This window comes from Janthinobacterium sp. BJB401 (assembly GCF_013372745.1).
GTDB classification, from domain to species: Bacteria; Pseudomonadota; Gammaproteobacteria; order Burkholderiales; family Burkholderiaceae_D; genus Janthinobacterium; species Janthinobacterium rivuli.
Genome location: NZ_JABXFH010000004.1, coordinates 57,672 through 114,487 on the forward strand (window position 1 = coordinate 57,672; position 56,816 = coordinate 114,487).

General features: G+C 63.7%; 46 protein-coding genes and 1 other RNA gene (2 of these 47 cut by a window edge). 20 read left to right on the forward strand and 27 right to left on the reverse strand.

What is annotated here, in order from left to right; genetic code table 11:
* Positions 1-1,186: the 3' portion of a methyl-accepting chemotaxis protein gene (locus tag HWE17_RS04380; RefSeq protein ID WP_176387944.1), read on the forward strand. It extends 440 nt beyond the left edge of the window; 1,186 of the gene's 1,626 nt are visible here — the last part of the coding sequence; its start codon lies off the left edge, out of view; its stop codon occupies positions 1,184-1,186.
* Here the strand turns inward: HWE17_RS04380 and HWE17_RS04385 are convergent.
* Positions 1,183-3,348 (reverse strand): TonB-dependent siderophore receptor, encoded by a 2,166-nt coding sequence (locus HWE17_RS04385; RefSeq protein WP_176387945.1) that lies wholly within the window; start codon positions 3,346-3,348, stop codon positions 1,183-1,185. The genes HWE17_RS04380 and HWE17_RS04385 overlap by 4 nt on opposite strands.
* Positions 3,349-3,755: 407 nt before the next feature.
* Here HWE17_RS04385 and HWE17_RS04390 point away from each other — a divergent pair, with 407 nt between their 5' ends.
* Entirely contained in the window at positions 3,756-5,570 is a 1,815-nt protein-coding gene (locus HWE17_RS04390) for a bifunctional diguanylate cyclase/phosphodiesterase (protein WP_255206114.1), read from the forward strand.
* On the opposite strand, the gene HWE17_RS04395 is transcribed toward HWE17_RS04390, so the two are convergent.
* The 10 genes from HWE17_RS04395 to HWE17_RS04440 all read right to left on the reverse strand — a co-directional run bounded on the left by HWE17_RS04395 (position 5,561) and on the right by HWE17_RS04440 (position 17,078).
* Positions 5,561-8,008, reverse strand: a complete 2,448-nt coding sequence (locus tag HWE17_RS04395) for a TonB-dependent receptor (RefSeq protein ID WP_176387946.1) — start codon at positions 8,006-8,008, stop codon at positions 5,561-5,563. The genes HWE17_RS04390 and HWE17_RS04395 overlap by 10 nt on opposite strands.
* Before the next feature lie 77 nt (positions 8,009-8,085).
* Positions 8,086-9,039: a FecR domain-containing protein gene (locus HWE17_RS04400; protein ID WP_176387947.1), complete on the reverse strand. Its 954-nt coding sequence runs from the start codon at positions 9,037-9,039 to the stop codon at positions 8,086-8,088.
* The gene (locus HWE17_RS04405; RefSeq protein WP_176387948.1) at positions 9,036-9,563 is read right to left on the reverse strand and encodes a sigma-70 family RNA polymerase sigma factor; all 528 of its coding nucleotides are present in this window, start codon (positions 9,561-9,563) and stop codon (positions 9,036-9,038) included. The genes HWE17_RS04400 and HWE17_RS04405 overlap by 4 nt, the downstream gene beginning before the upstream one ends.
* 5 nt (positions 9,564-9,568) lie before the next feature.
* Positions 9,569-9,922, reverse strand: a complete 354-nt coding sequence (locus HWE17_RS04410; protein WP_035821631.1) for a DUF3325 domain-containing protein — start codon at positions 9,920-9,922, stop codon at positions 9,569-9,571.
* Positions 9,922-11,544, reverse strand: a complete 1,623-nt coding sequence (locus tag HWE17_RS04415; protein WP_176387949.1) for a PepSY domain-containing protein — start codon at positions 11,542-11,544, stop codon at positions 9,922-9,924. Before HWE17_RS04415 ends, HWE17_RS04410 begins: the two co-directional genes overlap by 1 nt.
* Positions 11,541-11,876 (reverse strand): DUF3649 domain-containing protein, encoded by a 336-nt coding sequence (locus HWE17_RS04420; RefSeq protein ID WP_051959021.1) that lies wholly within the window; start codon positions 11,874-11,876, stop codon positions 11,541-11,543. The genes HWE17_RS04415 and HWE17_RS04420 overlap by 4 nt, the downstream gene beginning before the upstream one ends.
* A 2-nt stretch (positions 11,877-11,878) precedes the next feature.
* Positions 11,879-12,625, reverse strand: coding sequence for a DUF4198 domain-containing protein (locus HWE17_RS04425; RefSeq protein WP_176387950.1), 747 nt, complete (start codon positions 12,623-12,625; stop codon positions 11,879-11,881).
* A gap of 388 nt (positions 12,626-13,013) precedes the next feature.
* Positions 13,014-15,410, reverse strand: a complete 2,397-nt coding sequence (locus tag HWE17_RS04430; protein ID WP_255206115.1) for a TonB-dependent receptor — start codon at positions 15,408-15,410, stop codon at positions 13,014-13,016.
* Positions 15,411-15,501: 91 nt separating this feature from the next.
* A complete protein-coding gene (locus tag HWE17_RS04435; protein WP_081922813.1) occupies positions 15,502-16,584 on the reverse strand; it encodes a FecR family protein in 1,083 nt (360 codons plus the stop codon).
* A gap of 8 nt (positions 16,585-16,592) precedes the next feature.
* Positions 16,593-17,078: a sigma-70 family RNA polymerase sigma factor gene (locus tag HWE17_RS04440; RefSeq protein ID WP_176387951.1), complete on the reverse strand. Its 486-nt coding sequence runs from the start codon at positions 17,076-17,078 to the stop codon at positions 16,593-16,595.
* A gap of 168 nt (positions 17,079-17,246) precedes the next feature.
* Between HWE17_RS04440 and HWE17_RS04445 the strand changes: the two genes are divergently transcribed.
* The gene (locus HWE17_RS04445; protein ID WP_176387952.1) at positions 17,247-18,878 is read left to right on the forward strand and encodes an alpha-D-glucose phosphate-specific phosphoglucomutase; all 1,632 of its coding nucleotides are present in this window, start codon (positions 17,247-17,249) and stop codon (positions 18,876-18,878) included.
* Between the two features lie 51 nt (positions 18,879-18,929).
* Here HWE17_RS04445 and HWE17_RS04450 read toward each other — a convergent pair whose 3' ends face one another.
* The 5 genes from HWE17_RS04450 to groES all read right to left on the reverse strand — a co-directional run bounded on the left by HWE17_RS04450 (position 18,930) and on the right by groES (position 23,903).
* A complete protein-coding gene (locus tag HWE17_RS04450) occupies positions 18,930-20,504 on the reverse strand; it encodes an oligopeptide:H+ symporter (protein WP_035821620.1) in 1,575 nt (524 codons plus the stop codon).
* A gap of 82 nt (positions 20,505-20,586) precedes the next feature.
* The gene (locus HWE17_RS04455) at positions 20,587-21,144 is read right to left on the reverse strand and encodes a GNAT family N-acetyltransferase (RefSeq protein ID WP_176387953.1); all 558 of its coding nucleotides are present in this window, start codon (positions 21,142-21,144) and stop codon (positions 20,587-20,589) included.
* Positions 21,145-21,204: 60 nt separating this feature from the next.
* Positions 21,205-21,681 carry a hypothetical protein gene (locus tag HWE17_RS04460; RefSeq protein ID WP_176387954.1) on the reverse strand — a complete coding sequence of 159 codons (477 nt, stop codon included), beginning with the start codon at positions 21,679-21,681 and terminating at the stop codon, positions 21,205-21,207.
* Between the two features lie 231 nt (positions 21,682-21,912).
* Positions 21,913-23,562 carry a chaperonin GroEL gene (gene groL / locus HWE17_RS04465; protein ID WP_034786546.1) on the reverse strand — a complete coding sequence of 550 codons (1,650 nt, stop codon included), beginning with the start codon at positions 23,560-23,562 and terminating at the stop codon, positions 21,913-21,915.
* A 50-nt stretch (positions 23,563-23,612) separates the two neighbouring features.
* Positions 23,613-23,903 carry a co-chaperone GroES gene (gene groES / locus HWE17_RS04470; RefSeq protein ID WP_010400979.1) on the reverse strand — a complete coding sequence of 97 codons (291 nt, stop codon included), beginning with the start codon at positions 23,901-23,903 and terminating at the stop codon, positions 23,613-23,615.
* A 534-nt stretch (positions 23,904-24,437) separates the two neighbouring features.
* Between groES and HWE17_RS04475 the strand changes: the two genes are divergently transcribed.
* The 5 genes from HWE17_RS04475 (at position 24,438) to HWE17_RS04495 (ending at position 26,691) form a co-directional block, all read left to right on the forward strand.
* Positions 24,438-25,184: a hypothetical protein gene (locus tag HWE17_RS04475; RefSeq protein ID WP_176387955.1), complete on the forward strand. Its 747-nt coding sequence runs from the start codon at positions 24,438-24,440 to the stop codon at positions 25,182-25,184.
* A gap of 129 nt (positions 25,185-25,313) precedes the next feature.
* The gene (locus HWE17_RS04480) at positions 25,314-25,604 is read left to right on the forward strand and encodes a DUF904 domain-containing protein (protein ID WP_306558416.1); all 291 of its coding nucleotides are present in this window, start codon (positions 25,314-25,316) and stop codon (positions 25,602-25,604) included.
* A complete protein-coding gene (locus tag HWE17_RS04485) occupies positions 25,604-25,915 on the forward strand; it encodes a cell division protein ZapA (protein ID WP_034747344.1) in 312 nt (103 codons plus the stop codon). Before HWE17_RS04480 ends, HWE17_RS04485 begins: the two co-directional genes overlap by 1 nt.
* Positions 25,916-25,969: 54 nt before the next feature.
* Positions 25,970-26,147: non-coding RNA, 6S RNA (gene ssrS, locus HWE17_RS04490), on the forward strand.
* Positions 26,148-26,226: 79 nt separating this feature from the next.
* Positions 26,227-26,691 carry an EVE domain-containing protein gene (locus HWE17_RS04495; RefSeq protein WP_035821613.1) on the forward strand — a complete coding sequence of 155 codons (465 nt, stop codon included), beginning with the start codon at positions 26,227-26,229 and terminating at the stop codon, positions 26,689-26,691.
* On the opposite strand, the gene HWE17_RS04500 is transcribed toward HWE17_RS04495, so the two are convergent.
* The 3 genes from HWE17_RS04500 to HWE17_RS04510 form a co-directional block, all read right to left on the reverse strand.
* Complete coding sequence (locus HWE17_RS04500; RefSeq protein ID WP_176387956.1) at positions 26,688-28,184, reverse strand: GGDEF domain-containing protein; 1,497 nt, start codon at positions 28,182-28,184, stop codon at positions 26,688-26,690. The genes HWE17_RS04495 and HWE17_RS04500 overlap by 4 nt on opposite strands.
* 154 nt (positions 28,185-28,338) lie before the next feature.
* Positions 28,339-29,169, reverse strand: a complete 831-nt coding sequence (gene lgt / locus HWE17_RS04505; protein WP_176387957.1) for a prolipoprotein diacylglyceryl transferase — start codon at positions 29,167-29,169, stop codon at positions 28,339-28,341.
* Positions 29,170-29,248: 79 nt separating this feature from the next.
* Positions 29,249-30,160, reverse strand: coding sequence for a LysR family transcriptional regulator (locus HWE17_RS04510; protein ID WP_176387958.1), 912 nt, complete (start codon positions 30,158-30,160; stop codon positions 29,249-29,251).
* Between the two features lie 174 nt (positions 30,161-30,334).
* Here HWE17_RS04510 and ilvD point away from each other — a divergent pair, with 174 nt between their 5' ends.
* Together ilvD and HWE17_RS04520 are read left to right on the forward strand one after the other, a co-directional pair.
* Positions 30,335-32,200 (forward strand): dihydroxy-acid dehydratase, encoded by a 1,866-nt coding sequence (ilvD, locus tag HWE17_RS04515; RefSeq protein WP_176387959.1) that lies wholly within the window; start codon positions 30,335-30,337, stop codon positions 32,198-32,200.
* A gap of 220 nt (positions 32,201-32,420) precedes the next feature.
* A complete protein-coding gene (locus HWE17_RS04520) occupies positions 32,421-32,732 on the forward strand; it encodes a c-type cytochrome (protein ID WP_034747381.1) in 312 nt (103 codons plus the stop codon).
* A 21-nt stretch (positions 32,733-32,753) separates the two neighbouring features.
* On the opposite strand, the gene HWE17_RS04525 is transcribed toward HWE17_RS04520, so the two are convergent.
* A complete protein-coding gene (locus HWE17_RS04525) occupies positions 32,754-33,755 on the reverse strand; it encodes an NAD-dependent epimerase/dehydratase family protein (protein ID WP_051959013.1) in 1,002 nt (333 codons plus the stop codon).
* Positions 33,756-33,843: 88 nt separating this feature from the next.
* Here HWE17_RS04525 and HWE17_RS04530 point away from each other — a divergent pair, with 88 nt between their 5' ends.
* Entirely contained in the window at positions 33,844-34,746 is a 903-nt protein-coding gene (locus tag HWE17_RS04530; protein WP_176387960.1) for a LysR family transcriptional regulator, read from the forward strand.
* On the opposite strand, the gene HWE17_RS04535 is transcribed toward HWE17_RS04530, so the two are convergent.
* The 5 genes from HWE17_RS04535 to folD all read right to left on the reverse strand — a co-directional run bounded on the left by HWE17_RS04535 (position 34,739) and on the right by folD (position 40,059).
* Positions 34,739-35,881 (reverse strand): branched-chain amino acid ABC transporter substrate-binding protein, encoded by a 1,143-nt coding sequence (locus HWE17_RS04535; protein ID WP_034747385.1) that lies wholly within the window; start codon positions 35,879-35,881, stop codon positions 34,739-34,741. The genes HWE17_RS04530 and HWE17_RS04535 overlap by 8 nt on opposite strands.
* 334 nt (positions 35,882-36,215) lie before the next feature.
* Positions 36,216-36,581, reverse strand: a complete 366-nt coding sequence (locus tag HWE17_RS04540) for a hypothetical protein (RefSeq protein ID WP_176387961.1) — start codon at positions 36,579-36,581, stop codon at positions 36,216-36,218.
* Entirely contained in the window at positions 36,578-37,003 is a 426-nt protein-coding gene (locus tag HWE17_RS04545; RefSeq protein ID WP_176387962.1) for a DNA polymerase III subunit chi, read from the reverse strand. Before HWE17_RS04545 ends, HWE17_RS04540 begins: the two co-directional genes overlap by 4 nt.
* A gap of 5 nt (positions 37,004-37,008) precedes the next feature.
* Positions 37,009-39,078, reverse strand: a complete 2,070-nt coding sequence (locus HWE17_RS04550; RefSeq protein ID WP_176388038.1) for a M3 family metallopeptidase — start codon at positions 39,076-39,078, stop codon at positions 37,009-37,011.
* A gap of 135 nt (positions 39,079-39,213) precedes the next feature.
* Positions 39,214-40,059 carry a bifunctional methylenetetrahydrofolate dehydrogenase/methenyltetrahydrofolate cyclohydrolase FolD gene (folD, locus tag HWE17_RS04555; protein ID WP_176387963.1) on the reverse strand — a complete coding sequence of 282 codons (846 nt, stop codon included), beginning with the start codon at positions 40,057-40,059 and terminating at the stop codon, positions 39,214-39,216.
* Between the two features lie 472 nt (positions 40,060-40,531).
* Here folD and aceE point away from each other — a divergent pair, with 472 nt between their 5' ends.
* The 4 genes from aceE to HWE17_RS04575 all read left to right on the forward strand — a co-directional run bounded on the left by aceE (position 40,532) and on the right by HWE17_RS04575 (position 48,235).
* A complete protein-coding gene (aceE, locus tag HWE17_RS04560) occupies positions 40,532-43,228 on the forward strand; it encodes a pyruvate dehydrogenase (acetyl-transferring), homodimeric type (protein WP_035821599.1) in 2,697 nt (898 codons plus the stop codon).
* 94 nt (positions 43,229-43,322) lie between these two features.
* On the forward strand, positions 43,323-44,996 hold the full coding sequence (gene aceF, locus HWE17_RS04565; RefSeq protein WP_176387964.1) for a dihydrolipoyllysine-residue acetyltransferase: 1,674 nt from the start codon (positions 43,323-43,325) through the stop codon (positions 44,994-44,996).
* A 10-nt stretch (positions 44,997-45,006) separates the two neighbouring features.
* Entirely contained in the window at positions 45,007-46,794 is a 1,788-nt protein-coding gene (lpdA, locus tag HWE17_RS04570) for a dihydrolipoyl dehydrogenase (protein ID WP_176387965.1), read from the forward strand.
* Between the two features lie 265 nt (positions 46,795-47,059).
* Positions 47,060-48,235, forward strand: coding sequence for a hypothetical protein (locus tag HWE17_RS04575; RefSeq protein ID WP_176387966.1), 1,176 nt, complete (start codon positions 47,060-47,062; stop codon positions 48,233-48,235).
* A 23-nt stretch (positions 48,236-48,258) separates the two neighbouring features.
* On the opposite strand, the gene HWE17_RS04580 is transcribed toward HWE17_RS04575, so the two are convergent.
* The gene (locus tag HWE17_RS04580) at positions 48,259-48,975 is read right to left on the reverse strand and encodes a TetR/AcrR family transcriptional regulator (RefSeq protein ID WP_099402919.1); all 717 of its coding nucleotides are present in this window, start codon (positions 48,973-48,975) and stop codon (positions 48,259-48,261) included.
* 144 nt (positions 48,976-49,119) lie between these two features.
* Between HWE17_RS04580 and HWE17_RS04585 the strand changes: the two genes are divergently transcribed.
* The 3 genes from HWE17_RS04585 to HWE17_RS04595 are packed head-to-tail and all read left to right on the forward strand — an operon-like array spanning position 49,120 to position 53,456.
* Positions 49,120-50,328, forward strand: coding sequence for an HlyD family secretion protein (locus tag HWE17_RS04585; protein ID WP_176387967.1), 1,209 nt, complete (start codon positions 49,120-49,122; stop codon positions 50,326-50,328).
* A 6-nt stretch (positions 50,329-50,334) separates the two neighbouring features.
* Positions 50,335-51,933 (forward strand): DHA2 family efflux MFS transporter permease subunit, encoded by a 1,599-nt coding sequence (locus HWE17_RS04590; protein WP_176387968.1) that lies wholly within the window; start codon positions 50,335-50,337, stop codon positions 51,931-51,933.
* A gap of 50 nt (positions 51,934-51,983) precedes the next feature.
* The gene (locus HWE17_RS04595; RefSeq protein WP_176387969.1) at positions 51,984-53,456 is read left to right on the forward strand and encodes an efflux transporter outer membrane subunit; all 1,473 of its coding nucleotides are present in this window, start codon (positions 51,984-51,986) and stop codon (positions 53,454-53,456) included.
* Between the two features lie 9 nt (positions 53,457-53,465).
* Here the strand turns inward: HWE17_RS04595 and HWE17_RS04600 are convergent, their stop codons facing one another.
* Positions 53,466-54,383, reverse strand: a complete 918-nt coding sequence (locus HWE17_RS04600) for a LysR family transcriptional regulator (protein ID WP_176387970.1) — start codon at positions 54,381-54,383, stop codon at positions 53,466-53,468.
* Positions 54,384-54,495: 112 nt separating this feature from the next.
* On the opposite strand from HWE17_RS04600, the gene HWE17_RS04605 reads away from it, so the two are divergent.
* Both HWE17_RS04605 and HWE17_RS04610 read left to right on the forward strand, forming a co-directional pair.
* Positions 54,496-55,095: a short chain dehydrogenase gene (locus HWE17_RS04605; protein WP_176387971.1), complete on the forward strand. Its 600-nt coding sequence runs from the start codon at positions 54,496-54,498 to the stop codon at positions 55,093-55,095.
* A 112-nt stretch (positions 55,096-55,207) separates the two neighbouring features.
* Positions 55,208-56,816, forward strand: partial view of a hypothetical protein gene (locus HWE17_RS04610; protein ID WP_176387972.1) — the 5' portion only. 113 nt of this gene lie beyond the right edge of the window; 1,609 of the gene's 1,722 nt are visible here — the first part of the coding sequence; its start codon is at positions 55,208-55,210; the stop codon falls past the right edge of the window.

Below are 56,816 nucleotides of genomic sequence, written 5' to 3' on the forward strand. Positions count from 1 at the left end.
CAGCGCCCACACGGTCGATGCGCTGGTCAAGGGCATGGACCGCGAACCGACGCGCCAGATCGACGCCATCGTCGTCGCCATCGGCAAGCAGTCGCACGCCCTGATGGCGCAGATGAAGGAGCGCGATGCGGCCGCGCACCGCAGCGCCAGCATCGCCATGCTGGCCACGGTGCTGCTGACCCTGGTCGTCGGTACTGTCACCGTGTGGTGGCTGATCCGCAGCATCACGGTGCCGCTGGGCGCTGCCGTCGGCATCGCCCAGCAAGTGGCGGCCGGCGACTTGCGCGCCGTGGTGGCCGACGGCAGCCGCGATGAAATCGGCGACCTGCTGCGCGCCTTGAAAGCGATGAGCGGCAACCTGGCCGCCATCGTGGGACGGGTGCGCGCCGGCACGGACGCCATCGCCACGGCGTCCGCTGAAATCGCCAGCGGCAATATGGACCTGTCGTCGCGTACGGAAGAGCAAGCCAGCTCGCTGGAAGAAACGGCTGCCTCGATGATCGAGCTGACGTCCACCGTGCGGCAGAATAACGACAACGCGGATCAGGCGCGCCAGCTGGCTGGCGGCGCGGCCGACGTGGCGCAGCGCGGTGGCGAGGCCGTGGCGCAGGTGGTGCAGACCATGAGCCATATCAACGCCTCGTCCAAGCGCATCGTCGACATCATCGCCGTCATCGACGGCATCGCCTTCCAGACGAATATCCTGGCCCTGAATGCGGCCGTGGAAGCGGCGCGCGCGGGCGAGCAGGGACGCGGCTTTGCCGTCGTGGCGACGGAAGTGCGCAACCTGGCGCACAGGTCAAGCGCGGCGGCCATGGAAATCAAGCAGTTGATCGGCGCATCCGTGCGCACGGTGGAAGAGGGCAGTGTGCTGGCTGGCCAGGCGGGGCGCACGATGGACGACGTGGTAAGCAGCGTGCAGCGCGTCAACGCCATCATCGGCGAGATCGCCGTGGCCAGCGTGGAGCAGCGCGACGGCATCGAGCAGATCAGCATCGCCATCAGCCAGATGGATGGCGTGACGCAGCAGAACGCGGCCCTGGTGGAGCAGGCCGCCGCCGCCGCGGACGCGCTGCAGCAGCAGGCGGCCAGCCTGGCCGACGCCGTCAGCATCTTCAAGCTGCATGCGGCGCCGGCACTGGCGCCGCATGAGGAACTGAAACCGGGCCGGCTGGCGCTGGCTTAGAACGTGTACTTCGCCGTCAGCACGGCGCTGCGCGGATCGCCGAATGCATTGCCGCTGTCGATGCTGCTGATGGCCTGGTAGTAGCTGCGGTCGAAGACGTTGGTCACGCTCAGGCGCACGTCGAGCTGGCGGTTCACTTGCCAGCCCGCGTTCAGGTCGGCCACCGCGTAGCCGCCCTGGCGGATGGCGCTGTTGGTTTTGTAGATCTGGTTCTGCGCCCGCAGTGCGCCGCCGATGCGCCACGCATCGGACAGGCGATAGCTGGTGGACAGGCGCAACAGGCGGCTGGGGCGCTCGGCCGCATAACGCGCGCCTGCGGCATTGCTGCCTTGTGCCTTGGCGTACTCGGCCGTGTTGTAGGTAAAGCCCGTGCTCATCTGCCAGCGCGGCGTCAACGCGCCGGACACGCTCAGCTCGAATCCATCGCTGCGTACTTCACCGGCCGCCTCGGAGCACGACAGCAGGCCGGGGCCGCACTGCGTCAGCGGCAGCGCTGTCGCCAGGTTCTTTTGCACGATGCGGAACACGGCCGCCGAGGCGTTCAGCGCGCCGCCGAAGTATTCGCCCTTCACGCCCGCTTCCATGTTGATGCCCGTGACGGGATCGAGCAGCACGCCATTCCTGTCGACGGCGCTCTGCGGATTGAAGATGCTGGTCCAACTGCCGTACAGCGAATGCTGGGTGTCGATGTCGTACACGAGGCCCGCATATGGCGTGACTTCCCGGCTCACCTTGTAGCCGGAGCGTGCACCCGTAAACGTATTGATGGCGCGGTAGTCGTACCAGTCGACGCGGCCTCCCACCAGCAGGGCCAGCGGATCGGCCAGGCTGAAGCGGGCCGTCGTGTAGACGCCCGTCTGTTTCGTCTTGCTGTCCTGGCCATAGTAGAAGGTACCTATTGCCGGTTTCACAGGCGCGCCCGTATCCCAGTTCACGGGGTTGAAGGTGTAGCTGTAGTCGGGCACCGACTTGTAGCCCTTGTCCTCGGTATCGCGCGTGCGGTAGCTGGTGCCGAAGACGATTTCATGGCGGCGGCCCAGCAGGCTGAAAGGGCCGGCTGCCTGCGCATCGACAATGCGTTGCTGGCGGTCGTAGACAAAGGCGTTGGCCGCGCTGAGGCGGAACAGATTTGTTTTCGGTATGCGGGCGATGCCCGTGACGACGGAGTCGAGCTCGTCCTGCAGTGCCTGCGCCGCCAGTTTGACCTTCCAGCCGTTGCCCAACCGGTGTTCGAGTTCTGCGAACAGGCGCGTGTTTTTCTTGTTCCAGAAGGTCCAGTCGGGCGCGTTGCTGGCCGAGCGGTCGAGCGGCAGGAAACTGCCATCGAGCGCCGTCGGCAAGCCGTACCACGTGGAGCCGGGATTACGCTCGTCGTTGACGTGGAAGCCTACGCTCAGGGTCGTGTCGCGCGACAGGTCGGCATCGGCGGTGGCGTAGAGCAGGGCGCGCTTGTGGCGGTAGTTAGAGATGAACGTGTCGGTATCCTGGTAGGCGGCCACGGCGCGCCCGCGCAGGCTGCCCGCCTGGTTCAGCGCGCCGCGCGCATCGACTTCGCCGCGGTAGTCGTGGTAGCGGCCGATGCTGCCCGTGAGCGACACTTCGTTCTCCGCCGTAGGGCGCTTGCGCACGAAATTCATCGTGCCCGACGGGTTGCCCACGCCATTCATCATGCCGGCCGCGCCGCGCAGGATTTCGACCCGGTCGTACATGGCCAGGGTGGCGAAACCCAGGGTGTCGCCATCGGCCGACATGGTCAGACCGTCTTCCGTGAAATTGCTGATCGAGAAACCGCGTGAATAAAAGCTGGCGCGCTCGGTGGCGCCCTTGTTCAGGCTCAGACCCGGCGTGATATTGGCGATGTCCTCGACCGAGCGGATATTCATGTCGTCCATTTGCTGGCGTGTGACGACGCTGACCGATTGCGGCGTCTCGCGCACGGACAGGTTCAGGCGTGTGGCCGCGGTCATGCTGCCGCTGGTGTAGGAGCCGCTGCCTTCGGTGGTGGCGGAGGCGGCCTGCGCGTTGACGCGCACCTCGGGCAGATTCTGTTCCTGCTGCTGCGCCTGGCCATGGGCCGGTGCACCCAAGGTGCCGAGAATGGCCGCGGCCATGAGGGTCGGCGCCAATGCGGCGGCCTTTCGCTGTGCGCTGTGGTTTGTCATTGACTGCTCCCGGTGTCGCGATGATGTGGTGGATGAAGCAGGCGGATGCCTGTTTCACAATATGCGTCGCTGGGGGAGTGTTGCGCCTGGCTTGCCTGGCCATGCCGCTGCTGTCCTGGCCTGGGCGCAGGGACTCAGATGAATGGAGTTGAATCTCAATAATGAGAATCATTCTCATTTTAGTGCGGCGCAGCAATTGTTGCAATAATTGGTGAGATTGTCTGTGGGAGGATTGCAACAGTGATCTCGCCTCGCCGTGATTGACACCAGTCAAGCGTCGCCCGATCAGGCAAATATCGCGCCAAAATTCTTATACTATTTCCTTTCCGCATGGTTCTGCGCCCGGCCGCATGGCGCGCGTTGCAAAGGAAAAGCATGTCTTCCATCTCTTGCCTGACGGGTGACGCATGACGGCGCTGCTGCTGGCGCTGTGCCTGACCCTCGCCGTGGTGCTGAGCGTGCTGCTGGCCTGCCAGTGGCAGGCGGCGCGCACGTGGCGCCTGCGCCATGCGACCGGCGTGGTGCTGCAGGCGGCGCAGGCGCAACGCATGGCAGAGGCGCTGGCGCTGCTGCACGCATTGCCGGCGGCCGTCGTCGGCACCGACCACGCTGGCGTGGTGCGCTACCTGAATCCCCGCGCCAGCGCCATGGGCGGCCGGCTGGGCGACGATGGCCTGGGCCAGCCCGTGACGCAGCTGCTGCCCCTGTTCCATGACGGCACGCCCGTCGATGCGGCGCGCCAGGTGCGCGAGTGCGTGGCGCGGCAGGAAGTGCTGGAAGTGGCGCGCGGCGCCGTACTGCTGCGCCACCTAGACGGCAAGCGCATCGACGTGCAGTACAGCTGCGCGCCGCTGGCGCAAGGCGGCGCGGTGCTGCTGCTGCACGATGTGTCGGCGCGCCGGCGCGCCGAGCAGCAGCTGGAATTCATCGCCCACCACGATGGCTTGACGGGCTTGCCGAACCGGCTGCATTTCCAGATCCGCTTCGAGCACGGCATCGCCTACGCGCGCCGCCACCAGGGTTTGCTCGCCGTGCTGTTCGTCGACATCGACCGCTTCAAATCCATCAACGACAGCCTGGGGCATGACGTGGGCGACCAGGTGCTGACGGAGTTCGCGCGCCGGGTGCAGCAGTGCGTGCGCAAGGTCGACACGGTGGCGCGCCAGGGCGGCGACGAATTCATCATCCTGCTGACGGAACTGCGCACGGCGCACGATGCCGAGCGGGTGGCCGAAAAAATCGTCGGCGCCATCGCCGCGCCCTTCGTCATCGGCGAATACAGCCTGTCGGTGGCGGCCAGCGTGGGCGTGGCCCTGTATCCGGACGATGACGACGACGTCAATGCGCTGATCGAAAAGGCCGACCTGGCCATGTATGCGGCCAAGCGCCACGCGCCCGGTACCTGCCTGCGCTACGCGCCGCGCATGCAGACGCAGTCGTATTCGCGCACCATCCTCGAGACGGCCCTGCGCCACGCGCTCGAACGCAACGAGTTCGCGTTGTATTACCAGCCGCGCATGGACTTGAAGACGCGCACGATCACGGGCGTGAAAGCGCTGCTGCGCTGGAAGCACCCGGAACTGGGCCTGATGATGCCGCTCGATTTTTTGCCGGTGCTGGAAGAAAGCGCCTTGATCCTGCCGGTGGGAGCGTGGGTGATGGCCACGGCGGTGGAACAGGCGCGCAGCTGGATCACGCAGGGGCAGAGGCTGACGGTGTCCGTCAGCCTGTCGGCGCGCCAGTTCTACCAGCGCGATATCGCGCGCAATTTCGCCGCCGCGCTGGAGGCGGCCGGCGTGCCGGGGCATTGCATCGAACTGGAAATCGCCGCCGGCATCCTGATCGACCGCAACCAGAACTGCGAACTGATACTGCGCCAGTTCCGCCAGCTGGGCGTGGCGATTTCCATCAGCGATTTCGGCACGGGCGACGCTTCGCTGAACTACCTGAAACGCTTTCCCACGGATGCCGTGAAGATCGAAAAGTGTTTTGTCGACGACGTGGGCAAGCCCGGTGGCGACGGCGCCATGGTGCGCGCCATCGTGGCGATGGCGCGCACCTTGGGGCTGCGCACCATCGCCGGCGGCGTGGAAAGCGGCGAGCAGCTGGAACTGCTGGCCGAGATGGGCTGCGACGAGGCGTTTGGCTACTATCTGGGCCGCGCCATGGCGCCCGAGGGCATCGAGGTGCTGCTCAAAACGAGTGAAGCCATTCAGAACTGATAGCGCAGCGACAGCATGGCGTTGCGCGGATCGCCGTAGTAGCCGCCCATGCCCGTCGAGTAGTACTTTTTATCGAAGACATTGTTGACGTTCAGGGTCGCCAGCAGTTGCTTGCTGACCTGGTACTGCGCCATCAGTCCCGCCACCGCATACGCCTTTTGCGTGAAGCGTTCGCCGTTCGGCCCGCGGTCGTCCGTGTAGATATCGCTTTGCCAGTTCACGCCGCCGCCCAGCACCAGGCCCGGCACGCCTTGCGCCAGGCGCCAGGTGGTCCACAGCTTGGCCATGCTTTGCGGCTGGTTGGTCTGGATGCGTGCGCCGGCGGCATTGCGGATGCGGCTATGGGCATAGCTGGCCGTCAGTTGCCAGTCGGGGCGCAGCTGGCCCGACACTTCCGCCTCGAAGCCGCGCGTGGTGGCACCCTTGACCGTGTGGTAGGCGTAGGAACCGCCGCCCGTGCCGATGATCCAGACATTGCCCGGATCGGCTTCGGCCAGGTTTTCCTGCTTCAGCTGGAAGACGGCGGCGCTGGTGGTGAGCTTGCCGCCGAAGAATTCGCCCTTGGCGCCCACTTCGTAGTTCTTGCCTTCCAGCGGCGCCAGGAAGCGGCTGTTGACGTCGCGCTGGCTTTGCGGCGTGAAGATGCTGGTGTAGCTGGCATAGGCCGACCAGTGCCGGCCCAGGTCGTAGACGAGGCCCGCATACGGCGTGATCTTGCCGTTTTCGCGCATCGCGTCATACAGGTCCGTGCCGTTGAAAAAATCGCTGCGAATGTCGCGCTTCCAGTACGACAGGCGCGCGCCCAAAATCACCGACAGCGCGTCCGTCGGGCGCAGGCGCAAGGTCGAATACAGGCCGCTTTCCTGTTCCTTGTCGTATGAGCTGCCCCGGCGCGTGCCGCTGTAGTCGGGCACCGGCATGGCGCCGTTCCAGGCGTGAATATCCGGCACCGTATGGTCATAGCCATCGAGGCGCCAGTTCGGATAGAGGGGGCTATTCGTCTTGAGTTCCGAAGCGCTCACGCCCAGCACCAGTTCGTGCTGGCGGCCGAAGGCCTGGAACGGGCCGCTGACATAGGCGTCGAGCGAGGTCTGTTGCGGCTTGCTGTGCCAGTTGGCCAGCCACAGCTTCATGCCGCCGCCCGTCACGCGGTCCGGGTAGCCGTCGCCGGAAAAGCCCTGCAAGGCGTCGTACTGGTTGCTGCTGCGGCTCACGGCCACCCTGGCGATCCAGTCGTTGTCGAAATAATGGTCGAGCGTGGCGAACAGCATGCTCTGTTCGCGGTCATACGTGCTCCACGCCGCCGTGCCGTTCATCGAGCGGGGGAAATGGGTCAGCGAGCCGTCGGCGTAGAACATGGGGAATTCACGGCCCGCGCCTTTCAGCTTTTCCTTCTGGTAGTTGATGCCGGCGCCGAGCACCGTCGATGGCGTCAGGTCCGCTTCGACGATGGCGTACAGCACATCCTTTTTCTGCTGGTAGCGGTCGATGAACGAGCGCTGGTCTTCATGCGCGGCGACGATGCGTGCGCGTACCTTGCCGTCCGCCGTCAAGGGCGTCGAGACATCGCCTTCGATGCGGTAGCGGTCCCACGAACCGAGCTGGGCGCCGGCCGTGGCGGCAAAGCTGCGGCCCGGACGTTTGCGCACCAGGTTGACGGCGGCCGACGGACTGCCCGTGCCGCTGATCAGGCCCGTGGCGCCGCGGATGATCTCGACCCTGTCGTAGATGGCCATGTCGTAGGTGCGCGCTTCCAGGCTTTTGCTGGTCGGGATGCCGTCGAACATGTACGAGGTGACTTCGAAGCCGCGTGAAAACACCTGGTCGTATTCGCGCGTGCTCGAGGAATGGTCGACCGTGATGCCGGGCGACTGCACCAGTACGTCCTGCAAGGTGCGCAAGCCCTGGTCTTCGATCCGCTGGCGCGTGATGACGCTGACCGCTTGCGGCGTTTCGCGCAGCGACAGGTTCAGGCGCGTGGCGCTGGTCAGGCCCGCGTAACCGCGCTTGCCTTCCGTGGTGCCATCGCGCAGGGCGCTGGAGCTGACGGCCACTTCGCCCAGGGTGGCGGCGATCGGCGCGGCGGGCAATGCCGCACCCGCCTTGCGCAGCACGTAGCTGCGTTCCCCGCTGGGCAGCGCTTCCAGGCCCGTGCCGGCCAGCAGGCGGGCCAGCGCCTGCGGCACCGTGTAGCTGCCGCTCAGGCCAGGCGTGCGCACGCCTAGCAGCAGTTCGGCCGCCGCGCCCACGCTCACTTTTGCTTCGATGGCAAAGCTGGCGATGGCGGCGGACAGCTCGCCCGCCGGCACGTGGAAGGCCGTTTGCGCGGCGGCTGGCGCGGTGGCATCGGCGGCCATGGCCGGCGCCTGCGCCAGCGACAGCAGGATCACGGCGCTGCCGATGGCGCGCGCGAGGGGAGTCAAACGGGGTGGGTGCATGGTGTGGCCTTTCCGGTGAGTGTCGTTGTCGTACTTACAGGACAGGCCATGCCGAAAAAAGGGGCCAAATTTCACGATTATTTTTTGCGGGCCGCGAGAGTGACCCAGTACGGGGTGCGGTACAGCACGTCGACGGGCAGCATGCGCGCCAGACTGTCCAGCACGGCGTCCGTGTCGTCGAGCTGGAAGGCGCCCGTCAGGCGCAAGCCCGCCACTTGCGGTTCCACGCGCAGCAGGCCGGGACGGTAGCGTGACAGCTCAAAAGCGAAGGCGTCGAGGCGCATGTCCTGCGCCGCCAGCATGCCGTGCGCCCATGCATCGGCTTGCAGCGGGGCCGGCGTGGGCAGGCCGGCGTGGTTGGCGTCGAAGCGGCTGTGCTGTCCCGCCACGAGCGTGCGCACGGTGGCCGAGGGCGCGCGCGGCGTGATTTCCACCGCGTGTTCAAGCACCGTCACGCGGCTGGCGTCGTCGTCGACGCGCACGGTGAAGCGCGTGCCCAGCGCGCGGATGCGGCCATGGCAAGTGGCGACGATGAAAGGGCGGCTGCCCGCATGGTCGGGGCGCGTCTGCACCAGCACTTCGCCGCGGCGCAGGGTCAGCAGGCGTTCACCGGCGCCATACGCCACGTCGACGGCGCTGTCCGTATTGAGCACCAGGGTGCCGCCATCGGGCAAGGACACCTCGCGCCGTTCGCCCATGCCGCTGCGGTAATCAGCCAGCATCTCGTGACGCACCAGCAGCCAGGCGGCGGGCGCCGCCATCAGCGCCAGCAATACCTGCACGGCCACGCGGCGTTGCGGCCGGCGCAGCACGGGCACGGCCAGCTCCGGCGGCAGCAAATTCGCCGTCTGGCTCACCTGCCGCACCCTGTTCCAGGCGCGCGCATGTTCCGGGTCGCGTGCGCGCCACTGGGCGCTGGCGGCCAGGTCGTCCGGCGTGGCCTGGCCCGACTGCTCCAATAAATACCATTCGACGGCCTGGCGCGCCACCTTGCGCGACAGCGGCGGAGATGGCGAAGCGGCCGCGCTCATGCCGGCAAGTCCTGCGCCAGCAGCACGCATTCGGTCAGCGCCTCGGCCATGTAGCGCTTCACGGAGCGTTCGCCGATGCCCAGCTGCGCGGCGATGTCCGCATAGGCATGGCCTTCGATCTGCGCCAGGATGAAGACGGCGCGCACCTTCGGTTTCAGGCCATCGAGCATGGCATCGACGGCTTGCAGCGCCTGCAGGATTTCCACGCGCCGCTCGGTCGATGGCACATGCTGTTCGGGTAGGGCGGCCAGCGCATCGGCCCACGCGCGTTCCAGCGACTGGCGGCGCAGGTGGTTGATCAGCAGGTGCTTGGCGACGGTCGCCAGGTAAGCCTTGGGTGCGCGCAGGGCCGGCGTTTGCGGCTGCATGGGCGCGCCGGCCAGCAGGCGCGTGTAGGTGTCTTGCATCAGGTCGGCCGCCTCGGCGGCATTGCCCAGGCGCCGTTGCAGCCAGTGCGCCAGCCAGCCGTGGTGTGCGCGGTAATGGCTTTCCAGTTGCGTGGACAGCAGGGGTGGCATGGCCATGATCGTTACCGTACTGCCAGCGCGACGGCGGCCAGCAAGGCCGCCACGCCGATCATGCGCGCCAGGCGCATGGCCTGGTGCGGCGCATACGGCAGCAGCCAGATCAGCAGCAAGCCGCAGCCCGTCAGGCTGCCGACCCAGTAGACGAGGCCATAGCCGCCGCCGGCGATGTGCATGGCCCAGGCCAGGCCGGCCGCCAGCGCCAGCCAGCCAGCCCACTGCAGGCGGCGGCGCAGCGGCGCGGGCGGTTCGGCGCCGCGTCCGTGCAGGTCGGCGTAGTGGCGGTCCATCGCCAGGCACAGCGAAGACAGGCCCGCGTAGCACAGCGCGAAGACGAGGAAATTGGCTAACAGTTCCATCACGCGGCCTCCATCGTTTGCGCCGGTTTCACCGGTGCCGCCTTGGCCGCCTTCACGGGCAGCGGTTTCAGTTTGTACGCCGCATACGCGAGACCGAGGCCCAGCACCAGCACCACCAGATCGAAGGCGGCCACCGCCACGGGGCCGCGGCCCAGGAACAGGGTCACGCCCAAGTGCGAATCGGTCGTGAAGACGTTCAGCACGGGCAGCGACGCCAGCAGGAAGGCGCCGGCGGCCAGCTGCATGCGCCACATGGCGCGCGAGGGGCGCAGCTGGGCGATGATGGCGGCCAGGGCCCAGGCGCCGAAGAAGCAGGCGATTTCCTCTTTTGGCCGGTCTTCCATCGTCACCGACAGCAGGCGGTTGGCCCAGAAGTAGGCGCCAAAGGCGATCGGGATGCCGGCGATGGCGCCGATGTTGAGCGCCTCGACCAGGCGCAGGCCGAAGCTGGCGCGCTTGCCGGCGGCTAGCGCCTTGGCCTGCTTCTGGCGCGTCTTGACGGCCCACAGCAGGGCGCCCGTGGCGACCATGGCGCAGCCGGCCAGGCCGGACAGGAAGAACAGGGCGCGCAGCAGCGGTCCGCCGAAATGCGCGACGTGCAGTCCCACCATCACGCCTTGCGTGGCGGCCGCGCCGGGCTGCGCCTCGCCGTCGCTTGACAGCAGCTTGCCGGACACGCCATCGAATTCCATCGATGGCTGCTTCGACGACATGTCGCGCCCACCGGCGCGCGTGAGCGAAATGGTGGCGTTAGCGTCGCCCGGGTGGTTGACGGAGATGCGCTCGACCTTGCCGCCGCCCCAGTGCTGTTCCGCCTGGCGCACGAGGGGCGCCAGCGGCGTCAGCGGCGCGGCCACGCCGGCCGGCTTGCTGTCGCCCGAGCGGCCGGGGAAGGCTTCGGCGAAGAAGGTATCCTGGTCGCCCTTGTAGGCGGCCGTGACGCCGGAAGGCATGTACAGGAACATCAAGGTGACCAGGCCCGTGTAGGTGATCATGATGTGATAGGGCAGGGCCAGCACGGCCGTCACATTGTGCGCGTCCAGCCATGAACGCTGGCCCTTTTTCGGCCGGAAGGTAAACAGATCCTTGAAAATGCGCTTGTGCGTGACGATGCCGCTGATGATGGAGACGAACATGAACATGGCGCAGAAACCCACGATCCAGCGGCCCCAGATGGCCGACATGTAGTGCAGGTCGAAATGCAGGCGGTAGAGGAATTCGCCGCCCCGCGTTTCGCGCGGCTTCGATAGCACTTCGCCCGTGGCCGGGTCGGCTTTTTCGCTATGAAAATTGCCGCGCCGGCCGCGTTTCTTTTCGCCCGGTTTCGAGGGTTTGCTCCAGCCCAGTTGCGTGGACGGGCTGCGCTCGCCGGGCAGGCTGATGAACCAGCGCGTGGCGCCGTCTGCCCGTTCTTGCATCGCCTGTTGCGCGACCTTGGCCGCTTCCTCGGTGCTCACCTGGCTGGCGGCGGCGCCGTGCAGTTCGGGCTGCATCCACAGGGTGATTTCATTGCGGTAGTAGCTGGCCGTGCCGGCGCAAAACACCAGCAGCAAGATCCAGCAGACGAGCAGGCCGGACCAGGTGTGCAGCCATGCCATCGACTGGCGGAAACCTTCTTTCATGCGAGACTCCAGGATAGTGCGTCCATCCACTGCAGGATGGCGGCGATGACGGCGGCCGGCATCAACAGGCCCAGCCAGGCGCGCAGGGCGCTGCGCGTGGCGAAGACCCACAGCACGGCGCAGGTGTAGATGGCAAACGACAGCAGGGTGGCCGTCATGACGGCTTCGGAGCGGGCCATGGGCAGGCTCACCGACAGCAGCATGGTGACCAGCGCGGCCAGCACGTAGCCGCCGACGATGGCCGCCACGCTGCGCGACGCCACGCCGAGGCGGTAGATCGCGCCGGCGGACAGGCGCAGGCGCGCGATTTTAATGATGGCTGGCGCTGGCATGCTCAGTCGTGTTCCTTGCTCGGTGGTACGGCCGGGCCGGCCGGCAGCGGCGTCACGCCTTGGGGCTGCACCAGGCTCAGGGTCGTCACGAACATGGCCTTGTCATAGGCTTGCGCGCCGCGCTGGCCAGCCGTCTTGTCCGTGTGCTGCACTTCCAGCACATAGGTGCCCTTCCATGGCAGCGGGAAGCTGACCAGGCCTTGCGCATCGCTCCACGCTTCCTTGCCCCAGCCCGATTGCACCACGGCGTTGACCTTGGCCTGCGCCAGCGGCTTGCCCTGGTAGCTGACCTGGAACTGGCCAGGTTTGCCGGTCGGCACGAGGTCCAGGGTCAGCGCGGGCGTCTGCGCCTTGTCGTCGGCGATCAGGCGCGCGGCCGGGACCCACACGGTGCGCGTGCTCTTGCCATCCTTTTTCTCTTCCCACGATGGGTAGTTGTCTTCCTCGACGATGATGCTTTCGCCGGCGCCCGCCTTGCCATTGAGGATGAACGCGCCGGCCGTCTTGCTCGCCTGCAGCGGCTGCGCGCCCTTGGCCGACACCCACGTCACGTTCCTGATGCTGAACTTGTCCAGCAGGCCGGGCGACGCTTCGCGCAGGTTGTCGCCGAATTCGCCGAAGTACACGCTGGCCGCCTTGCCGTCCTGCTGCAGCCAGATCTGGTGCGCGCTGGCCGTGCCGGAAAAGAGGGCCGCGCCCAGCAGGGCGGTGGCGAGGGCGCCGAGGCGCGCGATGGAAGTGAGGTGCATGGTGTATCCCTTGGTGTATGGTGAGAAACGTGGTTGTCGCAGCGGTGCAACGTACCGGGAAGTGGCGGCGGCAGCGCCGGCCAGGGAACGTGCTCGCGCCATGAAACTACCTTTTTGCGTTATTGATACGGGAAGGCTTGCTTGGCAGGGATGCCTGGCTGGCGCAGCGTGTCATCCAGCTGCGCACCAGCCATGCCGTCCTGGCCGGTCGATGGCAGGCGGGACATGCGGGAGGCGGACTCCGAACGGAATCCAAATGTGAATGAGAACTATTCTTATTATAGTGTGAGGTTGCGAGACATGCAAGAGAGAGGTGTTGTAACGATGTCGTAAACGAGCACGGCCACCGTACTGACGCGGTGGCCGTGCAAGCGTGCAAGCGTGGGCGTTACAGCTGGCCGCGCAGGGTCAGCATGGCGTTGCGCGGTTCGCCATAGAAGTTGGAGCCATAGGCGGCCCACACGCGCGTGTAGTATTTTTTGTCGAACAGATTGTTCACCGTCAGCGACAGCTCCAGCTTGGGACTGAGGCGGTAGCCAGCTTGCAAGCCCACCGTGGTGACGGGGCCCTGCTCGAATTTCACGGGGCCGTTCAGGCGGTACATGCTGCTGACGCTGCGCAAGCCGCCGCCCACGCTGACTTTATCGAGCGCGCCGGCCAGCCGGTAATTGGTCCACAGATTGACATTGTGGCGCGGCGCGATGAAGGTGTACAGCTGGGCTTTCTGCTCATCGCTGCCTTCGAGGGTGCGCGTGCTGGTGTAGGAATAGCCGCTCGTGATGTTCCAGCCCGGCAGGGGGCTGCCGCTCAGCTCGGCTTCCACGCCCTGGTTGCGCATCTTGCCGGCGCCGATGGAAAACAGCGGGTTGGCCGGGTCGGGCATGGCGCGGTTCTCGTCTTCCATGCGGAACAGGGCTGCATGCGCATTGACGTTCTTGTCGAACAGTTCCGCCTTCAGGCCCAGCTCGAACTGCTGGCCCGTGCGCGGTTTCAGGATCTGGCCGGCGGCGTCCGTGGTGGTCTGGGGCGAGAAGATGCGCGTGTAGCTGCCGTAGGCCGACACCTGCTTGTCGAGTTCATAGACCAGGCCCGCGTACGGCGTGAATTTCGCATTGATGGTGTTGCTGACATCGGTGAACTGGTTGAAATAGGCATTGCGGTTGACGGTATGGTTGTTCCGGTGCGTCAGGCGCCCGCCCAGGTTGACGGCGAGCCGGTTCGTCGCTTGCAGGCGGGTGCGCGCGTACAGGCCGAACTGCTTGGTGCGGTTGTCGTTGCCGTTGGAAAAGGTGTAGCTGGGCCGGGCGATATTGTTATCCGGGTGGAAGATGTTGATCGGCGCAGTGTCGCCGCCACCATACTGGAAATTCTTGTGCACCTGGCGGTAGTCGGCGCCCACGATCAGGTCGTGGCTGCGGCCGAACGCCTGGAACGGCGTCGCCAGCCAGGCATCGAGTCCCTGCGTCTTCCAGTGGCTGCGGTAGGTCCAGCTGATCAGGCAGCTCTCGCCCGTGACGGGGTCTGCCGAACAATCGGGCCAGCCGAAATGGCGCGATGGTTCGTCCTGCTCGCGGTACAGGGCGGTCATCTTGAACTGGCCGCCGTTGTCCAGTTTGTGATCGAGTTCGGCAAAATATTCCGTGACCTTTTCCGTGATGTGGTTCCAGGCCGGATCGAGGTACGTGGAGCGGGGCACGTCGAGCAGGCGCCCGTCTTCATAGGCGGGCAGGCCGAAGGCGGGACGGCCCTTGTATTCCTGCCAGGTGACGCCGCCCGTCAGCACGGTGCCCGGCGCCACATCGACGGCAACGGTGCCGTACAGCAGCGGTTTTTCCGCATACACATGATCGACGAAGGAGCGCCGGTGTTCATAGGCGGCCACTAGGCGGCCGCGCACCTTGCCGTCCGCGCTCAAGGGACCCGTGACGTCCGCTTCCGCATAGTAGCGGTCCCAGGAACCCGCGCTGAGCACGCCGCTGGCGGTGTAGGTGTCGCGCGCCCGCTTGCGCACCAGGTTGATGCTGCCGCCCGGGTCGCCCGCGCCCTGGAACAGGCCGTCCGGTCCGCGCAGCACTTCCACGCGGTCATAGATGGCCAGGCCGAAGCCGGCCGACAGATCGTTGCCCGTGCTGGCCGGCGTCATCACGCCATCGACCTGTACCGAGTCCAGCGCATGGCCGCGCGAATAAAAATTGCCGTGGTTGCCGCCCGTGCTGCTCGCTTCGACGGTGATGCCCGTCACGCCGCGCATGGCGTCGTCCAGGTTCAGCAAATTCTGGTCGTTCAGCTGCTGGCGCGTCAGTACGGAGATGGACTGGGGAATCTCGCGCAGGCTTTGCCGGCCCTTGCCGATGCTCACTGCCTGCGCCGCATACGACTTCGTCAGTTCGGTATCCGTCGTCGCCTCCTGGCGCGCGCTGATGGTGATTTCCGCCAGGGTCGCCACCTTGCCCGTGGCGGCGGGCGCTGGGCGGATGATGACGCTGTTGCCGTCGATGCTGGCGGACAGGCCGCTGCCGGCCAGCAGACGCTCCAGGCTGTCGGCCACGCTGAGCGTGCCGCTGACGGCGGGCGCCGTCTTGCCGGCCACCAGTTCCGGCGCGAACAGCAGTTGCAAATTGGCTTGCCGCGCCAGCTCATTCAGGGCTTGCCCCAGAGGCTGGGCGGCGATGGCCAGTGTAACGGCGGGCGCCGTTTGCGCGTGTGCGAGGGAAATGGTACCCAGGGCCAGCATGGCGGCCAGGGCGAAGGGGGCGGGTGTCAGATTGAGGCGGGGGGACCACATGTTGCATTTCTCCAGGTTAATTTATTGTCGATTAACCTGGTAGACGCGGCAGCGGGAAAAACCCTCACCTGCGAATGCGAATTATTTTCATTTATTTTTTTGGGAAGTGCATAGCCGGTGCCTGCGCAGGTGCTCTCGGCGCCATGCCGATGGTGCTGACGGTGCCGCTGCGCACGACTTGTACGGGCAAGAGTTGCGGCAAGGCGGCGGCGAAGCGGTCGAGCTGGGTCAGGCTGAAGCTGCCGCCGATGCGCAAGCGCGCGACGGCGGGATCGCGCACGACGAAGCCCGTGTCGCCATAGCGTTCGAATTCGGCCAGCGCCGCACCCAGCGGCACATTGTCGAAGGTGATCCTGCCGTCGCGCCACGGCGCCACGCTGCCCGGGGCCAGGCTGGCGACGGCAGACAGGCGGCCGCCGGCATCGCTGCTGACGCCCTGGCCGGCCCGCAGGTCGACCTGATCTTGTCCTACGCCGGCCACGCGCACCTGGCCATGCTGCACGGCCACGCGCAGCTGGCCGTCGTGCACCAGCGTGTTACGCACGGAAAACTGCGTGCCCACCACCGTCACTGTCAACGGACCGCTGAGCACGTCGAACGGCTGGCCCTGCTTCGATTGCACCTGGAACAGCGCTTCGCCGTGCGCCAGGCGCACTTCGCGGCGCTGGCGGTACAGGGTGACGTGCAGTTGCGTGGCCGTATCGAGCTGCACCTGGCTGCCGTCGGGTAGCGAGATGGCCAGGCGCTGGCCGCGCACGGTGGCATACGACTGGCTGAACGTGGGTTGCTGCCACCACTGGTAGCCGCCCGCGCCCACGCCGAGCAGCAGCATGGCGGCGGCCGCATACGGCAGCATGCGCAGGGAGCGCAGAAGCGGGCGGCGGGCGGATGGCGCTGGCACTGTCCAGCGGGCGGCCACCTGCGCGGGAATCCGGCGCGCCGCGCGATAGGTGTCTTGCAACTGGGCATACGCGTGCGCGTGCAGCGCATCGGCCGCCAGCCAGGCGGCAAACTCGGCCTGTTGCCGCGCATCGAGGTTACCGCGCCGGCTGAACCACGTGGCCGCCGCCAGCGCTACCGGGTCTTGCGTGGCGGCAAAGTCGGCATGCTCGCGCAAGTCCGCCTGCTCCTGGGCGGAGGGGCCGAAATCATGGCGGGGCGGGTGGGCTGTCATGGGCGGCATTATGCGCATTCCCGCAGAGAACGCAACTGTGCCTGGCAACTGAGCATGCCGCGCGCGATATGTTTTTCCACCATGCTCACGGAAATGCCCATGCGCGCGGCGATCTGTGCGTGCGGCAATTCCTCGAAGACGTGCAGCACGAAGGCGTCGCGGCAGCGCGGTGGCAAGGCGTCGATGGCGGCCACGCAGGCTTGCCAGTCCTGGCTGCTTTCCAGCGCCTGTTCCGGCTGCAAATGACGGGGCCCTGCCGGATGCGCGACCTCCGGCAGGGCGTCGAGTTCCTCGTGCTGGCGCACGGCGGCGCGGCGGTGCTGGTCGACCAGCAGGTTGCGCGCCGTGTGGTACAGCAGCGCGCGCGGTTCGCGCACGGCCGCCTCGCCTAGCACGCGCGCATAGCTTTCCTGCACCAGGTCGGCCGCAGCCTCGCGGTTGCGCAAGCTGCGCCAGCAAAAGTTCAACAGTTCTTGGTAATAGCGTGCAACCACGGCGTCCGATGTATGAGTCCGCAGCCAGGAATGCCGCATATGAGAATGATTCTCATTATATGGCATGCCGCGATGTCGTGTTAAGCGGCTTGGCGCACCGTGGCAGACGTACAACGCTTTGCCCTGCGGCCAGCATCGGTTAACATGGGAAGTTAATAAGGAGGCAAGATGACTATACAAATCATCAATACGGCGCCGGTGGCCGGCCAGCGGCCTGGCACCTCGGGCCTGCGCAAGAAGGTGGGCGTATTCAGCCAGCCGCAGTATCTGGAAAACTTCGTGCAGAGTGTTTTTGACACGCTGGGCGACTGCCGCGGACAGACCCTGGTGCTGGGCGGCGACGGGCGTTACTACAACCGCGCGGCCATCCAGACGGTGCTGCGCATGGCGGCCGCGCATGGCTACGCGCGCGTGCTGCTGGGGCAGGGCGGCATTTTGTCGACGCCGGCCGTCAGCTGCGTGATCCGCAAGCATGGCGCCAGCGGCGGCCTCATCCTGTCGGCCAGCCATAATCCGGGCGGCCCCGATGGCGATTTCGGCATCAAGTACAACATCGCCAATGGCGGCCCGGCACCCGAAAAGGTCACCGAGGCCATCTACGCCTGCACGCAAGGCATCGCCGAATACCGCATCAGCGACGCGGCCGACATCGACCTCGATACCATGGGAGTGGCGCGCATCGAGCAGATGACGGTCGAAGTGATCGATCCCGTGCTTGATTACGCGGAACTGATGCAGCAGCTGTTCGACTTCGACGCCATCCGCGCCCTGTTCGCGGGCGGCTTGCGTATCTGCTTTGACGGCATGCACGCCGTTTCCGGCCCGTATGCGACGGCCATCCTGGAAGGCATGCTGGGCGCGGCTAAGGGCAGCGTCATCAACGGCGTACCCCTGGAAGACTTCGGCGGCGGCCATCCGGACCCGAATCCCGTCAACGCGCAGGAATTGATCGCCATCATGGCTGCCGACGATGCACCGGACTTCGGCGCCGCCTCGGATGGCGACGGCGACCGCAACATGATCGTCGGCCGGCGCTTCGACGTCACGCCCTCGGACAGCCTGGCGATTTTGGCCGCCAACGCTACGCTGGCGCCCGGCTACCGCGACGGTTTGAAAGGCATCGCCCGCTCCATGCCCACGTCGGGCGCGGCTGACCGGGTCGCTGGCGCGCTGGGCATCCCTTGCCACGAGACGCCGACGGGCTGGAAGTTCTTCGGCACCCTGCTCGACGCGGGCATGGTCACCCTGTGCGGCGAAGAAAGCTACGGCACGGGCTCGAACCACGTGCGCGAAAAAGATGGCCTGTGGGCCGTGCTGTTCTGGCTCAACCTGCTGGCAGCGAAAAAACAATCGGTGGAAGAGATCGTGCGCGCGCACTGGGCGGAATATGGCCGCAATTACTATTCGCGCCACGACTACGAAGACATCGACAGCGCCGGCGCGCAGCAGCTGATGGAGGCCGTGCGCGGCCAGCTGGCCGCCTTGCCCGGTCAGGTCGTCAACAGCTACACGGTGGCGCTGGCCGACGATTTCAGCTACACGGACCCCGTTGACGGCTCCGTGGCCACGCAGCAGGGCATCCGCATCATCATGACGGACGGCGCGCGCATCGTGCTGCGCCTGTCCGGCACGGGCACCGAGGGCGCGACCCTGCGCCTGTACCTGGAGCGCTACGAAGCCGATCCGGCCCGGCACGATATTCCCACCCAGGAAGCGCTGGCAGGGCTGATCGCCGTGGCCGGGCAGCTGGCGCAGATCCGCGAGCGCACGGGGCGCGATGCGCCGACGGTGACGACGTAAAAAAAGGGCGCCCGATGGCGCCCTTCTTGATTGCGGCAAATCAAACCGGCATCATGCTTTCGCCGGCACCACCGCCTGGCGGTAGTTATCGACCATCTTGTAGCGCTTCGCATACAGGCCGAAAGCCAGCATGGCGACGGCGGCAAAGGCGGCGAAGAAGAACATCTGGAAGGCCGTCACGCTGATGCCGCTTTCGGCGATCTTGCCGATCACGCCTTCGTTCATGACGCTGCGGTTGACGATCAGCACCCACAGGTTGCCCACCGTGGTCGACAGATTCCAGAAGCTCATGATGGCGCCCTTCATCGAGACGGGCGCCTGGCTGTAGGCAAACTCCAGTCCCGTCGCCGAGACCAGCACTTCGCCGAACGTCAGCAAGGCGTACGGCAGGATCTGCCACATGATGGAGACGGCGTTGCCGCTGTCGAGGGCCAGTTGCAGCAGACCGATGACGATCCACGCCAGCGAGGAAAAGCCGATACCGGCCGTCATGCGGCGCAGGGCCGTCGCTTCCAGGCCGAAGCGGTTCAGCATCGGGTACAGCACCAGGTTGTTGAACGGGATCAGTAGCATCACCAGCATCGGGTTCAGCGCCTGCATCTGCGCCGGCAGGAACCAGCTTGGTTTTTCCATGGTGTTCGCTTGCACGATCCACGTCGAGGCCTTCTGGTCGAACAGCGAGAAGAACGGCGTGACGAGGGCGAAGATGACGAGGATGCGCAGCACGGCGCGCACGCCTTCGACGGCTTCGTCGGGGTGGATGCCGCGCGCGCGTTCCAGCTGCATGGCCGTGCCGATGCTGCCGAAGGCCAGCAGCAAGACCAGCGCGGTACATGCGGAAATCACGAAGCCCCATTCTGGAATGCTGTAGAACGCATACAGGGCGCCGACGACGCCGACATAGGCCACATACAGGCCTGGGCGCGAACCGCCATCGACGCGGGCCAGCAGGGCCGTGCGGGCCACGCGGGTGAACGAATCGGGATTCGGCGGCGCCGGCGGCACGTGCACGTATTTCTTGGCGCCCATCCAGAAGACGATGGTGGCGGCCAGCATCATGATGCCGGGGATGCCGAAGGCGATCGACGGACCGTAGTCGCGCAGGAACATCGGCATCAGCAGCGAGGCGAAGAAGGAGCCGAAGTTGATGATCCAGTAGAACAGGTCGAAGACCAGCTTGGCCTTGTGCTTGTTGGTCTGGTCGAACTGGTCGCCGACAAACGAGGCCACGAGCGGCTTGATGCCGCCGGAACCGAAGGCGATCAGGAACAGGCCGAAATAGAAGCCGTTGACACTGTTTTCAAACAGGGCCAGGCAGGCATGGCCGGCGCAATACACGAGGCTGAGCCAGAAGATGGTGTTGTACTTGCCAAAGAAGCGGTCGGCCAGCCAGCCGCCCAGCAGCGGGAAGAAATACACGCCGATGACGAAGGTGTGGAAGACGTGCTTGGCTTCGCCCGTGCGCTGGTCGATCGGGATCATCAGTAGCAGGGTGCTGATGAGGAATGGCGTCAGGATGTTGCGCATGCCATAAAAGCTGAAGCGTTCGCAGCCTTCGTTGGCGATGATGTACGGTATTTGCCGCGGCATTTTGCCCGTGGCGGTTTGTGTCTCGGCCGATGACATTGGCTCTCCCCCAAGTTTTTTTTGTAAGCCGCGATGCTAAGGCCTGCCGCGTTTGCTTGCAACAGAAAAAACGGCCTGTCCGCTATTTCGCAGGGATTTGTAAGGTATTGATTTTCATAAAGACATTACTTTCGGCACTTGCAAGGGCAGGGCGGGGCAGCAACAGCTGCATATGCAGCATGCCATCCGCCGCAGGATGGTCCTCCAGGGTAAAACCGCAAGCCAGGTACAGGGTCAATGCCGCGTGGTTGTCCTGCGCCACGGCCAGGCGCACGCGGGCCAGTTCGGGCACGCTGCAGGCGTGCGCAATGGCCGCCTGCACCAGTTGCCGTCCCGCGCCGCACCCGCGCGCCTGCGGCGCCACGTACACGCTCCACAGACTGGCCTTGTCATGCACGACGGCAATCGGTTCGCGGCGGAGGCCGGCCATGCCGATCAATTGTTCTTTGTTGAAAGCGCCAAATATTATTTGGTGCGAGGTGGCGCGCAAGCGCTCGGCTATCTGTGCCAGCGGCAAGCCGCTTTCCGCCGCCTGCGTGGTGCAGAAGGCGGCGGGCAGTTCGGCGATGCCGGCCAGGCGCAGCGCGCGGTAGGCGCTGGCGTCGTCTGGCGTGAGGGGGCGGACAGTGATGGCGGGCATGTGGGCGAGTATCGGGCTTTGATGCCAGAAAGTAAAGCTTGCGCTACAACGCCGGCGTAGTTACTGCGTGGCGACGCGTTGCATGGGCGCATTGTCCTTGCGCCATTGTTCCAGGCTGATCAGGTCGCCGCTGACGATGTCGTCGACGAGGATGCGCTTGCCATCGGGCGTGACGACGAAACTTTCCCAGCGGTGGGCCGCATCGGGCGTGCTTTCGAAAAAGCTCAGCTGGTAGCTGGCGACGCCATCGACGAGGCGCGTCTCGGGCGACGTTTCCATCACGGCGCCGTGTGCGCGGCCGCCCGAGGCTTTTTCGATATGCGCCGACCAGGCCTTGATTTCCGGCAAAGCCAGCAAGGCATCGACGGCGCGCGCGTTCTGCTCCGGCGCCGCCGTGTTGGCGCTGGCGCCAGGGGCATTGTCACCGTGCGGCGCGGACTGCTGGTGCACGTAGAAAGCGACTAGCCCGGCGGCCAGCAAGCCGGCCAGGATGCCGGCGATGATGGTGGTTCTGGAAGAGGAGGCGCGTGGCGGCATGATGGTGGGCGTGAGAAAGAGGGACGATGGCGGCCATGCTAAAGCAAAACGCACAGGCCGGCAATCGCCGGGCTTGCCAAATCAACAGGTCAACAGGCGAAAAAAAAGCTACCTTCCGTAGAAGATAGCTTTTCGGGGCTGCCGGGGAGGGACAGGCAGCTTTTGGTCTGCTGTGTCTCCCCGGCGTATGCATCCCCGCGCGCCGTCGCCTGCGCGCGGGGATGCCGGACATTACATCATGCCGTCCATGCCGCCCATGCCGCCCATACCACCCATGCCGCCGCCCATGCCGCCGCCTGCTTTGTCGTCAGCGATTTCGCAGACCATGCAGTCGGTTGTCAGCATCAGCGAAGCGATCGAAGCGGCGTTTTGCAGCGCCGAACGGGTCACTTTGGCTGGGTCCAGAACGCCCATTTCAACCATGTCGCCATACGTGCCGTTGGCAGCGTTGTAGCCGTAGTTGCCCGAACCAGCCAGTACGGCTGCCACGACGACCGAAGCTTCTTCGCCAGCGTTTTGCACGATCATGCGCAGTGGCTCTTCCATTGCGCGCAGAACGATCTTGATACCAGCGTCTTGATCAGGATTGTCGCCCTTGACCGTGATGTTGGCGCGTGCGCGCAGCAGGGCTACGCCGCCGCCTGGCACGATGCCTTCTTCCACGGCAGCGCGGGTAGCGTGCAGTGCATCTTCAACGCGGGCTTTTTTCTCTTTCATTTCGACTTCGGTGGCTGCGCCAACCTTGATCACGGCAACGCCGCCAGCCAGTTTGGCTACGCGCTCTTGCAGTTTTTCACGGTCGTAGTCCGAGGTCGCTTCTTCGATCTGTACACGCACTTGTTTTACGCGTGCTTCGATCGATGCTGCTTCGCCGGCGCCATCGATAACGATGGTGTTTTCCTTGCCCACTTCGATGCGTTTCGCCTGGCCCAGTTCGGCCAGGGTCACTTTTTCCAGGGTCAGGCCGACTTCTTCAGCGATCACTTGGCCGCCGGTCAGGACAGCGATGTCTTCCAGCATGGCTTTGCGGCGGTCGCCGAAGCCAGGGGCTTTCACTGCGCACGTTTTCAGGATGCCGCGGATGTTGTTCACAACCAGGGTGGCCAGTGCTTCGCCTTCGATGTCTTCTGCGATGATCAGCAGTGGACGGCCAGCTTTGGCGACTTGTTCCAGTACCGGCAGCAGGTCACGGATGTTCGAGATTTTCTTGTCGCACAGCAGGACGAATGGGCTGTCCAGTACGGCAACTTGTTTCTCTGGGTTGTTGATGAAGTATGGCGACAGGTAGCCGCGGTCGAACTGCATGCCTTCAACGATATCCAGCTCGTCGTTCAGCGACTTGCCGTCTTCCACGGTGATCACGCCTTCTTTGCCGACTTTTTCCATCGCTTCAGCGATACGCTCGCCGATCGAGTAGTCCGAGTTCGCCGAGATCGCGCCAACCTGGGCGATTTCTTTGGTCGTGGTGCAAGGACGGGCGATTTTCGCCAGTTCTTCGACGGTCGCTGCAACAGCTTTGTCGATACCGCGCTTCAGGTCCATCGGGTTCATGCCGGCGGCAACGAACTTCATGCCTTCGCGCACGATGGCTTGTGCCAGCACGGTTGCGGTGGTGGTGCCGTCGCCGGCGTTGTCGCTGGTGCGGGAAGCAACTTCCTTGACCATTTGCGCGCCCATGTTCATGAGCTTGTCTTTGAGTTCAACTTCTTTCGCTACCGACACACCATCCTTGGTGACGGTAGGGGCGCCGAACGAGCGCTCCAGAACCACGTTGCGGCCTTTCGGGCCCAAGGTGACTTTGACTGCGTTGGCGAGGATATTGACGCCTTCGACCATCTTGGCGCGCGCTGCGTCGCCGAATACTACTTCTTTAGCTGCCATGTTCAATTCTCCTGAGTTTCGGGATGTATCTGTCTACAACGTGGAAACAATTACTTGACGACGATCGCCATGATGTCTTCTTCGCGCATGACCAGCAGCTCATCGCCGTCAACTTTGACGGTTTGGCCGGCGTACTTGCCGAACAGGACGCGGTCGCCCACTTTGACATCCAGAGGACGGACTTTGCCGTCGTCGAGAATCTTGCCATTGCCTACGGCAAGGACTTCGCCTTGATCCGGTTTTTCAGCAGCTGCATCAGGAATGATGAGGCCGGACGCAGTTTTGGTTTCCTGGTCGAGGCGTTTGACGATGACGCGATCGTTCAATGGGCGCAGATTCATACAAAACTCCTTAAAGTTCAATGGATAGGTGTTGCTAAATGAATACATGCCTGGCACAGCGCCAGGCCTGCTTTCAGTGACCGCCGTTGAAAGCAGCCCGCAACGGTCAAGCAAACCCCATGTCATCCTGTCCTTGCCTGTATCCGGCAGTGGTGCATCGCGGCGTCGCCCGCCGCGTAGCGTTCCCTGCAGTGGCCTGGCAAGCACCATCAGTCCTGAGGATTACTACGAAAGAGTTTGTTAGCACTCTCTACTAACGAGTGCTAATTATAGGGACGGTAGGGGGCTTATTCAAGGGCTTATTCTCCGGGAAGATATACATAGACGTTCTGCGCAGCCTGCATTTACGCAGGGTTTGCGCTGGCGCAAGCCAACTTCCCGGGCGTCAGCAACAGGCGCGACTCTAGCATGCCGTCCGGAGAGGGGCCGTTCCTGTACGCACAGGAAACAGAGTTTCACTATGGAATTTGATAAGATGATTGTAATTGCATATCAATATCGCCACATATAACTACTTGCACCAGAAAGAACGCCATGCCATTTCCGCCTTCCCGCCCCGCGCTGCGCCTGCTGGGCGCTACCCTCATCGGCCTCGCCTGCCTGGGCAATGCCGCCGCGCAAACGCCCACCATCGCCGACGAGATCACCGTGGCGACCCTGACGCCGCAGGAAAAAGACAGGCTGCTGGGCGATTTGTTCAAGGACTTGAACAAGGACGACGACGATCAGCAAGCGCACGTGTGGGACAACGGCGGCGACCGCGGCGTGATGGTCAAAGTCACGTATAACTTCAGCAATTCCGGCATGACGGAGCACAGTTTGAAGGCGCATGTGTGCCGCGACCTGAAATTCGTCGTTACGGCGGGCGGCAAGTCGCAGGACCTGAGCCGCCGCACCTGTTCGCAGAACAGCGGAAAATGGGATGTGCAGGGCAAGGATCCGGCGCCCGTCGTGTATCCGCCTTTCCTGTCCGACGTCACCATCGCCAGGCTGAATGCACAAGAACAAGCATCGTTGCTGAAGGCCGCCGTGCGCACCTTGAAAGATGAAGAGGATGGCAAGAGCCGCCAGTGGAGCAACAAGGGCCTGGGCAATGCGGTGCCACTGGCAGTGCGCCTGACGCCTTCGGGCACGGACGCCAAACCGGGCAGCTACAGCCGCACTTGCCGCGACTTGACGATGGTGCTTGACGGCAAGAGCGGCAAGCAGGAGTTGACGCGCCGCTCTTGCGAAAACCGCTATGGCGGCCTCGATATCGAAGCCGATTACGTCGACGAGTAAAACGCTGCCATCGCGGCGCCGGCGGATGCGCGCACTTGGCGAAAAGCGCCGGAAAAAGCGTGTATTGTCCGCCAACTGCCCTGCATTGATGTAAATATGTGTGACAGCGGCGTGATTCGATTGACGCCCATGGAGCGTCCGCCCTATAGTGGCGGCATGATTTCCGAATTCAACGAATTATCCGACAAAATAGGCCTGCTGGCCGAAATGACCCATGCGCTGCGCCGTGAAAACGCGCAACTGCGCAAGGACAATGCCGCGCTGGCCGCCGACAACGCCCTGTATGTGCAACGCATGCGCGAGGCGCAGGAGCGGGTGGAAGCCTTGCTGGAAAAAATTCCCGAACTGGTGCAAGCCGGCCTGGAGCAAGCCGCTTCGGAAGCGGGCGCCTATATTGCCGAGAACGAGAAGGAAGCGTAATGCCGCGTGTCGATGTCAATATCATGGGCCAGTCCTACAGCATGGTGTGCCGCGACGGCGAAGAGCGCGCGCTGCGCGAAGCGGCGATCTATCTCGATAGCAAAATGAAAGCCATCCGCGACGCGGGCAAGGTCAAGGGCAACGACCGCATCGCCGTGCTGGCCGCCCTGGGCGTGGCCGCCGAATTCCTCTCCGTGAAGTCGCCGCAAGGTCCGCTGTCGGAATTGACGATACTGGAAGTGAAGCAGAAAATCTCGGCCATGCATACTGTTCTCGATAGCGCTCTGACGCCCCAGGAAAACCTTTTTTAAGCGTGCACGCGACGATTTGTCTTTGCGATGCGCGAGCAAAGGAGTAAACTTGGGTCTACCCTGCGGTGTTCGCGATTGCCATATATTCCTTGAACCATTTATGCGCATCGGTTGCGAATTTTGTTTGATGGGAGTGAGCGTCGCTCGTTCGACGAACCCGAAATTGAACTAACGTGACCACCTTGAACCGTTTGGTTCGGGATGCCGGCATAGCGGCACAGGCGGGGCCCAATTTGAAAGAAAACGAAAAACGGTTGCAGCATCGATGCGCAACCGTTTTTTTACGTCTGTCGCTTTGATACGGAGTCTGCATGAAACAATACTGGCTGATGAAGTCCGAACCCGATGAAGTGAGCATCGATGACCTGATGGCGGCGCCCAAACACACCATGCCGTGGTTCGGTGTGCGCAATTACCAGGCGCGCAACTTCATGCGCGATGGCATGCAGCCGGGCGATGGCGTGCTGTTCTATCACTCGAGCTGCCCGCAGCCGGGCGTGGCGGGCGTGGCAGAAGTGGCCAGCGGCGCCTATCCCGATCACAGCCAGTTTGAAGAGGGCGGCAAATACTTCGACCCGAAAGCCACGCCAGAACAGCCGCGCTGGATCAGCGTCGACGTGCGCGGCGTGAAGAAGACGGCGCTGCTGCCCCTGTCCGAGATGCGCCAGATGCCGGAGCTGGAAGACATGCTGCTGCTCAAGAAGGGCAGCCGGCTGTCGATCACGCCCGTGACGCCGGCGCAATGGAAAGTCATCACCGGCAAGCTGGGACGCTAAGCCTCGACCCGGTTGCGGCCATTCTGCTTGGCCCGGTACAGGGCCTGGTCGGCGGCGGCCAGCAATTGTTCCGGCGTCTGTCCTGCGTCATGCAAGGCCAGGCCGATGCTGGCCGTCACCAGGCCGCCGCGCGACGGCGCGTGGACGATGGCGGCCGCGGCGATCGCCTCCTGCATCTTGTGCGCCACGGCCAGCGCGCCCGCGTGATCGGTGGCGGGCAGGATGGCGGCAAACTCCTCGCCGCCGAAGCGGGCCGCCAGGTCGCTGGCGCGCGGCAGCGCCGAGTTCAGGGCGGCCGCGATCCGCACCAGGCAGGCGTCGCCATACGGGTGGCCGAAGGTATCGTTGAGGCTTTTGAAGAAATCGATATCGATGATCAGCAGCGCCAGCCCCTGATGGTTGCGCGCGGCGCGCTGCCACTCCAGCTGCAGGGTCTGGTCGAAGCAGCGCCGGTTGGCGATGCCCGTCAAGCCATCCGTCAGCGACAGCTTTTCCAGTTTGTCATGCGCCGCGCGCAAGGCCAGTTCGCTTTGCATGTAGCGGCTTTGCAGGGTGGCCGAGCGCAGCGCGTGGACCAGCAGCGCGACGAACAGCGACGCCGCCGCCAGGTAGAAATGCGCGCGCATGACGGCAAAGCCCAGGCCCAGCAAGGCGGCCGTAAAGAAGATGGGACTGAAATTGTCGATCAGCAGGGTCAGCTTTTGCGGGGTCTGCTGCGTCTGTGCGCTTTCCGCACCGGACCGCGCCGCCGTGACGCGCATGGACAGCAGCACCAGGATCAGGAAGGGCAGGCTCGGCAGCACCTCGCTCCAGGCTTCGGTCGCGCCATGCAAAGTCAGATAGTTATACGCGGCCGCGCAGCCCGCATAGCACCATAAGAACACCGCCAGCAACAGGTAAAAGCGGCCTTGCCCGCCATCGCGGCGGTGCGCCAGCAGGCGCAGCGAGGCGCAGCAGGCCAGGGCCAGGTTTTCCACGTTGTAGGTCAGCACCAGCAGGCTGGCGGGAATCGGCGCGATCGAGCGCTGGTCGAAGGGCGACACGGAAAAGATGGCCGTATAGGCCAGGTAGGCCGCCAGCAGCACCTGTACGGCGTCGAGCCATTGCAAGGTGCGTGAAGGATGCTCGTGCGTCACGGACGACATGGCCAGCAGCAGGGGCGCGCCGTACATGAAATAGGCGAAATCGGAAAAATACGTGGCGTCGGAAGCCACTTGCCCGCTCAGGTCCTGCCAGGCCGACAATATCATGCCGGTGCTCCAGAACAGCATGGCCACGGCGAACAGGGCCCAGCCTGTCCTGGCCGCGCCTGCCGCGCTGACATAGGCGCAGCGGCAAGAGGCGGCCAGCGCCAGCAGGGGCGCGACGATGTTGAACGCATAGCTGACCCAGGGGGCACGCGTGCCGGCCCACGCCGTCAAGGCCAGCTGGGCCAGCACATAGCCGGCGCCCAGCGCAATCGAGTACCTCAGTTTTTGTCCGGTAGGCAGCATGGCAAGGCATCCCCGGTGGCGGCACGTTGAAACGATGATATCGATATGTCAACAGCAAGTCTATTCCACTAGGAAATTTTATTGTGTTGAGGGAAATGTTGCGGAAGGAGATAGTGGCGCACCTGCCTGGCGCGCCACCGGGGAAGCAGCGGTGTTACGTGTTTGCCGGGCGGGCCTTGGTGGGCGGCGTGCCCATTACCTGGCTTTTATACGCCCACACCAGCAGCGCGATGGCGCCGACGATCATCGGCAGGGACAGCATCTGGCCCGACGTGATCGGTACGCCCAGCCACACGACTTCCCAGTCCGGCGTGCGGAAGTATTCCGTGAAGAAGCGCGCGCAGCCGTACAGCAGGGTGAACATGGCGCCCACGGCCATGCGCGGACGCTGCTTGCGCGCAAACAGCCACAGGATGATGAACACCAGAATGCCATCGACCAGCATCTGGTAGAGCGGCGACGGGTGTACGGGATACGGAATGCCCGGCCACTGCATGGCCCACGGCAGGGTTTCCGGCGCGATGCGGCCCGGCAGTTCGGCATTGATGAAGTTGCCCAGGCGGCCGGCCGCGTAGCCGAGCGGCACCAGCGGCGCGATGAAGTCGAGCACGTCGAACAGGTTGCGGCCCGCCTTGCGGCTCCACAGATACATGGCCAGGATGACGCCGAGGAAGCCGCCATGGAAGGACATGCCGCCATGCCAGACCATGAAGATCTCGAGCGGATTGTGCATGAAGTATTCGGGACGGTAGAACAGCACTTCGCCCAGGCGCCCGCCGATCACCACGCCCAGCATGCCGTAGAACAGCATGTCATCGAGGTCTTCCTTCTTCCAGCCCAGTACGGCGATGTGCGGCTGCTTGATGCGCACTCTGCCCAGGATAATGAACAGGGCGAAGGCCAGCACATACATCAGGCCGTACCAGTGCACGGCGAGCGGGCCGATCTGGATGGCTATCGGGTCGGGCATCGGGTGTATCAGCATGGGGTTTCTTTCTTTGTTTAAAGCCAAGGTTGCGTAGTATGGGGGCGCTGGCGGTTTTTTGCCTTAGCGGCCACTTAATTTATTGCGCTGGGTGGCCTAACTGCTTGCGCAGCAGCGCCAGGAAGCCTTGCAGCACGGCGGACGGATTGTCGCGGCGCCAGGCCAGGCCCGTTTCCACCAGCGGCGTGGCGTCCTGCAGCGGCCTGTATTCTACGCCGGGGCGCATCAGATTCGATACCGATTGTGGCACAAGCGCGATGCCCATGCCAGCCGAGACGAGGCTGACGATGGTTTGCATCTGGATCGCTTCCTGGCCGATCTGCGGCGTGATGCCGGCCGCGCGGAACACGCCGAGGATGGCGTCGTGCAAGGCGGGAGAAATGGCGCGCGGGAAAATGATCAAAGGCAGGGGCGGCACGTCGCGCAGGCGCACGGGGCCCGGCGTAGTGAATATGTCGAGGCCGGACGGCGCGGCCAGCACCAGCGGTTCGGCCAGCACGGGCAGGTAGTCGAGTTCCCCTTTCGCCTTTTCGGGAAGGGGCGGGATCAGCAGGCCCGCATCCGTGCGCCCGGCCAGCAATTCATCGAGCTGCAGGTCCGAGGTGGCTTCCTGCAGCGCGATCTGCACTTGCGGATAGGCCGTCTGATAAGCGCGCAGCAGCGGCGGCAGCACGCTGTAGTCGGCCGACGAGACAAAGGCCAGGCTCAGACGCCCCGCCTCGCCCTGCGCGGCGCGCCGCACCAGCGCGGGCAAGTCCTGCGCCTGGGCCAGCAGGCGGCGCGCCTCGGGCAGCAGGGCCGTGCCGGCCGGTGTCAGTTGCACTTCGCGCCGGGTGCGCACGAACAGCGGCGCACCCAGCAGTTCTTCCAGGGCCATGATGGTTTGCGACAGGGGCGGCTGCGTCATGTGCAAGCGCGCGGCGGCGCGGCCGAAGTGCAATTCCTCGGCGACGGTGACGAAATAGCGCAGCTGGCGCAGTTCAAGGTTCATATGCGTTTCCATGCGGATTGATTGCTGTGATATGTAAAACGACTCACAGACACGTGCATCATATATTTGACAGTGGCGCGCGCGCAAGGCAATCTGGCGTACCCCCACTGCATGCAGGGTTTTGTTGAAAATCCGGGCAGTCAGGCATTATTCATTTCTCGGAAGGTCCCCATCATGCCGCAATACCGCTCCCGCACCACCACCCACGGCCGCAACATGGCTGGCGCCCGCGCCCTGTGGCGCGCCACCGGCATGAAGGACGGCGACTTCGACAAGCCGATCATCGCCGTCGTCAACTCGTTCACCCAGTTCGTGCCCGGTCACGTGCACCTGAAGGACCTGGGACAGATGGTGGCGCGCGAAATCGAAGCGGCCGGCGGCGTGGCCAAGGAATTCAACACCATCGCCGTCGATGACGGCATCGCCATGGGCCACGGCGGCATGTTGTATTCGCTGCCGTCGCGCGACCTGATCGCCGACTCCGTCGAATACATGGTCAATGCCCACTGCGCCGACGCCATGGTGTGCATCTCGAACTGCGACAAGATCACGCCGGGCATGCTGATGGCCGCCATGCGCATCAATATCCCCGTCGTCTTCATCTCGGGCGGGCCGATGGAAGCGGGCAAGGTCGTCAAGGTGGTCAACGGCACGCAAAAGATCATCAAGCTCGATCTGGTCGACGCCATGATCAAGGCGGGCGACAGCAGCGTATCCGACGCCGACGTGGCGGAAATCGAACGCTCGGCCTGTCCGACCTGCGGTTCCTGCTCCGGCATGTTTACGGCCAACTCGATGAATTGTCTGACCGAGGCGCTGGGCCTGGCCCTGCCCGGCAACGGCACCATCCTGGCCACGCACTCGGACCGCCAGCAGCTGTTCCTGCGCGCGGGCCGCCTGATCGTGGAACTGGCCAAGCGCCATTATGAACAGGACGATTACTCGGTGCTGCCACGCTCGATCGCCACCAAGGCCGCGTTCGAGAACGCCATGGCGCTCGACGTTTCCATGGGCGGCTCGACGAATACCGTGCTGCACTTGCTGGCCGCCGCGCACGAGGCGGAAGTGGAATTCACGATGGCCGATATCGACCGCATCTCGCGCAAGGTGCCGTGCCTGTGCAAGGTCGCGCCGATGACGGACAAATACCATATCGAAGACGTGCACCGCGCGGGCGGCATCGTGGGCATCCTGGGCGAACTGGCGCGCGCCGGCCTGCTCAACACGACTTTGCCGACCATCCACGCGCCGACCCTGGCCGACGCCATCGCGCAAAACGACATCAAGTGCACGGACGATCCTGCCGTGCATGAACTGTTCCGCGCCGCGCCGGGCGGCGTGCCGACGCAGACGGCGTTCTCGCAGTCGGAGCGTTTCGCTGCCGTCGACACGGACCGCAGCACGGGCTGCATCCGCGACAAGGCCCACGCCTATTCGCAAGATGGCGGCCTGGCCGTCTTGTACGGCAATCTGGCCGAAAAGGGCTGCATCGTCAAGACGGCCGGCGTCGATGAAAGCATCTTGAAATTCTCGGGCAAGGCGCGCGTGTTCGAAAGCCAGGACGCGGCCGTCGCTGCCATCCTGGAGGACACCGTGCATGAAGGCGACGTCGTCATCATCCGCTACGAAGGCCCGAAAGGCGGCCCCGGCATGCAGGAAATGCTGTACCCGACGTCGTACATCAAGTCCAAAGGCCTGGGCAAGGCGTGCGCGCTGTTCACGGACGGGCGCTTCTCGGGCGGTTCCTCGGGTCTGGTGATCGGCCACGCCTCGCCGGAAGCGGCCGAAGGCGGCGCCATCGGCCTGGTGGAAGAGGGCGACTTCATCGACATCGACATCCCCGAGCGCACGATCAACCTGCGCGTGACGGATGCGGAGCTGGCCGCGCGCCGCGCCGTCATGGAAGCGAAGGGCGACGCGGCCTGGCTGCCCGTCAACCGCGAGCGCTACGTGTCGCAGGCGCTGCAGGCGTATGCGGCGCTGACGACGTCGGCCGACCGCGGCGCCGTGCGCGATCTGTCCCAACTGAAGAAGCGCTGATCTGTTGCGCAAGTAAGACAGCCGGCCCCGTTTGACTATGCGGGGCCGGCTGTCGTTACATCGCCTTACAAACAACATGGTCATGGATGCGCAGATGGGGCAGAATATGCATGCCTCCCGTCTACATTGCGTTACTACATTGAAACGCTTGATCTGGGCTCGTGGTGCATCTGCGGAAACACAGTAAAATGCCGCAGGAAGTAACTTTGGAGAAAAGACAATGAAACGTTTTATGTTGGTGAGTGTATTGACCGTATCGGCTCTGGCATCGCAAGCAGCGTTGGCCAATCCGGATCTGGCGAAAGCAAAGAACTGCATGGCTTGCCACGCGGTGAGCACGAAACTGGTGGGCCCTGCGTTCAAGGACGTGGCTGCCAAGTACGCTGGCCAGAAAGACGCTGAAAACAAGCTCGTGGCGAAAGTCATGAAGGGCGGTTCCGGCACCTGGGGCGCGATCCCGATGCCAGCGAACCCGCAAGTGAGCGATGCGGAAGCCCACACCCTGGTCAAATGGGTACTGGCACAGAAATAATCTGTGCCGCAGTACCTGCAATTAGCGCGCCGGCAATCCCGGCGCGTTTTTTTTGCCTGCTTCCTTCAGATTCCCCATGCCCTGCAATGTCGCCCGCACCGCCTCGTCGAGCGGCGTATGCGGCTCCTGGCCCAGCACGGCCAGCAGCCGCGCATTCTCCATGGATAGAGGCGTTTGCCACAGATAGCGCATCTCGCGCATTTCGCGCAGGGTCGCCACGAATGGCGACGCCAGCGCCACCAGCCACCATGGAAAACGCCGGATGGCGGGCGCAGCTCCCGTCGCCTGTTCCACCACGCGGGCAATCGCCCCCGTCATTTGCCGGCCGTCGTGGTCCCAGTGGCCGGCCATGTGAAAGCGGGCAAAGGCGGGCAAGGTGGCCCGCACGGCCAGCAATTGGACCATCGTGCGCGCCACGTCGGGCAGGTAGGACCACTGGTGACCCACGCCGGGCGCGCCCGGATACAGCACACTGCGCACGGGCTGGCCCGGTTTCACCAGGCCCTGTGAAAACCAGTTGTTGCCGGCACGGGGGCCAAAGAAGTCGCCCGCGCGCACGATGATGACCCTGGCGCCCTGCGTGCTGGCCCGTTCCAGCCGCGCTTCCAGTTCCACGCGGATGGCGCCCTTGCGCGTGAGCGGGCGTTGCGGCGCGTCTTCCGCCAGCACCGGGAAGGCATCGGGACCGAAGTTGTACACGGTGCCGGGCAGCACGATGGTGGCGTTTTCGGCCATCGCCGCGGCAATCGTATTGTCGAGCATGGGCAGCACCAGCTGGCCCCAGTGGCGGTAGCCGGGCGGGTTGACGGCGTGCACGATGACGGCGCAGCCTTTCGCGGCGGCCAGCACGTCCGTGCGCGACAGGGCATCGCCGCGCAGCCATTCAATGCCGTCGCCGCGTGGTGATGGCAGCTCTCCCCGCGTCAGGGCGCGCACCCGCCAGCCCGCCGCCAATAGCTGGCGCACCATCTCGCCGCCGATGCCGCCCGTGGCGCCCAGTACCAATGCTGTTTTGTCCATCATGACCTCCGTCTGGTTGATGGTGCCAGTATCTGCCGCGCAGGGTTAATTGGGAATTGACGAGCATCGACCACAGGCTATACATTTATGTATGACTACCTCGATTGCCTGGGAATATTACCGCTCGCTGCTGGCCGTGCTCAAGCACGGTTCCCTGTCCGGTGCCGCCCGCGCGCTGGCCATCACGCAACCCACCGTCGGCCGGCATATCGCCGCGCTCGAGCAGGCGCTGGGCGCGACCCTATTTACGCGCTCCCAGTTGGGTTTGCTACCGACGGAAGTGGCGCTGGCGTTGCGGCCCCATGCGGAAACCATGGAACACACGGCCGCACTGATGGAGCGCGCCGCCAGCAGCCAGGGGCAGGGCGTGGCCGGTGTCGTGCGCATCGCGGCCAGCGAAGTGGTGGGTGTGGAGGTGCTGCCGCCCATCCTGGCCCGCTTGCGCGCACGTCATCCGGACCTAGTCATTGAATTAGTATTGAGCAACAAGGTGCAGGATTTGCTGCGCCGGGAAGCGGACATCGCCGTGCGCATGCTGCGGCCGCGTCAGGAACAGCTGGTGGCGCGCAAGGTGGGCGAGATCGAACTGGGCCTGCATGCCCATGTGGACTACCTGGCGCAACACGGCACGCCGCTGGCATTGGCCGACCTGGCGCGCCATGCCGTCATCGGCTACGACGAGGCGAGCCCCTTCGTGCGCAACGCGGGCGCGGCTTTCAAGGGATTTATGCGGGAAAATTTTGCCTGGCGCAGCGACAGCGACCTGGCGCAACTGGCCCTGATACGCGCGGGCGCCGGCATCGGCGTGTGCCAGGCGGGGCTGGCGGCGCGCGATCCGTCCCTGCGGCGCGTGTTGCCGCAAGCGTTTTCGCTACCGATGGAAACCTGGATCACCATGCATGAAGACTTGCGCGGCAGCCTGCGCTGCCGCGCCACCTTCGACGCGCTGGCCGAAGGCTTACTCGCTTACGTGGCTGAACAGCCGCTTATTTGACGACTTCCATTTTGGTCTTCTTGCCTTCCCGGTAGGTGAACAAGGTCAGCGCGCCATCCTTGATGTCGCCGTTGGCATCGAACGAGATCGGGCCCGTCACGCCCTGGTAGTGCACCTTGGCCAGGAACGGCAGGTAGACGGATGGTTTCGACGATTTGGCGTCGGCCATGGCGGTGGCCATGGTCATCACGGCATCGTAGACGTATGGCGCGTACAGCTGCACTTCCATGTTGTACTTTTGCTTGTAGCGGGCGCGGAAATCGTCCATGCCTTTTTGCTGTGCGCCAGTCACGCCGCCCGCTTCCGCGCAGGTGACCATGTCTTCACCCACGGCGTCGCCCGCCAGCTTGCCCAGCGGTTCCGTGCACAGGCCATCGCCGCCCATGAACTTGGCCTTGATGCCCAGCGCCTTCATCTGGCGCAGCATGGGGCCGCCCACGGAATCCATGCCGCCAAAGAAGATCAGGTCGGGATTTTTCGACTTGATGCTGGTCAAAATGGCATTGAAGTCCGTCGCGTTGGCATTGGTAAATTCCTTGCCGACGATTTGCACGCCTGGGGCCGCCTTCTTGGCGCCCTTGACGAACTGTTCCGCCACGCCCTGGCCGTAGGCCGTGCGGTCATCGATGACGGCGATTTTCTTCGCTTGCAGCTTGCCCACGGCATATGCGCCCAAAGTTCCCCCCAGCTTGTTGTCATTGGCCACGACGCGGAAGGCCGTGTTGAATTTCTGCTGGGTGTACGTCGGGTTGGTGGCGGCCGGTGAAATCTGCGGAATGCCGGCATTGAAGTAAATGCGCGAGGCGGGAATCGTCGTGCCCGAGTTCAGGTGGCCGACGACGCCGTTGACCTTGGCGTCGACCAGTTTTTGCGCCACGGCCGTGCCCTGCTTGGGATCGGCTGCGTCATCTTCGGGCACCAGCACGAATTTCACGGCTTTGCCGTCGATCTTGAACCCTTTGGCGTTCAAGTCCTCGATGGCCATCTTCGCCGCGTTCTCGTTATCCTTGCCCAGGTGGGAGCTGGCGCCAGAGACCGGGGCGACGTGGCCGATCTTGATGATTTCCTGCGCGCCCGCATGGCCGGCAAAAGCGAGGGCGAGGGCGAGAGGAAGGACTTTGGTCTTGAGCAGCATAAACATTCTCCAATGGATAAAGATACGGCGGCGTCTCGTGAAAACCGCTTCGAGGGGCGGTACGTGTGGAGAAAGGTACAACAAAAAACAGGCGGCGCAAAGCCGCATTTCGGGCTTTTTACATTTTGTCGCAACAATCACCAAAGTGAGGCGCGATGCACCGATTTCGCAGGCGCGAGCGCACCAAAGAATGGCGTTGGGAGGGGGAAGGGTGTAGGGCGAAAATACATTTATGGTCATTTACCCCAAAGGCGTAAATGCCGGGGTCAGACCCGTCGGGTCTGACCCCAGATTTTTGCCGGTGGGTGAAATGGTGCCACCGACAGACGTGCAGTTACTGTGCGGGAGGATGCAGGTGTCCTAATTCGTGACTGACCGCATGCGCCACGATCTGTTCCAGCGACTGCTGCAAGTCTTCGCGCAAGGCTCCCCGCATGCCGATCAGGGCGTTTTGCAGAGCCGTCTGCAGCACGTGGGCGATGCGCTCTTCCAGCAGATGGTCGATCTTGCCCTGCACCTGGTGCAGGATGCGCTGCGTCAGCCGCTGTTCGATGGCGTCCCAGTCGGGCTGCGCCACCGTGGGCGGCAACGCCGGCGCTGTCTCGATAACAGGCTCTGCTGGCATGGAAGGAGATACCTCCGGCCCCAGCAGCACCTCCGTCAGCAGGGGGATGCCCTGGTCGAATGGCTGCTGACTCATGTCTTCCCTGCCACGAAGTGGGTCGGCTGTACGTTTTGCTGGCGGTAGTGCAGGAAACGCTGGCGGCCCGCCTGCGCATCTTGCTCCTCCATGGAAACGATCTCGAACACGCGCTGGAACTGCGCGTAATTGGCCGGCGGCAGCTGCGACAGGTTGACGAGGATGTCGTGGTGCGGCAGCTCGGCCGCTTCGTCATCGGTCAGGATGATCGGCGTTTGCGCCGCCAGCGGATCGCCGGCCAGCACGTGCGGCAGGAAATCCGTGGCGGAAATGGTCCACATGGCGCTGTTCAAGGCCTCGAGCTGGGCGCTGTCGGCCACCAGCACGACGACCTTGTTGCCAGCCATATAGGCCTTGCGCGCCAGGCGGCAGGCGTAGGCCAGCTTGTCCGGCACGTTGCTGTGAAAATCGACGCGGCTCATGGCGGTCAGGCGGCCATGCCGCTGTGGCGCAGCAGGGCGTCGATCGACGGTTCGCGGCCGCGGAAGGCCGTGAACGATTCCAGCGCAGGGCGCGAGCCGCCGACGGACAGGATTTCTTGCAGGTAACGCTTGCCTGCTGCCGTGGTGGCGGCCGGCCCCAGCGCCTTGGCTTCCTCGAAAGCTGCATAGGCATCGGCGGACAGCACCTCGGCCCACTTGTAGCTATAGTAGCCGGCCGCGTAGCCGCCGGCGAAGATATGCCCAAAGGCATTCTGGAAGCGGTTGAATGGGGGCGGGATGAGCAGCGAAAACTGGGCGCGCACGCCGTCGATCAGCTGCTGCACGCTCTGGCCCGTGCTGGCGTCGTAGTCATAGTGCAAATGCATGTCCAGCAAGGAAAATTCCACCTGGCGCAGGGTTTGCAGGCCGGACTGGAAATTCTTGGCGGCCAGCATCTTGTCGTACAGCGCGCGCGGCAGCGGTTCGCCCGTGACGGCATGCGCCGTCATGTGTTCGAGCACTTCCCATTCCCAGCAGAAGTTTTCCATGAATTGCGATGGCAGTTCCACGGCATCCCATTCGACGCCGGAAATGCCCGACACGCCCAGCTCGTCGACGACGGTGAGCATATGGTGCAAGCCGTGGCCGAATTCGTGGAACAGGGTGATGACTTCATCGTGCGTGAACAGGGCAGGCTGGGCTTGGCCAGCTACCACGGCCGGTTCCGTGAAATTGCAGGTCAGGTAGGCGATCGGCGTTTGCACGTGTTGTGCATCGGCACGGCGGCCGCGCGCGTCATCCATCCAGGCGCCGCCGCTCTTGCCCGCGCGCGCATACAGGTCCAGGTAGAACTGGCCTACCAGCTTGCCGTCGCGTTCGATGCGGTAGAAGCGCACGTCCTTGTGCCAGACTGGCGCCGTATCGGGCTTGATTTCGACGTTGAACAGGTTTTGGATCTGGCGGAACAGGCCGTCGATCACCTTGTGTTCAGGGAAATATTGTTTGACTTCCTGGGCCGAGAACGCGTAGCGGCGTTCCTGCAGCTTTTCGGAGGCGTAAGGCACGTCCCACGCCTGCAGCTCGTCGATGCCCAGTTCTTCGCGGGCGAATTGTTTCAGTTCTGCCAGATCTTTCTCGGCGAATGGACGCGCGCGTTGGGCCAGGTCTTCCAGGAAAGTGATGACTTGCGCGGGCGAGGTGGCCATTTTGGAGACGAGCGACACTTCGGCGAAATTGGCGTAGCCCAGCAGTTGTGCCTCTTCGTTGCGCAACCGCAACAAGGTGACGATGTTTTGCGTATTGTCCCAGTCTTCTTTCTTGCTGAAGACGTCGCCTTGGTCCGACGCCTTGGTGGCGTTGGCGCGGTAGATGGTTTCGCGCAGCGCGCGATTGTCGGCAAATTGCAGGATCGGGTAGTAGGACGGGAAGTGCAGCGAGAATTCATAGCCCTGCTTGCCCGCTTTTTCGGCGGCGGCGCGCGCGGCGGCCTTTACGTCGTCAGGCAGGCCGGCCAGCTCAAGCTCGTTCTCGACCAGCAATTTATAGTCATTGGTGGCGTCAAGCACGTTTTCGGAAAAACGCGTCGAGACGGCCGCGTGTTCTTCCTGGATGGCGCCAAAGCGCTCTTTCTTGTCTTCGGGCAACTCGGCGCCGCCGAGGCGGAAGTCGCGCACGGCGTTGTCGACGATGCGACGGCGCGCCGGCGACAGGCTGGCGAAATCGGCGCGTGCCTGCAATTGCTTGTATTTGCCGAACAGGATTTCGTTCTGGCCCAGTTCCGTCCAGAATTCCGTCACCTTGGGCTGGTTCGCATTGTAGGCGGCGCGCAGCTCGGGCGTATCGACCACGCTATTCAAGTGGTTGACGATGCTCCAGGCGCGGCCCAGGGTTTCGGCGATCTGGTCCTGGGGCGCGACGAAGTTTTCCCAGCTCACTTCTTCCATGGGCGCTTCCAGCTGCGCCACCGTGGCGCGCGCCTGGGCCAGGAGGGTATCGATGGCAGGCGTGACATGCTCGTGCGTGATCGCGTCGAAGCGTGGCAGGCCGGAAAAATCAAGCAGGGGATTGGTGTTCATCGTCGGTTCGTCCATTCTGTCTTCATATATGGAGCGCCTGAAAAACGTTCAGGGCAAGGCGCGGTGCCGAAGGCAGTACGAATAGTACGGCGAGGCACTGCAACGCAGCCATGGACGTTTTCTCAGGTGCTCCTTTTAAATGCGCTCGGCGGCTTCGACCGTGTTCATGAGAAGCATCGTAATCGTCATCGGACCCACGCCACCCGGTACGGGGGTGATGTGGGACGCGACTTCTTTCACGCCAGCAAAATCCACGTCGCCGCACAGCTTGCCTTCATCGTCGCGGTTCATGCCCACGTCGATGACGATGGCGCCAGGCTTGACCATGTCGGCCGTCAGGGTGTTGCGGCGGCCGACGGCGGCCACGACCACGTCCGCCTGGCGCGTGTACAGGCCCAGGTCCGGGGTCGCACTATGGCAGATGGTGACGGTAGCGTTCGCTTGCAAGAGCAGCAGGGCCATCGGCTTGCCGACGGTGTTGCTGCGGCCGATGACGACAGCGTGCTTGCCGCGCAAGTCCACGCCCGTGCTTTCGATCAGTTTCATGCAGCCGTACGGCGTACATGGGCGGAAGCCGGGCAAGCCCGTCATCAGTTCGCCGGCGCTCAGGACGGAATAGCCATCCACGTCTTTCGTCGTGGCGATCGCTTCGATGACCTTGTGCGGGTTGATATGTTTTGGCAGCGGCATTTGCACGAGGATGCCATGGATGGCGGGATCGGTGTTCAGGCTGGCGATGCGTGCCAGCAAGTCCGCTTCGGACAGGTCCGCTTCATATTTTTCCAGCACCGAGTGGAAACCCACGTCGCCGCACGCCTTGACCTTGTTGCGGACATATACCTGACTGGCCGGGTCTTCGCCGACGAGAATCACGGCCAGGCCGGGCTGGGTGCCCTTGGCCGTGAGGGCGGCGGCGCGCGTGGCGATCTCGCTGCGCAGTTGTTGGGAGAGGGCGATTCCGTCGATCAGTTGTGCTGGCATGGTAGGAGGCTGTGTGGGAGGGAAAAGACAGATTATAAAGCCGGGCGGTGCAAAGGGGCGGTTTTGGCGCCAATGCCGTAACGTTAAAAAGCGGGCCGGAGACGCGGGCCTGAGAAAATGCCGATGGCGGCGTTGCAGCTCCTTGCCGTACTGACGTACTGTCTGCGTCGCCGCGCCTTGCCCTCGACATTTTTCAGGCCCGCTTGGCCCGTTATGCCTGTGCGGGCGACCGGGGTGTACATTCGTTTTGCTGGTGCGCACATCTTAGTTTCCGGACAGAATTTGCGGCAGTGCAGCATAAATTTCATAGGGTAATTTCATAATATGAAATGCTATATCGTAATTTGAAAAATAGTAAATACGCTGTTAGAATCCCCACACTAAACCGACTTAATAGTAAATAATCAGCGAAATACCGTCCGACAGCGATCCGGAAAATCGGGGTGGGGCGTTCACAAAGGAGACTCAACAGATGTCAGCTCAACTGAACCAGGTAACGACACAGATCGGCACCGACCCGGATATGCAGGAAACCAAGGAGTGGCTGGACGCGCTCGAAGCCGTTCTGGAAAATGAAGGTCCGGAACGCGCGCATTACCTGATGGAGCGCATGGTTGACCTGGCCCGCCGCCGCGGCGCCCAGATCCCGTTCTCCAGCACCACCGCCTACGTCAACACCATCCCCACCAAACAAGAAGCACACTGTCCCGGCAACCTGGAATACGAAGAGCGCCTGCGCTCGTGGATGCGCTGGAACGCCATGGCCATGGTCGTCAAGGCCAACCGCGCCGACGGCGATCTGGGCGGCCACTTGTCCTCGTTCGCTTCGCTGGCGAACATGCTGGGCATCGGTTTCAACCATTTCTGGCACGCGCCAACGGCCGACCACGGCGGCGACCTGCTGTACATCCAGGGCCACTCCTCGCCCGGCGTCTACGCGCGCGCCTTCCTCGAAGGCCGTTTGAGCGAAGAGCAAATGCTGAACTTCCGCAAGGAAGTCGACGGCAAGGGCCTGTCCTCGTACCCGCATCCTAAATTGATGCCTGACTTCTGGCAGTTCCCGACCGTGTCGATGGGCCTGGGCCCGCACATGGCGATCTACCAGGCGCGCTTCCTGAAATACCTGCACGCACGCGGCATCGCGAAAACCGACAACCGCAAGATCTGGGCCTTCTGCGGCGATGGCGAGATGGACGAGCCGGAATCCCTGGGCGCGATCGGCCTGGCCGCACGCGACATGCTCGACAACCTGGTCATCGTGGTCAACTGCAACCTGCAGCGCCTGGACGGCCCTGTGCGCGGCAACACCAAGATCATCCAGGAACTCGAAGGCGAATTCCGCGGCGCCGGCTGGAACGTCGTCAAGGTCATCTGGGGTCCGGGCTGGGACGCCCTGCTGGCGCAAGACAAGGAAGGCATCCTGCAGCGCGTGATGATGGAAACCGTCGACGGCGAATACCAGAACTACAAGGCCAAGGATGGCGCCTACGTGCGCAAGCACTTCTTCGGCAAGCATCCGAAGCTGCTGGAAATGGTTGCCAACATGACGGACGACGACATCTGGCGCCTGACCCGTGGCGGTCACGATCCGCACAAGATTTACGCGGCATTCAAGATCGCCCAGGAACACAAGGGCCAGCCGACCGTCCTGCTGGTGAAAACCATCAAGGGTTACGGCATGGGCAAGTCGGGCGAAGCGCGCAACACGGCGCACCAGACGAAAAAACTGGACGACGAAGCCATCCGCGAAATGCGCGACCGCTTCTCGCTGCCTATCCCTGACGACAAGCTGGCCGACATCCCGTTCTTCAAGCCAGCCGACGACGCGCCGGAAATGGTCTACCTGCACGAGCGCCGCAAGGCCCTCGGTGGCTACCTGCCGCAGCGCCGCCAGAAGTCGGAAGAAACCCTGCCCGTGCCTGGCCTGGACGCCTTTAAAAACGTGCTGGAAGCGACGCCTGAAGGCCGTGAAATCTCGACCACGCAAGCGTTCGTGCGTGTGATCTCGACCCTGCTGAAAGACCCGAACCTGGGCCAGCGCGTCGTGCCTATCCTGGTCGATGAATCGCGTACCTTCGGCATGGAAGGCCTGTTCCGCCAGATCGGCATCTACAACCCGAAAGGCCAGTTGTACGAGCCGGTCGACAAAGACCAGGTCATGTACTACCGCGAAGACAAGGCTGGCCAGATCCTGCAAGAGGGCATCAACGAAGCGGGCGGCATGAGCTCGTGGATCGCCGCGGCGACGTCGTACTCGACCAACGACCGCATCATGATCCCGTTCTACACCTTCTACTCGATGTTCGGCTTCCAGCGCATCGGCGACCAGGTATGGGCTTCGGCCGACATGCGCGCCCGCGGCTTCCTGATGGGCGGCACGGCTGGCCGTACGACCCTGAACGGCGAAGGCTTGCAGCACGAAGATGGCCACAGCCATATCTTTGCCGCGACCATCCCGACCTGCATGCCGTACGATCCGACCTTCAGCCATGAAGTCGCCGTCATCATCCAGGACGGCCTGCGCCGCATGATCGCCAATCAGGAAGATGTGTTCTACTACATCACGATCATGAACGAGAACTACGCCCAGCCAGGCATCAAGCCAGGCCAGGAAGAAGGCATCCTGAAAGGCATGTACAAGCTGCAGGAAGGCTCTGCGGACGCCAAGCTGCGCGTACAGCTGATCGGTTGCGGCACCATCCTGCGCGAATCGATCTTCGCCGCCGAACTGTTGCAAAACGACTGGGGCGTGGCCGCGGACGTGTGGTCGGCGCCGTCGCTGACCCTGGTGGCCCGCGATGGCCAGGATGCGGAACGCTGGAACATGGTCAACCCGTCGAAAGAGCAGCGCGTGCCGTACGTGACGTCGCTGATGCAGGATACGGACGGCCCGATCGTCGCCACGACCGACTACATGCGCGCGTTTGCAGAACAGATCCGCGCCTTCATGCCGAAGGGCCGCACTTATAAAGTGCTCGGTACCGATGGCTTTGGCCGCTCGGATAGCCGCGCCAAGCTGCGCGAGTTCTTCGAAGTGAACCGTTATTATGTCACCGTGGCCGCGCTCAAATCGCTGGCTGACGAAGGCAAGATCGACGTGTCGGTGGTGGAGCAGGCGATCGCCAAGTACGGCATCGACGCGAACAAACCGAATCCGGTGACCCAGTAATCGTTGTGCGGACCCGATGATGCCAGGGCGGTGCGAAAGTGCCGCCCTGGCGTGTGTGCGGGTCCATCTGACAAATAAAATAACGGAGCAAGCTATGAGCATTGTGGAAGTCAAAGTCCCGGATATCGGCGATTTCAAGGAAGTCGAGATCATTGAACTGATGGTCAAGCCAGGCGATACGGTCAAGGTTGACCAGTCCCTGATCACGGTCGAATCGGACAAGGCCAGCATGGAAATTCCATCGAGCCACGCCGGTGTCGTCAAGGAATTGAAAGTCAACGTGGGCGACAAGATCGCCGAAGGTTCGCTGGTCTTGCTGCTGGAAGTGGCGGACGACGCGTCGGTCCCGGTATCGGCGCCTGCGCCTGCCGCTGCCGCCCCTGCACCGGCTGCTGAAGCCGCACCTGCCGCCGCGCCAGCACCTGCCGCCCCATCCGGCGCGCCGGCCCTGGTCGAAGTGACCGTGCCTGATATCGGCGACTTCAAGGAAGTCGAAGTCATCGAACTGATGGTCAAGGTCGGCGACGCGATCAAGGTCGACCAGTCGCTGCTGACGGTCGAATCGGACAAGGCCAGCATGGAAATCCCATCGAGCCATGCCGGTATCGTCAAGGAATTGAAAGTCAAGGTCGGCGACAAGGTTGCCAAGGGTTCGCTGGTGCTGGTTGTCGAAACGACCGGTGGCGCTGCTCCTGCCGCACCTGCCGCTGCTGCACCGGCACCCGCTGCGCAAGCCGCCGCCGCACCAGCCGCCGCCGTCGCTTCGGCGCCCGTGCCTGCCGCAGCACCTGCTGCTGCCCCGGCCCCTGCCGCCGCACCTGCCGTGAATGGCAAACTGGCGCACGCGTCGCCATCGATCCGCAAGTTCGCGCGCGAACTGGGCGTGGACCTGAGCCGCGTGGGCGGTTCCGGTCCGAAGGGCCGCATCACCCAGGAAGACGTGCAGAACTTCGTCAAGGGCGTGATGTCGGGCGCTGTCGCCGCGCCAAATGCGCCGGTCGCCAAAGCTGGTTCGGGCGTGGGCCTGGATCTGCTGCCATGGCCGTCGCTGGACTTCAGCAAATTCGGCACGACCGAATTGCTGCCGCTGTCGCGCATCAAGAAAATCTCGGGTCCTAATTTGCACCGCAACTGGGTCATGATCCCGCACGTCACGCAGTTCGACGAAGCGGACGTGACGGACCTGGAAGCGTTCCGCGTCGACACCAACGCGGCCAATGCGAAGAACAAGGATGCGGCCAAGCTGACCATGCTCGCCTTTGTGATCAAGGCGTCCGTCGCCGCGCTGAAGAAATTCCCCGCGTTTAACGCGTCGCTCGACGCCAAGGGCGAGAACCTGATCCTCAAGCAGTACTACAACATCGGCTTCGCTGCCGACACGCCGAATGGCCTGGTGGTCCCGGTGATCAAGGGCGCGGACCAGAAGTCGGTGTCGCAGATCGCCCGCGAAATGACGGAACTCTCCTTGCAGGCGCGCGAAGGCAAGCTGAAACCGGCCGACATGCAGGGCGCCAGCTTCACGATTTCGTCCCTGGGCGGCATCGGCGGCACGCACTTCACGCCTATCGTCAATGCGCCGGAAGTCGCGATCCTGGGCCTGTCGAAAGCCTCGATCAAGCCGGTATGGGATGGCAAGGCCTTCCAGCCACGCCTGATGATGGGCACCTCGCTGTCCTACGACCACCGCGTGGTCGATGGCGCGATGGGCGCGCGATTCTCCGTGTACCTCGGCGAAGTCCTGGCCGACATGCGCAAAATTCTGCTGTAAGGAGCGATTGATGAGCACAGTAGAGGTAAAAGTACCGAATATCGGCGACTTCAAGGAAGTCGAAGTGATCGAACTGATGGTCAAGGTCGGCGACACCATCAAGGTGGACCAGTCCCTGATCACGGTCGAATCGGACAAGGCCAGCATGGAGATTCCATCGACCCACGCGGGTGTCGTCAAGGAGTTGAAAGTCAAGGTCGGCGACAAGATCGCCGAAGGCAGCGCATTGCTGGTGGTGGAAGCGCTTGACGGCGCTGCTGCTCCCGCAGCCGCACCGGCGGCCGCTCCTGCGCCTGCGGCGGCACCGGCTCCTGCAGCGGCGGCAGCAGCTGCAGCCGTTGCCGCCATCCCGGCCGGCAATTACAGCGGCCAGGTCGACATCGACGTCGACATGATGGTGCTGGGCGGCGGTCCTGGCGGCTATTCGGCGGCGTTCCGCGCGGCCGACCTGGGCATGTCGACGGTCATCGTCGAGCGCTATGCGACCCTGGGCGGCGTGTGCCTGAACGTGGGCTGTATCCCGTCGAAGGCGCTGCTGCACGTCGCCTCCGTCATCGATGAAACGGCGCACATGTCCAACACGGGCGTGACGTTTGCCAAGCCGACCATCGACATCGACCAGGTACGCAAGTACAAGGAAGGCGTGATCTCGAACATGACGGGCGGCCTGGCCGGCATGGCCAAGGCGCGCAAGACGCAAGTCGTCACGGGCGTGGGCCAGTTCCTCTCCGCGAACCACATCGAAGTGACGGCAGGCGACGGCTCGAAAAAAGTCGTGCAGTTCAAGCAAGCGATCATCGCGGCCGGTTCGTCCGTGGTAAAACTGCCCTTCGTGCCGGAAGACCCGCGCATCGTCGATTCGACGGGCGCGCTGGACTTGCGCCAGATCCCGAAACGCATGCTGGTCATCGGCGGCGGCATCATCGGCCTGGAAATGGCGACTGTTTATTCGACCTTCGGTGCGCGCATCGACGTGGTCGAAATGATGGATGGCCTGATGCAGGGCGCGGACCGCGACGCCGTCAAGGTGTGGCAGAAGTTCAACGAGAAGCGCTTCGACAACATCATGACCAAGACCAAGACGGTGGCCGTCGAGGCTCTGCCGGAAGGCATCAAGGTCACGTTTGAAGCGGCTGAAGCAGGTGCCACGGCGCCGGCGCCACAGATCTACGATCTGGTATTGGTGGCCGTGGGCCGCAGCCCGAACGGCAAGAAGCTGGCCGCCGACAAGGCGGGCGTGCAAGTGACGGATCGCGGTTTCATCAACGTCGACAGCCAGATGCGCACCAACGTGCCGAACATCTTCGCCATCGGCGACCTGGTGGGCCAGCCGATGCTGGCGCACAAGGCCGTGCATGAAGCCCACGTGGCTGCCGAAGCGGCATCTGGCCAGAAGTCGCACTTCGACGTCAAGGTGATCCCATCGGTCGCCTACACGGATCCGGAAGTGGCATGGGCCGGCATCACGGAAGACGAAGCAAAAGCCAAGGGCATCAAGGTCGAGAAGGGCCACTTCCCTTGGGCAGCTTCCGGCCGCGCCGTGGCCAATGGCCGCGCCGAAGGCTTCACCAAGCTGCTGTTCGATGCGGAAACGCACCGCATCATCGGCGGCACCATCGTCGGCACGCATGCGGGCGACATGATTGGTGAAATCGCGCTGGCCATCGAAATGGGCTGCGACGGCACCGACATCGGCAAGACCATCCACCCGCACCCGACCCTGGGCGAGTCGATTGGTATGGCCGCCGAAGTGTACGAAGGCGTGTGCACGGACTTGCCGCCACCGCGCAAGCGCTGATGGTTTAATCGTACGTTGCAGCACTCAAAAACCCGGGACATGTGCCCGGGTTTTTTTTTATCCCTTGATCTGGGCAGCGTAAACTGCAGATGGCTTGTGGCAGATCCATCCCATGTGAACATTGGTGAGTATTGCCGTGTGGAAAAAGTGGCAGAATGGAGGTCTGTCACCATGTTCTGCTTCAATAGAAGCGTGTGATTTTTCCAGGAATGTTGCCAGCGTGGGGTTCGGTCAAATTCCGCTGTACTGAAAGAGTTTTGCAACGATGAAAAAATTTACCGCCCTTCATATTGCCGATGTCCGTTTGCGCCGGGCCGATGAGCAAGAGCAAGCCGTGATGCTGCATGCCTTGTACCAGGACGTGGCCGCTATCCTGGCGGCGGGCAAGAAGATCGATGCGATTTTCTTCACGGGCCAGCTGGTGGCGCTCGACGCCTGTGCCGGCACGACGCCCGTGTATGTCTACGAATACTTCCTGCGCCCCCTGCTGCAGGCGGCCAGCTTGCCTGGCGCGCGCTTCTACCTGGTGCCGGGCAGCCGCGCGCAGGGTGTCGCGGCTGCGGCGCTGGGCAATGCCGGTTTCAGCTTTTTCTCCGCCGACGAGCACGCCAGTGCGGAGCAGCGCGCGCACTACAAGAATATCCACGCCGTGTTCCATGGCCACCAGCATACGGGCGACGCCAGTTCGCTGATGAAGTCGCTGGGCATCCTGTTCAAGAGCAATCCGGGCAGCCTGTACAGTGCGCAAGGCCAGATGGCGGCGTTTGCCGTGCTCGAGTTCGGTACAGGCGAGGCCGCGGCCGATGGCGGCGCGGCAGGCACGCAGTGGACGGTGTCCCTGCGCGAGTTCGATGACGTGAGCAAGCACTTCGCCCTGTCGGTGCTGTACACGCCGAATGGTCAGGAAACGGGGCAGGTGGATGCCGAGTATGTATTTGCCACCTTGCTGCCGCAGCTGGCAGTCGAGCGCGATTATCTCGACGGCTTGCTGGGCAAGGCGGGCGCGCAGCAGCGCGTAAACGCAGGCGTGGCTGCCGATGCGCGCGAATTCCTGATCGAGCTGGCGTTCGTGATGTTCGAAGCCAAGACCGTCTTCCTCAGCGAGGCTGAGCTGGAGCGCTTTGCCAGCGACTATTGTGGCGTGAAGGGCTGGAGCATGGCGGCCGGGGATTGGCTGGTGCCCTTGTATGCGCAGGGCTTGCTGCTGCGCGATGATGGCCAGGTGGCGTTTTCCTTCGATTACTTCCGCACGTATTTCCTGGCGCAGCGCTTTGAAACCTCGTTCGACCTGATGCGCTATGGCCCGGACCGCTACGATGGAAGTGAGTCTTCACTCAGTGTTGATGGCGCGTCAGCGGCCCAGCCTTTCCTGCGCGCGCTGGGCTTGAGCGAGGAGCACGCCGCAGCGGCGGTGCCGGAGGGTTGCAGCCGTCCTGGCTGATTTCCCCGCCCAGCCGTTCCGTGTCAGGCCGCCAGCGGCTGGCGCAGGGTGCCGTGCAGGAACAGGTCGAGACTGACCGCCACCTTGGCGCGCAATTGCGCCACATCCGGTTGCGCCTGTGGCGGAAACAGCAGGCGCGACATCTGGTCGCCCAGCAGGCAATTGAGCAGGTGCAGCGCCAGCATGGACGGTGTCAATTCCGCGCGAAACAGGGGCGCGATGTCGGGGCGGCTGAAAAACCTCGTCAGCATCTCGCGCGTCTGTCCCGGTCCCACCTTGTAAAACGTTTCCGCCAGTTCCGGGTGCGTGGCCGCTTCGGCCACCACCATGCGATTGAGGCGAATCGCCGCCGGCATGGTGACGAGCTGCACGAACAGCAAGCCGAACTCGCCCAGGATGGTGGGCAGGGGCCGCATATCCGTTTCCAGCGCCGGCATGGTCGAGAAGTAAGAGGCGCGGCGCAATTCCACCACGGCATTGAACAAGCCGGACTTGCCGCCAAACTTCACATAAATCGTGCGCACGGCCACATGGGCTTCGCGGGCGATCATTTCCAGGCTCACCTTTCCATACCCCTTTTCCAGAAACAGGCAACCGGCCGTGTGCAGCAGGTTTTCCATGCGCGCTTCCATGTCGGCCGCGCGCGGCCGGCCGGCTGGCTTGCCGCAGCAGGAAAGTTCCTGGGCGTCGCCGGATTCTGTATCGGTAGGCAAGGTATCGCTGAGGCCGGGATCGGGCATGGTCAGGGTCTCTTTATAAGTGGGAAGGTAAGTGATGGCTCACACTGTAGTGTAAATTAAAATGAAATGCAATCGTTTCATTTCTTGACTTTGGCTTTTCTTTGCCCAATAATGAACATATATCATTTCATTTCCGGAGCAAGTATGTCCAACCAGCCAGGCCAAGCAGAGCACAAGGTGCTGAGTGCCGTCCCACCCGCGGCCCCTGCCGCACCTACCGCGCCCGCCGCTTCGGCCAGCTCCGCAGCACCGAATAACCGCGTGAAAATCATCGCCGGCCTGATCGTCCTGGTTGCCCTGGGCGCCGGCGCCCGCATGTGGTACCGTAGCCACTATTTTGTGGAAACGGAAAACGCCTACGTGGCCGGTCACGTGCATCCCGTCTCGGCGCGCATTTCCGGCGTCGTCACCAAGGTCTTCATCGACGACAATCAATTCGTGAAAGAGGGCGACGTCATCGCCGAACTCGACCCGTTCGACCAGCGCGTGAAAACCGAGCAAATTGCCGCGCAGATCGCCAGCGCCGAGCAGCAAGTGCTGCAAGCGGACGCGCAGATCGCGCAAGTGCAGGCGCAAGCGAGCGGCGCCCAGGCGCAAGTGGCGCAAGCCGATGCGCAATTGCTGCGCGCAAAACAGGATGCGGACCGTTATGGCCAGCTCTACACGAGCCAGATGAAAGCCGTCTCGAAAGCGGAACTCGACGCGGCCAATGCGGCCCGCTCGAGCGCCGTGGCCGACCTGGCCGCCCGCCGCGACAGCGCTTCGGCCGCCAAGGCGCAGATCGGCGCGGCGCAAGCTGCGCGCGACGTGGCCAAGGCACAAGTGGCTGTATTGCGCGTGCAATTGAAGGACGCGGAACAGCAGCTGCAATACAACCGCATCCTGGCGCCCGTCGCCGGCCGCATCGGCAAGCGCAACGTGGAAACTGGCATGCGCGTGCAGCCTGGCCAGCAATTGACGGCCATCGTGCAAGACAACGTCTGGGTCACCGCCAACTTCAAGGAAACCCAATTGGCCGACCTGCACCGCGGCCAGAGCGTGCACGTGACCATCGACGCCATGCCGGGCAAGAAACTGGTGGGTACCGTAGACAGCTTCGCGCCTGCCTCGGGCGCGCAATTCGCCCTGCTGCCGGCCGATAACGCCACCGGCAACTTCACCAAGATCGTCCAGCGCGTGCCCGTAAAAATCGTCTTCCAGCCGGAAGACGTCAAGGCCATGAATGGCCGCCTGGTGCCGGGCATGTCGGTGATCGCCGAAGTGGAAGTGAATCAGCCCAATGCGGCCCAGGAGCCGGCCGCGCGCCACGCCGCCGCGCCAGCTGCTCCCGTCGCCCAGACCACCACGCGCTAAGCTTCCATGAGCAGCCCTTCCACCACGCTGGCGAAGCCGCCAGCGTTTCCCGTGATCGACGAGAAAGTCTCCGGGCGCACCTGGCTGGCGGTTGCCGCCGGCATGCTGGGCGCCTTCATGGCGGTGCTCGACATCCAGATCACGAATTCCTCGCTCAAGGATATCCTTGGCTCGCTGTCGGCCACCCAGGAAGAGGGCTCGTGGATTTCCACGGCCTACCTGGTGGCGGAAATTATCGTCATTCCCCTCACCGCGCTGCTGGCGCGCGTGTTCGGACTGCGCACCTACATGATCGGCACCACCGCTTTCTTCCTGCTGTTCTCCACCCTGTGCGGGGCGGCCTGGAACCTGGAAAGCATGATCGTCTTCCGCATGCTGCAGGGCTTCACGGGTGGCGCCCTGATCCCGATGGCCTTTACCCTGGTGATGCTCAAGCTGCCGCCATCGAAGCGCGCCGTCGGCATGGCCATCTTCGGCTTGACGGCCACCCTGGCGCCGGCCATGGGCCCGACCCTGGGCGGCTACCTCTCCGAGCTGTATGGCTGGCCATCGATCTTCTACATCAACTGGGTGCCGGGCGTGCTGCTGATCGTCGGCATGATCTATGGCCTGGACAAGGAGCCGCTGCAGCTCAAATTGTTCTGGAAAGCCGACTGGCTGGGCATCTTCTTCATGGCTCTGGGCCTCGGTTGCCTGACCATCTTCCTGGAAGAGGGCAACTCGAAAGACTGGTTCGACTCGGGCTTCATCATCACCTTTGCCGCGCTGGCCCTGACGGGCATCCTGGGCTGGGTCGTCACCAGCGCCACGCGCGCCGAACCGTTCGTCAACCTGGGCCTGTACGGCCAGCGCAATTTTTTAGTGGCCACCGTACTGTCGGCCGTGACGGGCATGGGCCTGTATGGCTCGGCCTTCTTGCTGCCCCTGTTCCTGGGCCAGATCGCCGGCTACTCGCCGATGCAGATCGGTGAAGTCATCATGTGGGTGGGCTTGCCGCAGTTGTTCATCATGCCGTTCGTCGCCAAGCTGTCGTCGACGGTGGATAACCGCATCCTGTGTTCGATCGGCCTGCTGCTGTTTGGCGGCTCGTGCATGATGAATGCCTACATGGACGCGTCCACCGGCTACGACCAGCTGCTGTGGTCGCAGGTGGTGCGCGCACTGGGCCAGCCCTTTGTCATGCTGACCCTGTCGAACTTCGCCATGAAGGGCATCGCACCGAAGGACATGGCGTCCGCTTCGAGCCTGTTCAACATGACGCGCAACCTCGGTGGCTCGATCGGCATCGCCTTGCTGGCCACGGCCCTGAGCACCCGCGAGCACTTCCATTCGCAGCGCCTGGGTGAAGCGATCAATGCCTATTCCAGCGCCACGCAGTTGCGCATCGACCAGCTGACGTCGTCGTTCATGGCCAAGGGCTATGACGCCGTCACGGCCGGCAACCAGGCCTTGCAGGCGATCGACGGCATCGTGCGCCGCGAAGCGTATGTGATGGCTTACAACGATGGCTTCTTCCTGATCGGCGCCATCCTGCTGGCCTGCATCGTGCCCCTGTGGCTGGCCGACAAACTCAAAGCCCCCGGTGGCGGTGGCGGCGGTCATTGACCGCACACAGTCCGCACGTGCAGCACCTCAAGAACAAGAAGGTATACATCATGCAAACAGTATTGACGAAAATCGCGCTGGCCGCTTCCCTTGCCGTGGCGCTCTCCGCCTGCGGCACCGTGGGCCAGGATTTCACCGCCCCGGTGAATGTAGCCGGCAGCGACACCTTCCGCCACGGCGCATCCGCGGCGGACGCCGCGCAGCTGCCGAAGGAATGGTGGAGCATCTACGGCGACGCCACCCTGAATCGCCTGGAACAGAGCGCGCTGCAGGACAACCCCGGCGTGAAGGCGGCCGGCGAACGCCTGCTGCAGGCGCTGGCGCAAAGCGGCACGGCGCGCGCCAACCAGGGCCCGAGCGTCAACGTCAGCACGGGCATCTCGAACTCGCGCACCTCGGCCAACACCTCGCAGGGCCTGGCCCTGGGCAACCGCTCCATCAGCGGCAATAACTTCTCCGTGGGTGGCACGCTGTCGTATGAAGTCGACTTGCTGGGCCGCGTCAAACGCATGGTCGAAGCGGCCGACTCGCAAGCCTTGGCGGCGCAGGCCGACCGCGACGGCGTGCTGTTGATGCTGTCGTCGCAAGTGGCCAGCAATTACTGGCAGCTGCGCGGCCTCGATGCGGAAATGGCGATTCTGAATGGCGCTTTGGACACGCGCCGCGAATCGGCACAGCTGGTCGAGGCGCGCTTCAACGCGGGCTTGACGAATGAGCTGGACTTGGCGCGCGCGAAAGTCGAACTGTCGAACGCGCAGGCCGACCTGCATGAAGTCAAGCGCCAGCGTAACCAGCTGGAAAACAGCCTGGCCACCCTGACGGGCAAGCCGCCGTCGGCGTTGCAGTTGCCGGTGGCTGCCGATCCATCGGCCCTGCCGCTGCCGCCAGGTATCCCTGTCGGCTTGCCGGCCAGCCTGCTGGCGCACCGCCCGGACCTGGTCTCCAGCGTGGCGGGCCTGCGCGCGGCGAATGCGCAAGTGGGCGTGGCTGAAGGCGCGTTTTATCCGACGCTGCAATTGACGGGCAATTTCGGCTACGCCTCGGAAAAGCTGCGTGACCTGGCGCAGGGCGGCTCGCGCCAGTTCAGCTTTGGCCCGCTGGCGCTGTCCCTGCCGATCTTCGACGGCGGCCGCAACCAGGCCAATCTTGACCTGTCCAAGGCGCGCTATGCGGAAGCCGTGGCGAACCATGAAACCAAGCTGCTGACGGCCTTGCGCGAAGTGGAAGATGCCTTGTCCGACGTGGAGCAGCGTCAGTTGCAGGGCGACGCGCAAGCCTTGTCGCAGGCAGCGGCGGCGCGCGCCTACCTGGTGGCGCGCACGCGCTACGAGCGCGGCATCTCGACCTACCTGGACGTGACGGATGCGCAGCGCAGCTCACTGGCCGCGGACCGCGCCGCCGCGCAGATCAAGACGCAGCGCTTGCTGGCGACGGTCGCCGTGGCGCGCTCTTTGGGTGCAGGTTGGCAGCCGGACGGCGAGCTGGCCAAGCTGGCCTCCGCGCCAGTCGCGAAGGTGAATTAGGTAAGACGGTTACGTGAGCGTGGCCGGAGGCGGTGTCGCCTCCGGCCCGTAGCGTTCCAGCAGAAAATCGATGAAGGTCGTCAGCTTGGGCGTGGGCTGGCGGTCGCGAGGATACAGCACATGCATCAGGCGCGGCGCCGGCACGTGGTCGGCCAGCAGCGGCACCAGCCGTCCCGCCGCGATATCGTCGGCCAGTAAAATCTCCGCCTGCATGACGATGCCGAAGCCGTGCAGGGCTGCCATGCGCAGCGCCTGGCCATTGTTCGAGCGAAAGCGGCTTTCTACCGCAGCGCCATCGTGGCGCGCTTCCTTGCCGCTCAAGCGCCAGCGCATGTGGCGCGACCACTGCATGAAATCCACGCATTCGTGCCGCGCCAGATCGTCCGGCGTGCGCGGCGTGCCGTGCTTTGCCAGGTAGGCGGGCGAGGCGCAGATCACCATCGCATACGGTCGCAAGGGCCGCGCCACCATGCCGGAATCTTCCAGTTTGCCGATGCGGATGGCCGCATCGAATCCTTCCTCCACCAGATCCACCATCCTGTCATTCAAATTGAGTTCCAGGCTCACGTCCGGATAGGCCGTCAGATACTCTGCCATCAGCGGCGCGATGCATTCGCTGCCGAAGGACACGGGCGCCGTGATCTTCAGCTTGCCGCGCGGCGCCGTGCGCATGGCTTCCGCGCCCCGTTCGGCCGCATGGATGCTGGCCAGGATCTGGCGGCATTGTTCCACATACTGCTGGCCGATTTCCGTCAGGCTTTGCCGGCGCGTCGTGCGCGCCAGCAATCGCGCACCCAGCCGCTCCTCCAGCTGTTTGATGTGCTTGCCCACCATCACGGGCGAAATCTGGAACGCCTCGGCGGCGGCCGTGAAACTGCCCTGGTCGACGACGGACACAAAGATTTCCATGCTGCGCAATTTATCCATGGCGCCTTGATTGCAAACTATGAGTTGGTAATCTTGTAAATTTTAACGCATTTATTCCTTTTTGGAAGCGGCGCATACTGGCTGCATCGTTCAACCCACACAAGGAAGCAGCATGAAAATCGTCATCATTGGCGCCAGCGGCACCATCGGCAAGGCCGTTACCGCACAACTGGCGCAACGCCATGAAATCATTGAAGTGGGCAGCCGCACAGGCACGCACCAGGCCGACATGGGCGATATCGCGCAGGTGCGCGCCCTGTTCAAGCGCATCGGCAAGGTCGACGCCGTCGTCGTCACGGCCGGCAAGCTGCATTTCGGCCCCCTGGCCGACTTCACGCCCGAGCAGTTCCAGCTGGGCCTGGACAGCAAACTGATGGGCCAGGTCAACGTGGCGCTGGTGGCGCAGGAATACCTGAATGACGGCGGCTCGATCACCCTCACCAGCGGCATCGTGGCCGACCAGCCTATCCGCTTTGGCACGGCCGCCAGCATGACGAATGCGGCCGTGGAAGGTTTCGTGCGGGGCGCCGCCATCGAGTTGCAGCGGGGCGTGCGCATCAATGTCGTCAGCCCCACGGTGCTGGCCGAATCGCTGGAAGCGTATGGTCCCTTCTTCTATGGCTTCGAGCCGGCCGCCGCCAGCCGCGTAGCGCTCGCTTACAGCCGCAGCGTGGAAGGGGCGCAGACGGGGCAGGTGTACAAGGTCTGGTAAGCCGCTTGCCATGCCATGGGGGCAGGTGGGACAATCGCAGGCTGAACAAGGAAGCGGACGCGCAGTAACAGCGCGGGGCGCTTTCTTGCTGTGAACCATACACCGAGGCCCCATGAAAAACATCCTGATTCCCCTGCTGATGGCCGCCGCCGTCGGCAGCGCTTGCGCCGCAACGCCAGCCACCCCCGCTACGGCGCAACAATTGACCAGCATGAGCGCCCGCTATGCGCCCGTCGCGCTGACTGCCGATGTCAAGCACCTGTCCGCGGGCGATCGCCAGGCCATCGCCAAGCTGGTCGAAGCGGCCAAGCTGGTCGACGTGCTGCAATTGCGCCAGCGCTGGTCCGGCAACGAGGCGCTGTGGGCAGCACTCAAGAAAGACAAATCAAAGCTGGGCCAGGCACTTTTGAATTATTTCTGGATCAACAAGGGGCCATGGTCGGTGCTCGACGCGCACGCCTCTTTCATGCCGGCCAGCTATGCCGGTATCGCCATTCCCGCGCACAAGCCGGAAGCGGGCAATTTCTATCCGCAGGGCGCCACCAAGGCCAGCCTGGAAACGTGGATGAATGGCTTGCCGGCGGACGACAAGCAGCAGGCGCAATGGTTCTTTACGACGATTCGCGCGGGCAAGGATGGCAAGTACCAGACCGTCAAGTATTCGGATGAATACAAGGTGGAGCTGAAGCAACTGGCCAAGCTGCTCGACGAGGCGGCGGCCGCCACGGACAATGCATCCCTGAAGAAATTTCTGACCCTGCGCGCCAAGGCTTTCCTCGACAACGATTATCTGCCGTCCGACTTCGCCTGGATGGACCTCGATTCGCCCGTCGACATCACCATCGGCCCGTATGAAACGTATAACGACGAGCTGTTCGGCTACAAGGCCGCGTTCGAGGCCTACGTGAACATCCGCGACCAGGCGGAAACGCAAAAGCTGAACTTCTTCGCCAAGCACATGCAGGAACTGGAAGACAACCTGCCGCTCGACGCCCAGTACCGCAACCCGAAAGTGGGCGCGCTGGCGCCGATGGTGGTGGTCAACCAGGTGTATGGCGCCGGCGATGGCAACATGGCCGTGCAGACGGCTGCCTACAACCTGCCGAACGACGAGCGCATCATCAGCGCGCGCGGCTCCAAGCGCGTCATGTTGAAAAACGTGCAGGAAGCCAAGTTCAAGGCCACCCTGACGCCGATCTCGAAACTGGTGCTCACGCCCGAAGCGCAGCAGGACGTGGATTTCAATTCCTTCTTCACGCACATCCTCGCGCATGAAATCATGCACGGCCTGGGCCCGCACGCGACCGTCGTCGACGGCAAGCCATCGACGCCGCGCCAGGACTTGAAGGAAGCCTATTCGACCATCGAGGAAGCCAAGGCCGATATTACCGGCCTGTTCGCGCTGCGCTACATGATGGACAAGGGGCAACTGAACGACACCCTGGGCCAGGGCGACGTGGCCGAGCGCAAGCTGTACAACACTTTCCTCGCCTCCGGTTTCCGCACCCTGCATTTCGGCCTGACGGATTCGCACGCGCGCGGCATGGCCATCCAGATGAATTACATGCTCGACAAGGGCGGTTTTGTGTCCTTGGGCGATGGCAAGTTCGGCGTCGATTTTGGCAAGATCAAGCAGGCCGTGATCGACCTGGACCGTGAATTTTTGACCATCGAGGCGACGGGCGACTATGCGCGCGCGAAAGACCTGATGACCAAGTACG

What these genes read in the sequence shown, in the direction of transcription:
- HWE17_RS04385 (WP_176387945.1), bottom strand. Translation starts at nt 3,348, where the DNA reads ATGACAAACCACAGCGCACAGCGAAAGGCCGCCGCATTGGCGCCGACC.
- lpdA (WP_176387965.1), top strand. Translation starts at nt 45,007, where the DNA reads ATGAGCACAGTAGAGGTAAAAGTACCGAATATCGGCGACTTCAAGGAA.
- HWE17_RS04445 (WP_176387952.1), top strand. Translation starts at nt 17,247, where the DNA reads ATGACTATACAAATCATCAATACGGCGCCGGTGGCCGGCCAGCGGCCT.
- HWE17_RS04390 (WP_255206114.1), top strand. Translation starts at nt 3,756, where the DNA reads ATGACGGCGCTGCTGCTGGCGCTGTGCCTGACCCTCGCCGTGGTGCTG.
- HWE17_RS04500 (WP_176387956.1), bottom strand. Translation starts at nt 28,184, where the DNA reads ATGCTGCCTACCGGACAAAAACTGAGGTACTCGATTGCGCTGGGCGCC.
- HWE17_RS04510 (WP_176387958.1), bottom strand. Translation starts at nt 30,160, where the DNA reads ATGAACCTTGAACTGCGCCAGCTGCGCTATTTCGTCACCGTCGCCGAG.
- aceF (WP_176387964.1), top strand. Translation starts at nt 43,323, where the DNA reads ATGAGCATTGTGGAAGTCAAAGTCCCGGATATCGGCGATTTCAAGGAA.
- HWE17_RS04485 (WP_034747344.1), top strand. Translation starts at nt 25,604, where the DNA reads ATGCCGCGTGTCGATGTCAATATCATGGGCCAGTCCTACAGCATGGTG.
- HWE17_RS04580 (WP_099402919.1), bottom strand. Translation starts at nt 48,975, where the DNA reads ATGCCCGATCCCGGCCTCAGCGATACCTTGCCTACCGATACAGAATCC.
- HWE17_RS04530 (WP_176387960.1), top strand. Translation starts at nt 33,844, where the DNA reads ATGACTACCTCGATTGCCTGGGAATATTACCGCTCGCTGCTGGCCGTG.
- HWE17_RS04550 (WP_176388038.1), bottom strand. Translation starts at nt 39,078, where the DNA reads ATGAACACCAATCCCCTGCTTGATTTTTCCGGCCTGCCACGCTTCGAC.
- HWE17_RS04575 (WP_176387966.1), top strand. Translation starts at nt 47,060, where the DNA reads ATGAAAAAATTTACCGCCCTTCATATTGCCGATGTCCGTTTGCGCCGG.
- lgt (WP_176387957.1), bottom strand. Translation starts at nt 29,169, where the DNA reads ATGCTGATACACCCGATGCCCGACCCGATAGCCATCCAGATCGGCCCG.
- groL (WP_034786546.1), bottom strand. Translation starts at nt 23,562, where the DNA reads ATGGCAGCTAAAGAAGTAGTATTCGGCGACGCAGCGCGCGCCAAGATG.
- HWE17_RS04420 (WP_051959021.1), bottom strand. Translation starts at nt 11,876, where the DNA reads ATGCCAGCGCCAGCCATCATTAAAATCGCGCGCCTGCGCCTGTCCGCC.
- aceE (WP_035821599.1), top strand. Translation starts at nt 40,532, where the DNA reads ATGTCAGCTCAACTGAACCAGGTAACGACACAGATCGGCACCGACCCG.
- HWE17_RS04460 (WP_176387954.1), bottom strand. Translation starts at nt 21,681, where the DNA reads ATGCCGCCACGCGCCTCCTCTTCCAGAACCACCATCATCGCCGGCATC.
- HWE17_RS04480 (WP_306558416.1), top strand. Translation starts at nt 25,314, where the DNA reads ATGGAGCGTCCGCCCTATAGTGGCGGCATGATTTCCGAATTCAACGAA.
- folD (WP_176387963.1), bottom strand. Translation starts at nt 40,059, where the DNA reads ATGCCAGCACAACTGATCGACGGAATCGCCCTCTCCCAACAACTGCGC.
- HWE17_RS04600 (WP_176387970.1), bottom strand. Translation starts at nt 54,383, where the DNA reads ATGGATAAATTGCGCAGCATGGAAATCTTTGTGTCCGTCGTCGACCAG.
- HWE17_RS04450 (WP_035821620.1), bottom strand. Translation starts at nt 20,504, where the DNA reads ATGTCATCGGCCGAGACACAAACCGCCACGGGCAAAATGCCGCGGCAA.
- HWE17_RS04410 (WP_035821631.1), bottom strand. Translation starts at nt 9,922, where the DNA reads ATGGAACTGTTAGCCAATTTCCTCGTCTTCGCGCTGTGCTACGCGGGC.
- HWE17_RS04395 (WP_176387946.1), bottom strand. Translation starts at nt 8,008, where the DNA reads ATGCACCCACCCCGTTTGACTCCCCTCGCGCGCGCCATCGGCAGCGCC.
- HWE17_RS04545 (WP_176387962.1), bottom strand. Translation starts at nt 37,003, where the DNA reads ATGAGCCGCGTCGATTTTCACAGCAACGTGCCGGACAAGCTGGCCTAC.
- ilvD (WP_176387959.1), top strand. Translation starts at nt 30,335, where the DNA reads ATGCCGCAATACCGCTCCCGCACCACCACCCACGGCCGCAACATGGCT.
- HWE17_RS04605 (WP_176387971.1), top strand. Translation starts at nt 54,496, where the DNA reads ATGAAAATCGTCATCATTGGCGCCAGCGGCACCATCGGCAAGGCCGTT.
- HWE17_RS04540 (WP_176387961.1), bottom strand. Translation starts at nt 36,581, where the DNA reads ATGAGTCAGCAGCCATTCGACCAGGGCATCCCCCTGCTGACGGAGGTG.
- HWE17_RS04475 (WP_176387955.1), top strand. Translation starts at nt 24,438, where the DNA reads ATGCCATTTCCGCCTTCCCGCCCCGCGCTGCGCCTGCTGGGCGCTACC.
- HWE17_RS04495 (WP_035821613.1), top strand. Translation starts at nt 26,227, where the DNA reads ATGAAACAATACTGGCTGATGAAGTCCGAACCCGATGAAGTGAGCATC.
- groES (WP_010400979.1), bottom strand. Translation starts at nt 23,903, where the DNA reads ATGAATCTGCGCCCATTGAACGATCGCGTCATCGTCAAACGCCTCGAC.
- HWE17_RS04435 (WP_081922813.1), bottom strand. Translation starts at nt 16,584, where the DNA reads ATGACAGCCCACCCGCCCCGCCATGATTTCGGCCCCTCCGCCCAGGAG.
- HWE17_RS04430 (WP_255206115.1), bottom strand. Translation starts at nt 15,410, where the DNA reads ATGTGGTCCCCCCGCCTCAATCTGACACCCGCCCCCTTCGCCCTGGCC.
- HWE17_RS04425 (WP_176387950.1), bottom strand. Translation starts at nt 12,625, where the DNA reads ATGCACCTCACTTCCATCGCGCGCCTCGGCGCCCTCGCCACCGCCCTG.
- HWE17_RS04400 (WP_176387947.1), bottom strand. Translation starts at nt 9,039, where the DNA reads ATGAGCGCGGCCGCTTCGCCATCTCCGCCGCTGTCGCGCAAGGTGGCG.
- HWE17_RS04525 (WP_051959013.1), bottom strand. Translation starts at nt 33,755, where the DNA reads ATGATGGACAAAACAGCATTGGTACTGGGCGCCACGGGCGGCATCGGC.
- HWE17_RS04405 (WP_176387948.1), bottom strand. Translation starts at nt 9,563, where the DNA reads ATGGCCATGCCACCCCTGCTGTCCACGCAACTGGAAAGCCATTACCGC.
- HWE17_RS04595 (WP_176387969.1), top strand. Translation starts at nt 51,984, where the DNA reads ATGCAAACAGTATTGACGAAAATCGCGCTGGCCGCTTCCCTTGCCGTG.
- HWE17_RS04590 (WP_176387968.1), top strand. Translation starts at nt 50,335, where the DNA reads ATGAGCAGCCCTTCCACCACGCTGGCGAAGCCGCCAGCGTTTCCCGTG.
- HWE17_RS04535 (WP_034747385.1), bottom strand. Translation starts at nt 35,881, where the DNA reads ATGCTGCTCAAGACCAAAGTCCTTCCTCTCGCCCTCGCCCTCGCTTTT.
- HWE17_RS04415 (WP_176387949.1), bottom strand. Translation starts at nt 11,544, where the DNA reads ATGAAAGAAGGTTTCCGCCAGTCGATGGCATGGCTGCACACCTGGTCC.
- HWE17_RS04520 (WP_034747381.1), top strand. Translation starts at nt 32,421, where the DNA reads ATGAAACGTTTTATGTTGGTGAGTGTATTGACCGTATCGGCTCTGGCA.
- HWE17_RS04455 (WP_176387953.1), bottom strand. Translation starts at nt 21,144, where the DNA reads ATGCCCGCCATCACTGTCCGCCCCCTCACGCCAGACGACGCCAGCGCC.
- HWE17_RS04585 (WP_176387967.1), top strand. Translation starts at nt 49,120, where the DNA reads ATGTCCAACCAGCCAGGCCAAGCAGAGCACAAGGTGCTGAGTGCCGTC.